This is a genomic window from Caballeronia sordidicola, from assembly GCF_000729995.1.
Lineage (GTDB): Bacteria > Pseudomonadota > Gammaproteobacteria > Burkholderiales > Burkholderiaceae > Caballeronia > Caballeronia sordidicola_A.
The window spans coordinates 57,672-114,149 of sequence record NZ_JNFG01000200.1 but is presented as its reverse complement, the minus strand read 5'-3'; the positions used below and the strand labels follow the sequence as shown (position 1 = coordinate 114,149).

The window sequence follows — 56,478 nt, the reverse complement described above, 5'->3', positions numbered from 1 at the left end:
ACCCGGCACATTCGGTTTCCAGGCTGATGCGCAATTCGAGTACGGACAACACGTCACGCAGCGTGGTGGCCGGCACCATATCGATGCCCAGTTTCTCGCGGCGCGGCTCGAGCACAAAACTGCCAATGCCATGACGTGTTTCGATGACCTCGTTCGCCTGCAGGCGAGAAATGCCTTCGCGCACGACGGTGCGGCTCACACCGAGCGTCAGCATGAGTTTCGCTTCGGTGGGCAGTTTGTCGCCCGGTTTCAGCGCGGCGGATTCGATCTGTTCGATCACGTAGTCGAACACGCTCTCCGCCAGGTTACGGGCGCGTCGGGGTGTCACGACGGATGTGAGGGATTCGACCATCAGAAACGCTCCTTGGGCCAGCCGGGTGGCGATGTCGTATTTCAGGGATGCAGTGGATAGACACATTATACCGTTGTCTGACGACTATCAATTCTAAAAGATTCGATGGCGGTGGGTGATCAGGGTCGGTTTAGGTGGGGTGGCGCGGAGAAGGGGGGAAGCGAGAGGTCGGCGTCTTGCAACCAGGCGGCCGGTTGCGTGCTAGGTCGGTAACCTTGTCGCGATGTTCTGCACCATGGCAGAGTTCGTTAATCCAGCAGAGACCTTTCCCAGGCCTTGATGCTCACGCCGGGCACACGCTGAAACTCGCGCATATTGATGCCATAGGAGTACTGGCAGACTTCGCAACGAAGCTCGCTGCGTCATGGCGATTGATCGGTCCACGACCGTCGCCGATAGCTTGGCTGCGATCAAGCGTCAGGGGCACGGATCCTCGATCGAGCCTTCACCGGGTTCGCGACCCGGCCACCGCCAGGCGAGAAACGTCACTGGCGTCAGGTGATCGGCGTTGGCACCCTTACCGATTCCTACACCGCGACCAGGCGTTCGACACTCGATAGGTCGACGCGCGCCGCTTCCTCAAGGTCATAGTCAGCCTGGAGCCCAAGCCAGAACTGTGGGGTGGTGCCCAGCGCTATCGACAGGCGTAACGCCGTGTCGGCCGATATCGACCGCATTCCGTGGACGATCTCATTAATTCTCCTGGGCGGAACCTTAATAGCGCGTGCCAGCGCGTTCTGGCTCATCCCTAACTCCACCAGGAACTCTTCTTGGAGCACCTCACCCGGGTGTACGTTAGCCAATTTTTTCATAGTTCCCCCTCAGTGGTAGTCGACGATTTCAACATCGAGCGCGGCACCATCGTCCCATTGAAAACATATACGCCATTGATCATTGATGCGAATGCTGTGCTGACCTGCGCGTGAGCCCTTGAGCAGTTCCAACCGATTTGCAGGCGGGATCCGGAGATCCTGCAATAACCTCGCGTTGTTCAGCATTCTGAGCTTGCGTCGCGCCGTCTGCTGGATCTCCGATGGCAACCGCTTGGACCGCTCGCCAGACCAGATCAGTGCTGTTTCCCGACAAATAAAATTTTGGATTGCCATATCGGAACTATAACGCGTTGCGTTATATAACGCAACGCGTTATAGATGGCTCAATCTTTGATTCTTCACATCGGGACTATGCCGCTCGAGTTGATAGCTGCTCGTATAGGAGAGCAGCGAGGTGAGGCAGACAAGGTCGAAGCAGACGCTTGTAGAAGTTGGAAAAGTTTTGAAACCACACGTGCTGATCACCGAAGAGCGGATGATTCGTGCGGTGATGATATTAAAGCGATGATTCGCAGTTCAAGCGATCCAAAGACAATCAGGATGTTTCTGACCGATTGGGTGCTGAATGCACTGCTTGCGGGGGATACAGCGAGGATTAGATAAGACTGGAGGAGAACCGAAGACCACATTCAACAAGTGGTTCACAGCAGTAATTCTTGGCTCCTCGACCTGGGCTCGAACCAGGGACCTACGGATTAACAGTCCGGCGCTCTACCAACTGAGCTATCGAGGAACATCTGCAGCAGAGAAACGAAATTATATGGAGGAGAATCTAGCCTGTCAACACCCTGCGTTCATCTCAATTCAAAAAGTCACAAACGAGAGAAGCGTTACTGAGCATGCGACGACGTGCGGCCCCTCAGGCTTAACGCACCAGCAGTTCGAGCTTCGCTGTCACGTCCTTGAACTCGTCGGCTTCGGGTAGCGGCGCCTTGGTCTTGGTGATGCTCGGCCAGCCGCGCGACAGTTCAGCATTCAGTTCAATGAAGTGCTGTTGATCACCGGGGACATCTTCTTCGGCATAGATTGCATTGACCGGGCATTCGGCGACGCAAACGGCGCAGTCGATGCACTCGTCCGGATCGATCGAGAGGAAGTTGGGACCTTCGCGGAAGCAATCCACCGGGCACACGTCCACGCAATCGGTATAGCGGCACTTAATGCAGCTTTCGGTCACAACGTGAGTCATTCAGGCTCCTGCATACTAAATTCGTGGGGCGGCGGCGAGGGCGACATGAACGTCGGGGTTTAACCAGCGAACCGAGCGTCTCTTACAGAGCGTCTCCAACCGAGCGTCTCTATTCGGGGCTGTATAGCCCGACTGTGCGCAATCTGCGCGCCAAAACCGATATTGTAGCGTACCGGTATATTTGAGCGCGACCCCCGGCCAGAAGGTCTTATATCGTTTAGTGATTTGTTTATGGGCCGCCGATGCGCTTTCACCGCGCCGCTGTCCGGCGTGTTTCGGCAGAGTGGGTAAGGCGCTCCGGGCGGACACTTCGGGTAACATGCATTGAAGGCCGCTGGCGGCAAAGCAGCCAGTGCATTGGGGCGTGCCGGGCCCGTTGTGGTTCTATCCGCGCGCTTGTGGGCGGTTTTACTCGCGCCTTTACCCGTTTTCCTAGCCGTTCGTCTGGAACTATGATTATCCATTCGCTGCTCGATACCGATCTCTACAAGTTCACGATGATGCAGGTCGTGCTGCATCACTTCCCGGCGGCACACGCGGAATACAAGTTTCGCTGCCGCACGCCGGATATCGATCTCGTGCCGTATATAGATGAGATACGCGACGAAGTGCGCCAGCTCTGCCATCTGCGCTTCAAGGAAGAGGAACTCGAATATCTTCGCCGGATGCGCTTCATCAAGAGCGATTTCATCGACTTCCTCGCGCTCTTTCATCTCAATGAGAAGTCCGTCACGATCAAGCCGTCCGCCAAGCAGAACGGCGAGATCGACATTGATATTGTGGGTCCCTGGCTGCATACCATCCTGTTCGAGATCCCGATCCTCGCAATTGTCAACGAGGTCTATTTCCGCAACACGCAACGCGACCCGACCTTCGAAACCGGCCGCGACCGCCTGCACGACAAGATCCAGTTGCTCGGCGGCCGCCCCGAAGTCTCCGACTGCAAGATCGCCGACTACGGCACCCGCCGGCGTTTTTCCAAGCAGTGGCATGAGGAGGTCATCCTCAAGCTGAAGGAAGGCCTGGGCGATCAGTTCACCGGAACGAGCAACGTCTACTACGCGATGAAGCACGGCTTGCGTCCGCTCGGCACCATGGCGCATGAATACCTGCAGGCTTGCCAGGCGCTCGGCCCACGGCTGCGCGATTCGCAGATCTTCGGCTTCGAGATGTGGGCGAAGGAGTACCGAGGCGACCTGGGTATTGCGCTCTCCGACGTCTATGGCATGAAGGCGTTCCTGAACGACTTCGACATGTACTTCTGCAAGCTCTTCGACGGCGCCCGCCACGACTCCGGCGACCCGTTCGACTGGGGCGAGCGCCTGATCCGTCACTACGAGGAGAATCGATGCGACCCGCGCACCAAGGTGCTAGTGTTCTCCGACGCACTCGATATCCCGAAGGTCCTGCGCCTCTACGAACGTTTCCACGGCCGCTGTCAGCTCGCGTTCGGCGTGGGCACCAACCTGACCAACGATCTTGGCTATCAGCCGCTGCAGATCGTGATCAAGATGGTTCGCTGCAACGGCCAGCCAGTGGCCAAACTCTCCGATTCCCCCGGCAAGAACATGTGCGAGGACCAGGCTTACCTTGCCTACCTGCGCCAGGTGTTCGACATCGCCAAACCCGTGAATGAACTGTAACCCGCAAAGGCGTTTTTGAGGGTCGATGCTGCTCGGCGTTAGCCGTTCGGTCGAGGGTATTCGAGCGAGGGTGCTCGTTATAATCAAGTCCTTGATCGACGCACAGGCCAACGAGGACAGCATCATGAAACCATCGGCCGCTCGCCGGAATTCAAGCGACCAGAGCTCACAGCGGTGTGCTCCGGCCGCAGCAGCAACCGATGGCGCTTCCGCATGAGCACGTCCATGAGCAGGCGACGTTTATGCCAAGGCCTGGCACTCCTGTTGTTGCCGTTGACCGCCTCCGCGGCATCGCTTGATGGCGCCACGCTGTCGCCGTTGTGGGCACTTCCGTTCGCCGGCATCCTGTTGTCCATCGCGATCGTTCCTCTGATCGCGCCGCATGCCTGGCATCGTCATTTCGGCAAGATATCGGCGGCCTGGGCGCTTGTGTTCCTTGTGCCTTTTGCACTTGGCTTCGGTACGCAGGTTGCATTCGCGAGCTTCGTGCATGCCATGCTGGAAGAGTATGTGCCGTTCATCATCCTGCTCACGGCGTTGTTCACTGTCGCGGGCGGCATCTGCCTGCATGGCGACCTGCACGGATCCCCGCGCCTGAATACCGGGCTGCTTGCGCTTGGCACGGTGCTCGCCAGCATCATGGGGACGACGGGCGCGGCCATGCTGCTGATTCGCCCCCTGCTGCGCGCCAATGAACATTGCAGGCACGTTGTGCATCGCGTGGTGTTCTTCATCTTTCTCGTAGCCAATGCCGGCGGGTCGCTCTCGCCACTCGGGGATCCACCGCTGTTCCTCGGCTTCCTGAATGGTGTGAGTTTTTTCTGGACCACGGTGCATCTTGCAGCGCCAACGCTCTTTATCTGCGTGGTTCTGCTGGCGCTTTTCTACGCGCTCGACCGCTATTATTTTGCCAAGGAAGAAGTGGTGCATCGGAGTGAGGTGAAAACGGCATTGAGCGTGGACGGCAAGATCAATTTCGTTTTGCTCGCGGCGGTGGTCGCGCTGGTTTTGATGAGCGGCTTGTGGAAACCGGGCATCGAGTTCGATGTGTTCGGTACGCACGTCGCGTTGCAGAACGCTGTGCGCGATGGGCTGCTCGTCGTGGTGACGCTCTTGTCGCTCGTGCTCACACCGCAAAGCGCGCGCGCCGGCAACGCGTTCAACTGGGCGCCCATTGAAGAAGTCGCGAAGTTGTTCGCCGCCATCTTCATCACCATCGCGCCCGTGATCATGATCTTGCGCGCGGGTGGCGACGGTGCATTCGCCGGAATTGTGCACATGGTGACCGACGCGAGCGGCAAACCTATCGACATTGCGTACTTCTGGGCGACAGGCCTGCTGTCGTCGTTTCTCGATAACGCGCCGACTTATCTCGTGTTCTTCAATCTTGCCGGCGGCGACGCCCCCACGTTGATGACGGCCGGCGCTTCCACGCTCGCGGCCATCTCGGCCGGTGCTGTGTTCATGGGCGCGAATAGCTATATCGGCAATGCGCCCAACTTCATGGTCAAGGCGATTGCCGAATCGCGCGGCATCGTGATGCCGGGATTCTTCGCGTATCTTGGCTGGTCGGCGGTTATCTTGCTGCCCTTGTTCCTGCTTACTGGATGGCTGTTCTTTTAGGAGAAGTCGATGAAGAGAGTCCTGGTTGCCCGCCCCATTTTTCCTGACGTGATCGAACGTCTCCGGCAGTATTTTGAAGTCGATGCCAATCCGGGCGCACCGCTTAGCCCCGACGAATTCGCGCGCCGCATGGCTGATCGCGACGGCGCGTTGCTTGCGGGGGACCCCGTCACGGCGAAGGTCCTCGAAGGGGCGCCGAACCTGAGGGTCGTGTCGAATATGGCGGTTGGCTACAACAACTTCGACATGCAGGCGTTGAACGCGTACGGCGTGCTCGGCACCAACACGCCTGACGTATTGAACGAAAGCACGGCGGACTTCGGCTGGGCGCTGATGATGGCCGCGGCACGGCGTATCGCGGAATCGGAGCACTTCCTGCGCGCGGGCAAGTGGGGCACATGGTCCTACGACGCGTTCCTCGGCACCGACGTCTGCGGCGCCACGCTCGGCGTGCTGGGTATGGGACGCATTGGCCAGGCGCTCGCCCGGCGTGCGCGCGGGTTCAACATGCGCGTGATCTATCACAACCGTTCGCGCGTCGCGCCAGAGATCGAGGCGGAACTGAACGCGGAGTATGTATCGAAGGCGGACTTGCTCAAGCGCGCCGACCACGTCGTGCTGGTGCTGCCGTACACCGCCGAGAATCACCACACCATTGGCGCGGCTGAATTGGCAAGCATGAAACCTACGGCGACGTTGACGAACATCGCGCGTGGCGGGATTGTCGACGACGCTGCGCTGATCCAGGCGTTGCGTAACAAGACGATCGCGGCGGCGGGACTCGACGTGTTCGAAGGCGAGCCGAATTTCAATCGCGATTTCCTGACGGTGTCGAACGTCGTGCTGACGCCGCATATTGCGAGCGCGACCGAATCCACGCGCCGCGCCATGGCCAATCTTGCCGCGGACAACCTGATCGCCGCGTTGGGTGAAGGCCCGCGCGCAGGCAGTCCGCCGAACCCGATCAATCCGGACGTCCTGAAGAAATGACCATGTTGTTGCTGTTAAGCGTAGGTGTCGGCATCCTCGCGATCGCTCTGGTGATCACGTTAGTGCTGTTGTTGCGGCCGAAGCGCGGAACAGATGTCGAGGAGCAGTTCGAGGCGCTTGCCGATCGGATCATCGATATGGGCGAAGCGCATGCGCGCGGTCAGGAGCGGCTCGAACGCAACGTGCGGGGCGAAGTCACCGAGACGTCCCGTGCGTCGCGTACGGAGGCGGGCACGGCGTTCGCGCATTTTCAGCAGACGCTCGCGACGCAACTCGCGAGCATGGCGAACGTCCAGAACACTCAGCTTGAAGCGTTCTCCCGGCAACTTGTCACGCTGACGGAAAGCAACGCGCTGCAAAGCCAGCACGCACGCGACGAACAAAGCCAGGCGCTGAAGCGTTTCGGCGATGCGCTCACTCTGCAGCTCGCGCAGATGTCGGAGTCGAATGACCGACGTCTTAATGAAGTGCGCGCAACGCTCGAAGCGCGGCTGAAGGATATCGAAGCGAATAACGCGGCGAAGCTCGAAGAAATGCGCCGTACCGTCGACGAAAAGCTGCACGCCACGCTGGAACAACGGCTTGGCGAATCATTCAAGCTGGTGTCGGACCGGCTGGAGCAAGTGCATCGTGGATTGGGGGAAATGCAGACGCTGGCGGCGGGCGTCGGCGACTTGAAGAAGGTGCTGACGAACGTCAAGACGCGTGGGACGTGGGGCGAAGTGCAGCTCGAATCGTTGCTTGAGCAGTTGTTGACGGCGGACCAGTACGCGAAAAATGTCGCCACCATTCCGAAGAGCAACGATCGCGTGGAGTTCGCGATCAAGCTGCCCGGTCGTCACGACGCGCCCGGCCAAAGCGGCGCGAATGCGGTGGCTACGCCGGTATGGCTTCCTATCGACGCCAAGTTTCCGCGCGAGGACTACGAACGTCTGATCGATGCGCAGGATCGCGCCGATGTTGCAGCGGTCGAGGAAGCGTCACGTGCGCTGGAAGGCCGGATTCGTGCGGAAGCGAAGGTCATCGCACAGAAGTACGTCGCACCACCGCACACCACGGACTTCGCGCTGTTGTTCCTGCCGACTGAGGGCCTGTATGCGGAAGTCTTGCGCCGTCCGGGGCTGACCGATTTTCTGCAGCGCGAATACCGGGTGAGCGTGACAGGTCCGACCACATTGACCGCGCTGCTGAACAGCTTGCAGATGGGTTTCAGGACGCTGGCAATCGAGCAGCGTTCCAGTGAAGTCTGGCAAGTGCTCGGCGCGGTGAAAACGGAGTTCAGGAAGTTTGGCGAAGTGCTGTCGAAGACGCGGTCGCAGCTTGAGGCGGTGACGCGCTCCATTGAGTCGGCGGAAACGCGTACGCGGCAGATGAGCAAGAAACTCCGCGACGTGGAAGCATTGCCGGGCGAGCAGGTGGCCAACCTGCTCGGGGATGAACGTGAAGAGCGCGAAGAACCCGCTGAAGGCGACGAGCCCGCTGCTTAGTCCGCAGCAGGCGAAGCCAGCGTAGCCAGTGCGTCGCCGGTGATGCGCACGATGCGCCAGTCGGGCAGCACGGTTGCGCCCATTTTCTCGTAGAAGCCAATGGCGTTCTGATTCCAGTCGAGCACGGTCCATTCGAAGCGGCCGCACTGGCGTTCCACCGCAAGCGCTGCCAAAGCGCGCAGCATCTTTGTGCCGAGTCCGCTGCCGCGAAGTGTCGGCTTCACGTACAAGTCTTCCAGGTACAACCCGCGCTTGCCGAGAAAGGTTGAATAGTTCTGGAAGAACAGCGCGTAGCTCACTATGCGGCCGTCCTCTTCGGCCACCAGGGCTTCAGCACACGGCCGCGCGCCGAAGAGCGCGTCGTGCACGCCGGCCTCGGTCGCGATGAACATGTGCATGAGCTTTTCGAACTCGGCCAGCTCCAGCATCAGGCTGAAAATCGCGCCGACATCGGCGGGTGCGGCGGGTCGGATCTGAGCGCTCATCACGCCTCTTCCGGTGCGTCGGACAAGACGATCTCAATGCCGCCGAATCGCGACGCCACCCAGTTGTATGCGTGGCACGCAATCCACAGCAGGATGAAGCCAAGGATCGCATTGAGCAGCAGCGCGCTTGTCACAGTGCTCAGCTCGACTGAGCCGTATCGGAAGAACGCGACCAGTACGCCGAGCAACACGATGGGTACGCTGAAGGTCAGGTACACGAGAATCAGCGCTTTGGCCGTTTGTCCCGGCGCGATGAACGAAATCTGTTTTTTCATGAAGGAAAAGCCCTGTCAGTCATAGTGCGATGCATTCGAACCATCGGTTATAGCCGCTTAAGTGATCACGGCGCGGCGGTCCAGGTTCTTGAGGTTCAGGTTCTTGAAGCAGGTTGTCGAAGAGCCTTTGGAACTAGATCAGGCCGTCGAATGGCAGGATATCCACGCTGTCGCCCGCATCGATATTCCCTGCGTCGTGCTTCAGGACAATGAAGCAATTGGCTTCGCTCATTGAACTCAGCACGCCCGAGCCTTGCGGCCCGGTTGTCACCACATGCCAGTGCCCGGCGGTGTCCCGGCGTGCAATACCGCGTTGAAACTCCGTACGCCCGGCGCGTTTGTTGATCGGTTGCGAACTCGTCGCCGATATCAACGCCAGCGAATAGGTCGTCGCGCCCGACATGGCCAGCAGCGCTTCGCGCACGATAAAATAAAACGTCGCCATCACGGCAACCGGATTGCCCGGCAAGCCAAAGAACAACGCCGATTCGCCTTCGCCCGGACGCTTGCCCGACCACAGGCGGCCGAACGCGAGCGGGCGGCCGGGACGCATCGCGATCTTCCAGAACGCCACGTCGCCGAGCGTGTTCATCAGGTCACGCGTGAAGTCGGCGTCCCCTACAGACACGCCGCCTGAACTGATCACCACATCGGCGTCCTGCGTGGCCTGTCGCAATGCCCGTTCAAGCGATGCACGATCGTCACGCACAATCCCCAGATCCACCGGTTCCACGTTCATCCGGCGCAGCATCGCGAAGAGGGTATAGCGGTTGCTGTCGTAGACGCAACCCGGCGCCAGCACTTCACCAACGGAACGCAATTCGTCGCCGGTTGAAAAAAACGCGACACGCACGCGCCGTTGTACCGCTACCTCGCCAATACCCAGCGACGCAAGCAAACCAAGATCCGACGCACGGACAATCCGGCCCTTGCGCAACGCCGGCTGGCCTTGCGCGAGGTCTTCCCCCGCGAGCCGCCGATTCGCGCCGCGCACGATACGCGCCGAGGCGAACGTGATGGCGTCGCCGGTGCGCTGTACGAGCTCTTGCGGCACGACGGTGTCGCAGCCGGGTGGGATGAGCGCACCGGTCATGATGCGCACGCATTGCGCGGCGAGCGGACGCCTTTCGAACGGCTGTCCGGCGAGCGCGGTACCCACAACCGTCAAGCGAAGCGATTCATCGTCCGGCGGGCTTGCTCCATCCGATCCATTCGCTTCATTCGGCAACGTCGAGCCATCGAACGCATAACCGTCCATGGCCGAGTTGTCGTGCAAAGGAACATTGATCGGCGAGATGACATCTTCTGCCAGCACGCGATCGAGTGCGTCGAAGAGACGCACGCGTTCCACCTCGGCGCGACCGCGGGGCAACGCCCACTGGCGCACGATCTCCTGCGCCGCGCTGACGGGCAGCGCGTTCGGATCGTACTCGGCGACGCAGCTCGAAAAGTGCCTGGGTGTGTTCATCGATGGGTGTATCGGAGCGGAAGTCGCGATGCAAAGCTCGCGGGCGGCCCGGTGAAAAAGGCTGGCGTGTCGTGGATGCTGGCGCAGCCGCTACCCCAGTCGCCGCCATAGTCGCTGTGAAGCGGGGCGCTGACCAAGCCAGGGCCTCGCCACAAACCTGAGCAAGGAACGAAACGAACCGATGCTAGTTGCGATTGAGATCGGCTAGCTGCTGCAAATCGTTGACATTGTAAAACGCACGCTCGTTGTCGAAGGTCACTTCGACCGTCTTGTGGCGCGCGTACCACGCGCGGACCTTGCGTTCGCCGGCAAGGACGAACGCGTCGAGATCCTCCACCAGCGACGCGCGCAGCAACGCGAAAACCGGGTGCGCGTGGCGTTCGCCCGCGGCATCGACAACTACCGCCACCGCGATATCCGCTTGTCCGGCGCTCAAGCCTTCGAAAAGCCGTTCGGCTAGGTGAGGATCGACGAAAGGCGCGTCGCAGGGCACGAACAGAACGAATTGCGTTTCCGCTGCATGCAACGCCGCCGATATCCCGGCAAGCGGGCCGGGGAAATCGGGAAACGTATCCACAATCACCTTTGCCTGGAACGGCATGCCAAGCTGCGCGTAAATCTCGAGGTTGCGATTTGCGCTGATCAGCATTGCGCCGCATTGCGGCTTGAGCGCTCGCAGTGCATGGAGCGCAAGCGGTTCGAGGTCGAGCGGTTGCAGGCCTTTATCGATACCGCCCATGCGTGATCCGAGTCCGCCCGCCAGCACCACGCCGGTGATGTCGCGCTTCTGGACAGGACTGCCGGTCGGGCCTGCCATATCGACATCGGCCAAGTCAACCATGTCAGCCGCCGATGTAAGACATTTCGACGCGCGGCGCGTCCGGGTCGGCGGCGGGCAACGCGTTGCTGCCGCGAAGTTCGGAGTAGCGGTCGGTGCGTGCTTCCCAGATCCGGGCGATGGCTGTCGCGACCGTAGCGTCGCTCGCGCCGCTGCGGATCAGTGCGCGCAAGTCGTGGCCGGATGTAGCGAACAGGCACAAGTACAGCTTGCCTTCGGTAGAGAGGCGGGCACGCGTGCAGGAGTTGCAGAACGCGCGCGTCACGCTCGAAATGACGCCGATCTCACCGCTGCCGTCCTGGTAACCCCAGCGTTGCGCGGTCTCGGCGTCGTTGTGGGCTTCGAGCGGCCGCAGCGGAAAATGCTCGGCAATGCGCGCAACCACGTCCGCCGACGGCAACACTTCGCTCATGTTCCAGCCGTTCGACGCACCCACGTCCATATATTCGATAAAGCGCAGCACTGCGCCACTGCCTTTGAAATGGCGTGCCATCGGCACGATTTCGGCGTCGTTCGTGCCACGCTTGACCACCATGTTGACCTTCAGCGGCGCCAGGCCGGCCGTGTGCGCGGCCTCGATGCCTTCGAGCACGTCGGCGACCGCGAAATCGGCGTCGTTCATGCGGCGAAACAACGCATCGTCGAGCGCGTCCAGGCTCACCGTTACCCGCGACAACCCCGCGTCTTTCAGCGAGCGCGCCTTGCGGGCAAGGATCGACCCGTTGGTGGTGAGCGTGATATCGAGCGGACGGCCTTCCGGCGTGCGCAGCAGTGCCAGCCGTTCAATCAGGAATTCGATATTTTTACGCAACAGCGGTTCGCCGCCGGTCAGCCGGATTTTTTCCACGCCGTGCGCGACGAACAACTTCGCCAGCCGTTCGATTTCCTCAAACGACAGCAGCGCGCTATGCGGCAGAAATGCGTGGTTTTTATCGAAAACTTCGCGCGGCATGCAGTACACGCAACGAAAATTGCAACGATCAGTCACCGATATGCGCAGATCGCGCAACTCACGCGACCGCCGGTCGGTGAGCAGCCCGCGCGGCGTCGCTGCGATGCCGGAGAAATCCGGGATCGCGCTGACATCGGTGACGGGAATGATGCGTCGGGACATGATGGTTTTATTTCTCGTGCAGCGGCGGCGGTAGGGCGGCTGCTATGAACATCGAACAATTCATTTTAGCGGAAGGGCGATTTTAAAGCGTCTCGCCATCGCCTTTTCACGGGCATTTGTCGCGGGTCCAATAAAAAAAGCGCCACCGACCGAAGTCATGTGGCGCTTTTCGAAACATCAGACGCGTTTAATGTGCGTCTTTACCCGTTTCCACTTGTTGCATCGGCGCGGCGTCCAGCGCCGGCAGGCGCTTGCGTTCGCGCACGACGCGCTTCGGCGCTTCCGCCTGGGCGGCGGCTTCGCGGGCTGCGGCGAGCTTGTCGGCGTCGGTGTTCACCCAGACGAGGCCGGCCGTATCCAGCATCGGCTTGAGCGCTTCCTCTTTCAGGGCGACAGCCGCGACCGGAGCGGCCGGGGCAACTGGAGCAGCCGGGGCAACTGGAGCAGCCGGGGCAACTGGAGCAGCCGGGGCGGCCGCTACGGGAGCCACGGTTTCCACCGGTTCATACGTCCTCACCGGCTCGGATTCGACCGGCGCCGACACTTCTGCAACAACCGGCGCGGGCGATGCGATCGACGAAACCAGCTCCGATTCCGGCGTCGCGGCGACGGGCGCCGTTTTCACCGGTTCAGCAACCTGAGCTTCTGGCGCTGCGTGAGCCGCGACGGGCGCGGGTTCCGCTACCTTCGGGGTATCGGCGAAAGGACTTTCGACCTTTTCTTCCGCTACCTTCGGCGTCGGTCCGAACGGGTTTTCGATCGGCTGTGATACCGGCTTTTCGAAGATGTGGACCGCAGGTGCTTCGACAACCGTTGCGCTGGTTTCCTGGGCGCCATGCACTTCCTGCGTGGCATGCGACACCACAAAACCCTCTGCTTCGGCGCGTTTCGCTTCCACCGGCACTGCTTCAACCGGCGCAACTTCCGCGACACGGACTGGTTCCGGCAACTCCGTCACGCTGATCGCGGCGGCCGAAACCGGCTCGACCGAGACTGCGTGTGCGTGTTCTTGCACGGGCGCCTGAACTGCAGCAGCCGTTTCAACCGGCTTAGCCACAACGGGTGCGAAATCGCGGCTGTCATCGGCTTCGTTCGACGAATCCGTATCGAACACACCGGCTTGAGCCCGTTCGCTGTCAGCATTGCCTTCGATTTCAGCCGTATCGCCAGCCTGATTGGCCGTCACGCCATCTTCTTCACGATCACGGCGTCCACCACGGCGACCGCGACGGCGACGACGGCGCTCTTCGCCTTCACGCGCTGCGCTGGCCTGATCGGCCTGCAATGCGTCGGCGTTGCCGTTCTGCTGCGATTCCTGGCCCGACAGGGTGTTTTCGGTCAACTCCGACACCACCGTTTCGCCTTGCGTCAACGCTTCGACGGCGGCTTCCGGCTGTGGCTTGCGGCGTTCGCCCCGTTCCGGACGTTCACGGCGTTCACCGCGATCGGCGGCTTCAGCACGTTCCGGCGGGCGTTCACCACGGTTCTCACGTGGTTCACGCGGCTCCCTGGGTTCGCGCACTTCGCGCGGCTCACGGCCTTCACGAGCCTCGCGCGGTTCGCGACCTTCCCGTGCTTCACGCGGCTCGCGGCCCTCACGCCCACCACGCGGTTCGCGGGGTTCACGTGGCTCGCGGGTTTCACGTGCTTCGCGCGGTTCACGCGTTTCCTTCGGTTCCCGTTCCTCGCGGCGCGGGTTTTGACGACCCCCCGCCGTGCCCGGAACGCTTGCCACAGCGCCAGTAGTGGCAGCGGCGCTATCGCGCGAAGCAGCACCACCACGGCGATTGCGATTCCGGTCGCCACCCTGGCCCGAACGTTCTGGCCGTTCGCCACGAGCCGGGCGTGCCGGCGTGGGCGCGACGACCGGCGCGGGCGCCGGTTTTACTTCGGGCTGGACGCCAAACAGGTTTTTCAGCCAGCCGATAAAGCCGCCTGCCGACTCAGCCACTACCGGAGCCGCAGCCGCGACCGGAGCCGCAGCCACCTTCACCGGTGCGCTAGGCGCAGGGGAAGCCGGCGTAATGCCCTTGACCATTGCTTCCTGCTTCGGCTTGATTTCTTCGGTGCGCTTGCTGTAACCCGTTTCGGATTCCAGCTCGTGCGCCGCTTCTTCGGCCATCTTCCACGAAGCACGCGGTTCGTCGAGACGTGTATCGTCGTGACGCAGGCGTTCCAGCTTGTAATGCGGCGTTTCGAGATGCTTGTTCGGGATCAACACGACGTTGACCTTGAAGCGCGACTCGATCTTGTTGATTTCCGAACGCTTTTCGTTCAGCAGGAAGGCGGTCACTTCCACCGGCACCTGGCAATGAATTGCCGCGGTGTTTTCCTTCATTGCTTCTTCCTGAATGATCCGCAGCACTTGCAGCGCGGACGATTCGGTATCGCGAATATGGCCCGTGCCGTTACAACGCGGGCACGTCACATGGCTGCCTTCGGAGAGCGCCGGACGCAGCCGCTGACGCGACAGTTCCATCAAACCGAAGCGCGAAATCTTGCCCATTTGTACGCGCGCACGGTCGTGCTTGAGCGCGTCTTTCAGGCGCTGCTCGACTTCGCGCTGGCTCTTGGCCGACTCCATGTCGATAAAGTCGATCACGATCAAGCCGCCCAGATCGCGCAGGCGCAACTGGCGCGCGACTTCGTCGGCGGCTTCGAGGTTCGTGCGGGTCGCCGTTTCCTCGATGTCCGCGCCCTTCGTCGAGCGCGCCGAATTCACGTCGATGGCCACCAGCGCTTCCGTGTGGTCGATCACGATCGCGCCGCCCGATGGCAACGGCACCGTGCGCGAATACGCGGTTTCAATCTGGTGTTCTATCTGGAAACGCGAGAAGAGGGGAACGTCGTCGTGATAGCGCTTAACTTTGCTCAAGTTATCCGGCATCACGATGTCCATGAAGGCGCTGGCCTGGTCATGGATTTCGGTGGTATCGATGAGAATTTCGCCGATATCCGGCTGGAAGTAATCGCGGATTGCTCGGATCACGAGGCTGGATTCGAGATAAATCAGCATCGGCTTGCCGGCCACGCCGCTTTGTGACGCGGCTTCCACCGCGCGCCACAACTGCATCAGGTAATTCAGGTCCCACTGCAGTTCCTCAGCCGAACGGCCGATCCCTGCTGTCCGCGCGATGATGCTCATGCCTTCCGGCAAATCGAGCTGGGCCATCGTTTCGCGCAATTCCTGGCGCTCGTCGCCTTCAATCCGACGCGATACACCACCGCCACGCGGGTTGTTCGGCATCAAAACGAGGTAGCGTCCGGCGAGCGAGATGAACGTGGTCAGGGCCGCGCCCTTGTTGCCGCGCTCTTCCTTTTCGACCTGGATGATCAGTTCCTGGCCTTCGCGCAGCGCGTCCTGGATGCGCGCGGAGCGCATGTCGACGCCGTCCTTGAAATACTGGCGGGCGACTTCCTTGAACGGCAGGAAACCGTGGCGGTCTTCGCCGTAGTTCACGAAACAGGCTTCGAGCGAGGGCTCGATGCGGGTAATGACTCCCTTGTAAATATTGCCTTTGCGCTGTTCGCGCCCGGCGGTTTCGATGTCGATGTCGATGAGTTTTTGCCCATCGACGATGGCGACGCGCAGTTCTTCTTGCTGCGTCGCGTTAAACAGCATGCGTTTCATTGGACGGCTCCAGAGCGGCTCTACCGGCCCCCATCGAGCGAATTCGCGCGGTTGTCAGTCGCGTGAAGCAGGAGGGCGGGCGCGCCGCGCTTTTTTGTGTGTGTTGTCACAAAGCACGCTGGAGCGGGAGTTCTGGCGGGGAGAATTGCCTGGGACGAGTCTGGCTGCCGGCCAGCGACGAAACGCGTCGCGACGGGCAACAAGCCTTGGGGCACATGCGAACAGACTTCGACACGCCGTGAAGCAACGGCTGGCGGCTTAAGCGGCACAGCATTGCGGCTCGACGTCCTTCAAACAACTCGAAGAGCCGGCAATGCAGCCAGCAGCAGCCGGATGCGGCCTGACGCAGTGTCAAACGGGTGGAGGGTTATCGCGCAAAACCCGCGCAATCAAACAAACCGACCGACGTTTTCCAAACCTGCGGCAGATTGCCGTTGCGGTTTGCCGGTTGCTCAAAGCGCCCGGTAACCGCGTTGGGTGTCTCGTCTTGTTACGTCCTCTGCCACGCTTCGCCCGTTTCAGCGCAGCTTGCAGCAGAAGCCGTTTTTCTTCGCAACGGCCAAGCGACAATGTTCCGTTCACCCTAACCTGATACCCGCCCGATATCTTTTCGATACCTGCCTGATACCCGGGTCACATCCGGAAGAAGCCGGGTTTTAGTCCGGACCTCACTGCCTCTCGCCGATAAAATTCTTGATCGCCAAAAATCCGTTACCGTGTCGACGATCGACTCGACCGAACGCGCCTGTGGGCACCGTCCCTGCCGTGCGATATCGTCGTGCGTGCAACTTGTTACTCCGTTTTCCGGGTGAGCAACTGGCCCTGGGCGCAAGTAAAATAACGGTTTACTGCTTGCACCTGTACAGTCTGACAACATCCGGCCAGCTTAGTGGCTTTTTCCAGACTGTCCGCAAATTATATTCAGAATGAATGAGTTAGGCAAAACATCCCATAAAAAGGTCGCAAGCGAACAGGTCTCAATGATCGAGATCGACGAAAATGCGGCGGGTCAGCGCATCGACAATTTTTTACTTCGCGTCTGTAAAGGCGTACCGAAAAGTCACATTTACCGGATTTTGCGCAGCGGGGAAGTGCGCGTAAATAAGGGGCGTATCGACGCTGCTTACCGGCTGGAAATGGGCGATCTCGTGCGCGTGCCGCCAATTCGCACCGCGCAACTGGACGAAACCCCGCTTTCATCGAATGCGCCCGCTGCCGAATTCCCCATACTATTTGAAGACGATCATCTGATCGTGATCGATAAACCCGCGGGCGTCGCCGTTCATGGTGGCAGCGGCGTGGCGTTCGGTGTTATCGAGCAATTGCGCAATGCGCGTCCGCAGGCGAAGTTCCTCGAATTGGTGCATCGACTGGATCGCGAGACTTCCGGCGTGCTGATGCTTGCGAAAAAGCGTTCGGCGCTGATCAACGTGCATGAGCAAATGCGCGAAAACCGTATCGATAAACGCTACCAGGCCGTCGGTCACGGCGACTGGCTGGCGGGCTGGGGACGTCGGCGGATCGTGAAGGAACCGCTGCATAAATACTTGACGCCCGAGGGCGAGCGTCGCGTTCGGGTCCAGGACGACGGCCTCGCCTCGCATACCGTGTTCAACCTGATCGAACGTTTTAGTGACTACGCGTGGGTCGAGGCGGAACTGAAGACGGGCCGTACGCATCAGATTCGTGTGCATATGGCGCATATCGGCCTGCCGATCGCTGGCGATACCAAGTACGGCGACTTCGCGCTAAACAAGAATTTGGTGCGTCCCAACGCCGATCCGTCGCTTAAACGCATGTTTCTGCACGCTTTCCGGCTGAAACTCGTGCACCCGGCAACCGGCGAGACGCTTCAGGTCGAAGCGCCGCTGCCGGCCGAATGCCGGCGCTTCATCGAACAACTCAAACAAAATTCTAGCGAGACTCTATAAATGGCCCGTCAGCAATTCGATCTGATTGTCTTCGACTGGGACGGCACCTTGATGGATTCCACGGCGCACATTACACGCAGCATTCAGGCGGCGTGCCGCGACCTTGGCCTGCCCGTTCCCGCCGATGAAGCCGCAAGTTACGTGATTGGCCTGGGGCTGCGCGACGCGTTGCAGATCGCGGCGCCCACGCTCGACCCGGTCGATTACCCGAAGCTTGCCGAGCGGTATCGATTTCATTATTTGATCAAGGGCGAGCAAACCGAACTCTTCGATGGCGTGCGCGGCATGCTGCAAAGCCTGCGCGACGAGGGTTATCTGCTCGCGGTCGCCACAGGTAAAAGCCGTGTGGGCCTGAACCGCGCGCTGGACCAGTCGCGCCTGACGAGCCTCTTTGACGGCACGCGTTGCGCCGACGAAACCTTCTCCAAGCCGCATCCGGCCATGCTGCACGAACTTACGCGCGAACTCGGGCAGGACGTGAGCCGCACGGTGATGATCGGCGACACCACGCACGACCTGCAGATGGCGAAAAATGCCGGCGCGGCGGCGGTCGGCGTGACTTACGGCGCGCATCCGGCGAAGTCGCTGCACGCACTCGAGCCGTTGTTCGTGGCCGAAAACGTCACGTCACTCGGAGACTGGCTGCGGGAGAATGCATGACAGGAACGCCGCTTGTCGGGTCGCTTGAGCCGGTGCGAATCTGCGCGTCGGAGGAGTTGGTCGACGGTGGCGACGGCGTTCGTCACAAAGCCGTCGACAAAGGCGGCGAAGCCACGGTGTTTTTCGTCCGATACGACGGCAAACCCTTTGGCTACCTCAACCGCTGCGCCCACGTGCCCATGGAGATGGACTGGTCCGAGGGCAAGTTCTTCGAGAGCTCCGGCTTATACTTGATGTGCGCGACTCACGGCGCGATTTACGAGCCGGATACGGGGAAATGCGTCGGCGGCCCCTGCCGCGGCGCGCGTTTGCGGCGGGTGGCAGCGGAAGAGCGCGACACACCCGAAGGCCGCGCCGTCTTCTGGCTTCCCGACGACGATCTCCGTCCGGCTTGACCGTTCCCGCGGTTGTTCTCGCGATGCGAAACGAACCCGCTCTCCATTTTTAATCAGTCAACCAGGCGACGCATGTCCGATCAAATTCCCACCGATTCCGCGGATAAGGCACGTCCCAAATCCGTCGGCGACACCGGCGACAACTGGGAGCGCGCCGCGCTCGAACGCATCGCGCTGGCGGCAATCAATGAACAGCGGGCCGCGCGCCGCTGGCGGATCTTTTTCCGCTTCGTGTTCCTCGCCATCCTGGCGATCGCGGTCTGGAGCGCGTTCGATTTCACCAGCGACAAAGTCGCGAAAACCCAACGCCATACGGCGCTGGTTGAGCTGGAGGGTGAGATTGCCGCCAATAGCGACGCCAGTTCGGACAACGTGAACGCAGCGCTCGACAGCGCTTTTGAAGACGATGGCACCGCGGCGGTGATTCTTCGCTGCAACAGCCCGGGCGGCAGTCCGGTGCAGGCGGGCATCATCAATCGTGAGATCACGCGTTTGCGGGCGAAATATCCGTCGAAGCCGTTGTATGTGGTCGTGGGCGACATGTGCGCGTCGGGCGGTTATTACGCGGCTGCGGCCGCCGATAAGATCTACGTCGACAAGGCGAGCATCGTCGGATCAATTGGTGTGCTGATGGACGGTTTCGGCTTCACGGGCCTGATGGACAAGCTCGGCGTGGAGCGCCGGCTGCACACGTCGGGCGCGAACAAAGGCGCGTTCGATCCGTTCTCGCCTGAATCGCCGGCCATGGATGCCCACGCCCAGGAGATGCTCGACCAGATTCACCAGCAATTCATCGATGCCGTCAAACAAGGCCGGGGCAATCGGCTGAAAGAGTCGCCCGATGTGTTCTCGGGCATGTTCTGGACGGGTCAGAAGAGCGTGGAACTGGGTCTCGCCGATGGTTTCGGCGACGCTGATTACGTCGCACGCGAGATCGTCAAACAGCCGGATATTGTCGATTACACGCAGAAGGAGAGCATTGGCGAGCGTGTAGCGCGCAAGTTCGGCGCGGCGGTAGGCAATGCGTCGATGCACGCGCTGATGATGGGCGGGAAGATGCAGTTGAAGTAATTTTCCCTGCGTTTTAGATAAAAACCGCTCGCCTTGAGTCATCAGGCGAGCGGTTTTTTCGTGCGCAGTGCAGACAGCGTTGCTAAGGGATGCGCCCCGGCCTATGCACCTAGCAGCAAGAAGATAGCCGGCCGTTTATGCAGTTCAGGCGCGGCTTTCTTTTTCCAGTCCGAAACGGTTCGGGTGACGATCGTCTCGGCCGGCAACGTAAGGTCGACCGCGACGCACACCAGTGTGGACGGCGCGCAGGTTGCGAGCAACGTGTCCAGCAGCGCACGATTCCTGTAAGGCGTCTCGATGAAAATCTGCGTTTGGTTCGCCTTGCGCGACAGCGCTTCCAGCTCGCGCAGACGTTTGCCCCGCTCGGTGGCATCGACGGGAAGATAGCCGTTGAACGCGAAACTCTGGCCGTTCATTCCCGACGCCATCAACGCCAGCAAAATCGAACTGGGTCCGACGAACGGCACGACTTTCACGCCGCGCTCGTGGGCGCGGCGCACGAGCAGGGCGCCCGGATCGGCGACCGCCGGACATCCCGCTTCCGAGACGAGACCGGCGTCTGTGCCCGCCAGAATCGGTTTCAGCAGCTTCTCGACCTCGCCCGGCGGCGTATTGACATTGAGTTCGCGGATCTCGATTTCCTGGATCGGCCGTTCGGTTCCGACCTTCTTCAGGAACGCGCGCGTGGTTTTCGCGTTCTCGCCAATGTAGTACTGCAGCGCCGCGGCGCGTGCACGTACGGGTTCGGGAAGGACATCGGCGAGCGCGGCGCTGTCGCCGTCACCGAGCGTGTTCGGAATCAGGTACAAAACGCCGCTCATGCTGCCCCCATCAACGGAAACCCGGCCGCGCGCAACATGCGGGACAACGCGATCAGCGGCAAACCGACCAGTGCGGTGGGATCGTCGGAATGGATCGCATCGACGAGCGCGATGCCCAAACCTTCCGATTTCGCGCTGCCCGCCACGTCGTAAGGCGTTTCGGCAAGCAAATACGCTTCGATTTCCGCATCCGACAGCTCGCGGAATTGCACACGCGTGACGATATCGGCGGATTGGAGATGGTCCGTGCGGCTGTCGAAGAGGCAAAGCGCGCTGTGGAATTCGACACTTTTCCCCCGCATCGACTGAAGCTGCGCGCGCGCGCTGTCGTGCGTGCCGGGCTTGCCGATCTGACGGCCGTCACAGGTGGCGACCTGATCGGAGCCGATAACCAGCGCACCGGACGCATTGGTCACGCGGGTCGCGGCCGCACGCGCCTTGGCGATCGACAGCCGGACAGCCGTGGCTTCCGGCGTTTCGCGGTCCATTGGCGTTTCGTCGATATCGGGCGTGATTACATCGAAGGGAATGCGCAGGCGTTCGAGCAGTTCCCGCCGGTAACGCGAACTCGATGCAAGGATGAGGCGCGGCTTGGTTGAGACGTCGGGCATGAAAAGGATTGGCTAAGAACAATTGGGAGAAAGGACTGGAACCGCGCTTGGCTGTACTGAACCGCGCGGTACCACAAGCCGAAGCATAAGTGTTTGACTCGAAAAGACAAAGCCGCTATGATTTTGGGCTTTTCATCGGTATGCGAAGGCCTTTTTACGCATACCGGCGTGGCGCCACGGTAGCCGGAAGTGTACCGGGATGTACCGGATGCCTTGCGGCTCGGAGTGGTAGCCTAAAGTGGTGGGGCCGAATGTCGCGATAGTCGCCGGAAAATAAGCAACAAGCCCGCGGGCTGCTGCTGAAACCGCAAAGTCGCCGCAAAATCGGGATAAACCACACCAGCCGGACGGGTCCGGTGCGGTGCATACTGCAGCTTCACCCCCGGTCGTCCTCCGCGGACTTGCTATCCAGCCGTCGCGGCAACGACCACTGCAGGAGCGCACATGACACAGAATCCTGGCAAACCTGCATGTCCCGCCGACTTGCGCGCACTCGACCTGTTCGAATTCGCCCAAAGCCGTCGTCAGGCAGCAGGTGGTGTACGGGTCTCGCAGTTGCCGCGTATGTTGAACGAAGTGCCGGCAGATGCTCCAGACCGCGACACGGTGTTTTCATGGCAGGCCGAAGGCTCCATGCAGCCCGAGTTGCAGGACGACGGCACTGAAGCGCCGCAGCCTTATTTGCGGCTAGCGGTGCACGGATCGGTCTGGATTGAATGCCAGCGTTGTCTTTCGCCGTATTCGCAACACCTGGATGTCGATGCAACGTATCGCATTGTCACCACGGAAGATGAAGCGGACGAGTTTCCGCTAGACAACGATGAAGTGGAAGTGATCGTTGGCTCACGCCAGTTCGATCTCGTCGACTTGATCGAAGAGGAATTGTTGTTGACCTTGCCGCTCGTGCCGAAGCACGAAGTGTGTCCTGAAGTGCACGAGAGCCTGGTAACGGGTCTCGACGGCGCCGAGGGCGAGCTGGACGATGGTGGTCTGAATGGAGAGGCAGGCACGCCGCAAGATGGCGGCACAGGCAGACCCAATCCGTTCGCCGCGCTCGGTAAGCTCAAGCAGGGCGGTTCCGACGACAACAAGCATTGAAGCGCGTGCTTTAAACGCTCGCACTAAGGAGTATTGATATCCGGCATCAGGCCGGGTATCCAATCATCAGGCGGCGCGATGCGTCCGGAAAGGTCCACTGGCCGAAGGTCAGGGTCTCCGGCGTGTCGAGCTGTGTTAGAATTCGCAAAATTTTTCCGGAGTCATCATGGCAGTTCAGCAAAACAAGAAATCGCCGTCCAAGCGCGGCATGCATCGTTCGCACGATTTCCTCACGGCACCGGCGCTGGCCGTTGAGCCGAGCACGGGTGAAGTGCATCTGCGTCACCACGTGAGCCCGAATGGCTACTATCGTGGCAAGAAAGTCATCAAGACGAAGAACGACTAAGCGTACGACGCTTGTTGCGTCTGGCGTTACCGTCTTGACTCATGGTCTGAGTCGCGGTTGTTCGCGCTTGACATCTTCTCGGTATAACAAGAAGGCGGCATTTCACTGCCGCTTTTTTGTGCCTGAAATTCGTCGCACTCCATGACCGTAAAGATCACTATCGACTGCATGGGAGGCGACCACGGCCCGGCCGTGACCGTTCCTGCCGCGGTCAGCTTCGTGCGTTCGCATCCTGATGCGCAGCTGTTGCTTGTCGGCATCGAGTCGGCCATCCGCGCGCAACTGAAGAAGTGCAAAGCCACGGGCGAAACCCGGCTGACGGTCGTCCCGGCGACCGAAGTGGTCGAGATGGACGATTCCGTCGAAGTTGCGCTGCGCCGGAAGAAAGATTCGTCCATGCGGGTAGCGCTCAATCTCGTCAAGGACGGCCAGGCCCAGACGTGCATCTCGGCAGGTAACACCGGCGCACTGATGGCCGTGTCGCGCTACGTGCTCAAGACGCTGCCAGGCATTGAGCGCCCGGCTATCGCATTCGCGATGCCAAGCCAGAAGGGCTTCACCACCGTGCTCGATCTGGGCGCGAATGTGGACTGCGAGCCGCAACACTTGCTGCAATTCGCCGAAATGGGCCACGCGCTTGTCGCCGCTATCGGGGACAAGGAGCGCCCGACCATTGGTCTGCTCAACATCGGCGAAGAAGTCATCAAAGGCAACGACGTCATCAAACGCGCCGGCGAATTGCTGCGCGCAAGCACGCTCAATTTCTACGGCAACGTGGAAGGCAACGACATCTATAAAGGCACGACCGACGTGGTCGTGTGCGATGGTTTTGTCGGTAACGTGGCGCTGAAGACCTCGGAAGGCCTGGCGCAGATGCTGACCGACATGATCCGCGAGGAATTCAGCCGGTCGCTCTTGACCAAGCTGATGGCGCTCGTCGCATTGCCCGTTCTAAAACGCTTCAAACGGCGGGTCGACCCCGCTCAATATAACGGCGCCGCGCTGCTCGGCCTGCGCGGGCTGGTCATCAAGAGCCATGGATCGGCACAAGCCTACGGGTTTGAGTGGGCTATAAAACGCGGGTATGATGCCGTCAAAAATGGCGTGCTTGATCGTCTCGTGCGCGCCATGGAAGAAAACGCTGCTCCCGTGAAACAAGCGGCGCTCGGCGCTTCTGCTGACAATGCTGGCACCGTGGTCCCGAATCAAGCCGACCCCGCGGCCGACCCTATCGCCCCAGGCGATAATACGGTCGCTGCCCGCCCGCTCGTGCAGCCGGGCGAACCGGGTGCCGCGCTATCCTCGAAGGCATAATGGCTCAATCGAATCTCTATTCCCGCGTGATCGGAACGGGCAGTTACCTGCCGGCGGACCGTGTCTCGAACCAGCAACTGGCCGAGCGTCTGGCAAAACAGGGTGTTGAAACGAGCGATGAGTGGATCGTCGCGCGCACCGGTATCCATGCACGTCATTTCGCTGCACCCGATCAGACGACCAGCGACCTGGCCTTGCGGGCCTCGCGTCACGCGATCGAGGCCGCGGATATCGATCCGCAGTCGATCGACCTGATCATTGTGGCCACGTCCACGCCTGACTTCGTCTTTCCCAGCACGGCTTGCCTGTTGCAGAACAAGCTCGGTATCAAGAATAGCGGCGCCGCGTTTGATATCCAGGCGGTCTGTTCGGGCTTCGCTTATGCCGTTGCAGTGGCCGACAGCCTCATCCGCGCAGGCATCAATCGTACGGCGCTGGTCGTCGGTGCTGAAACCTTCTCGCGCATTCTCGATTTCAACGACCGCACTACCTGCGTGCTGTTCGGCGACGGCGCTGGCGCCGTGATCCTGCAAGCCTCCGATGAACCCGGCGTACTGTCCAGCGCACTTCACGCCGACGGCAGCCACGCGAACATCCTGTGCACGCCGGGCAATGTGAACAAAGGCGTGATCGAAGGCAGCGCGTTCCTGCACATGGATGGTCCCGCCGTATTCAAGCTGGCGGTGAAGGTGCTGGAAAAAGTGGCCGTCGAGGCGCTCGAGAAGGCGCGACTGACCGCTGGCGACATCGACTGGCTGGTTCCCCATCAGGCCAATATCCGCATCATGGAAAGCACCGCGCGCAAGCTGCATGTGCCGCTTGAGCGCATGGTCGTGACCGTTGGCGAGCATGGCAATACATCGGCTGCATCAATTCCTCTCGCATTCGACGTCGCCGTGCGCGACGGCCGCATCAAGCGCGGCCAGCATGTGCTGATTGAAGGGGTGGGTGGCGGCTTCACGTGGGGCGCGTCGGTTATCCGCTATTAAGCGGGTATTAAGCCGATACGACTTCTTCATCACGCCACGTCAGTGATTCGACAATCCAATCGAGCAAGGACCTCATGAAATTCGCGTTCGTTTTTCCGGGACAAGGTTCCCAGTCGGTCGGCATGCTCAATGCATTCGCCGACCACGCCGTGGTGCGCGAAACCGTGCAACAGGCATCCGATGCGCTCGGTCAGGATCTCGGCAAGCTGATCGCCGACGGTCCGGTTGAAGAGCTGGGTCTGACCACGAATACGCAGCCCGTCATGCTGACGGCCGCTTACGCAATCTATCGTGTGTGGGAAAAGGAAACCGGACTGAAACCGGCGATCGTCGCGGGTCATAGCCTGGGCGAATACACCGCGCTGGTGGTTGCCGGAGCGCTGCCGTTTTCCGCCGCCGTGCCGCTCGTGCGGTTTCGCGCGCAAGCCATGCAGAGCGCCGTGCCGGTAGGCGAGGGCGGCATGGCAGCAATCTTGGGTCTCGACGACGACGCTGTGCGTGCCGTCTGCGCTGAAGCATCGGCGGCGGGGATTGTTGAAGCGGTGAACTTCAACGCGCCGTCCCAAGTGGTGATCGCTGGTGCGAAAGCAGGCGTTGAAAAAGCCTGCGAAATCGCCAAGGCCAAGGGCGCGAAACGCGCGTTGCCGCTGCCGGTATCGGCGCCATTCCATTCGTCGCTGCTCAAGCCGGCGTCGGACCAGTTGCGCGAGTATCTGGCAAGCGTGGATATTAGCGTGCCGCAGATTCCACTGATCAATAACATCGATGTCGCGAGCGTCGCCGAACCGGCTGCGATCAAGGACGCGCTCGTGCGTCAGGCCGCGGGTCCTGTGCGTTGGGTTGAAACCGTGCAGAAGATGGCGCACGAAGGGGTCACGCACGTGATCGAATGCGGTCCGGGCAAGGTGCTGAACGGGTTGACGAAGCGCATCGACGGTACGCTGATCGGTGCGTCGATTTTCGATCCGGCTTCGCTCGAAGAAACCCGCAAACTGCTCGCCGGCTGAATTCATTAGCTGAACAGGCCAAAGCAGTTAAGCGACAAACAAGGAACAGACGAAACATGATTCTGGACAAGCACATAGTGGTCGTGACGGGTGCGTCGCGAGGGATCGGCCGGTCGATCGCGGTCGAACTCGCGCGCCAGGGCGCGACTGTGATTGGCACGGCGACCAGCGAAAGCGGCGCAGACGGCATTACCGAAGCGTTGAAAGAGTTTGGCGGACAAAGCCGCGGCGCGGTGCTGAACGTGACGGATGCAGCTGCGAGCGAAGCGTTTATCGACGGCGTGGTCAAGGAATTCGGCGGACTCAACGTGCTGGTGAACAACGCGGGGATCACGAAAGATCAACTCGCGATGCGCATGAAGGACGACGAATTCGACGCCGTCATCGACACCAATCTGCGCGCCGTTTTCCGTCTCTCGCGCGCCGTGCTGCGCCCGATGATGAAAGCGCGCGGCGGACGGATCATCAATATCACGTCGGTGGTGGCCTCATCGGGCAATCCGGGGCAGGCTAACTACGCGGCCGCGAAGGCCGGCGTGGCAGGCATGACGCGGGCGCTGGCCCGTGAGATCGGCAGCCGCGGGATCACGGTGAACTGCATTGCACCGGGTTTTATCGATACCGACATGACCAAGGTTTTGCCGGAAGCGCAGCGTGCGGCACTCACAGCACAGATACCACTCGGCCGACTGGGCAGCCCGGAAGATATCGCTCATGCTGTGGCTTTCCTTGCTTCGCCACACGCGGGGTACATCACGGGCACTACGCTCCACGTGAACGGCGGCATGTACATGTGACAGGCATTTCGTTAATATCCGCGCCGTGTGGCGGGTGCGCAAAGTGCTGATTCAAAGCGCGGTGTAAGAGAGGCGAGATTCGCTGTCAGAAGTGGTAAGCAGGTAAGGGCGCTGAAAAGGGCGTGACGGGCATCAAAGCCATGTCACGCGCCAAACAAAGCTGATTCCGTGCGTGGGTATTTACGGGTACAAACCTGATAAAATGCGCGCACTTGTGTTTTTGAACTACATTTCCCTCGGAGGGCTGCATGGACAATATCGAACAGCGCGTGAAGAAGATCGTCGCCGAACAACTGGGCGTCGCCGAAGCCGAAATCAAGAACGAAGCTTCGTTCGTCAACGATCTGGGCGCTGACTCGCTCGACACCGTCGAACTCGTGATGGCTCTCGAAGACGAATTCGGCATGGAAATCCCTGACGAAGAAGCCGAGAAGATCACGACGGTTCAGCAAGCGATCGACTACGCTCGCGCCAACGTCAAGGCCTAAAGCCCGCGCGCCAAGCTGCAGCTAGACTATTCGGGGTTGACGCTCTGTCGCGATTCGAACCGATTTAACAGCCACAGGGCTCACAGGGCAATTTCCTGTGGATCTTGTGGCTTTTGCTTTTTGTCATTTATGGATAAGGGGTTACCGTGAGCCGTCGTCGTGTTGTTGTTACAGGCCTTGGGCTGATTTCGCCTGTCGGCAATACCGTTGCCGACGGCTGGGCCAATCTGGTCGCTGGCAAGTCGGGCATCGCCGAGATCACGAAGTTCGATACCACGAACTTTTCCACGCGCTTTGCCGGTGAAGTCAAAGGCTTCAAGGTCGAAGACTATATGCCGGCCAAGGAAGCGCGCCACATGGATACCTTTATCCATTACGGCATTGCCGCCGGTGTGCAGGCCATGCAGGACAGCGGGCTGGAAATCACCGATGAAAACTCGGAACGCGTGGGCGTTGTCGTGGGCTCGGGAATCGGCGGCTTGCCGATGATCGAAGCCACGCAAACGGAATTGCTCAATCGTGGCCCGCGCCGGGTTTCGCCGTTCTTCGTGCCGGCGTCGATCATCAACATGATTTCCGGCCATCTCTCGATCCGCTTCGGTTTGAAAGGACCGAACCTGGCCATTGTGACCGCGTGTACGACGGGTCTGCATTGCATCGGCGAAGGTTCGCGTCTGATCGAATACGGCGACGCCGACGTGATGATCTGCGGCGGCTCCGAGGCGACCGTGTCGCCATTGGGTATCGGCGGCTTCGCGGCTGCGCGCGCGTTGTCGCAGCGCAACGATGACCCGGCTACCGCCAGCCGTCCGTGGGATAAGGATCGCGACGGTTTTGTGCTGGGCGAAGGCGCCGGCGTGATGGTGCTCGAAGAGTATGAGCATGCGAAAGCACGCGGCGCGAAGATCTACGCCGAAGTCAGCGGCTACGGCATGAGCGGCGACGCTTATCACATGACTGCACCGCCGGAAAACGGCGACGGCGCGCGCCGCAGCATGCGCAACGCGTTGAAAAATGCCCAGGTCAATGCGGACGAAGTGCACTACCTGAACGCCCATGGCACGTCCACGCAACTGGGCGATCTGGCAGAGACCATCGGGATCAAGAACGCGTTCGGTGACCACGCGAAGAAGATCGTGGTGAATTCCACCAAGTCGATGACAGGCCACCTGCTCGGCGGCGCCGGCGGACTGGAATCGGTCTTCACCGTGCTGGCGCTGCATCACCAGATCTCGCCGCCCACCATCAATATCTTCAACCAGGATCCGGCATGTGACCTGGATTACTGCGCGAACGAAGCGCGGGAAATGAAGATCGACGTGGCGCTGAAGAATTCGTTCGGTTTCGGCGGCACGAACGGCACGCTCGTTTTCAAGAAGCATTGAGCGACGTGCGTAGCGGCGCGCGCTTGATCGTCGCGGGAACGGGCGAATGACAAGTGCGCACATTCCGTTGCCAGAGTTGCCGGCGCACTTGCCCACCGCGGACTTGCCCGTTGATTTCCCGCGCCGGCACACTCTCCGTCCCTCACGGTTCCTCTGGGGCGCTACCGCAGCATTCGTGGCAGTAGCGGCGGGATCGGTATTCCACTGCGTGGCGGCTTACGCCGGACTGTTCAACGGGTACGTGGCGGCTTTGACCGTGACTGCCGCGCTGGCCACTGCGGCCTGGGGTGGCGAGCGCCGCCGACCCGTTGCGTTCGAGATTGGACAAGATGGTTTGACCACGTGGGATCGTGCGGGGAACGCGCAATACCGTCGTATTACAGGTTGCGCCCAGTGGAGCGACCGCTTGCTTGCTCTCATCCTGCTCCCGGCGCAAGGCCGCCCGGCATCGTTTCTGGTGGCCGCCGACGCGCTCGCCGACGCCTCTGCATTCCGCGAACTAGCTGTGCGCGCCCGGCGCTGCGCCCAGGAACATCTGTAACGCGTGTAACCGCCGGTCAGCATCCGGCGTGTTCCGGCGTCGTAACGCTACAATGGCCCTCCGCGTAGCACCCCCAAAGTTAACGGATTTCCCAGGTGAGCGAAAAAGAAATCGATCAGGTACTGGTCGAACGCGTGCAAAAAGGCGACAAAGCAGCGTTCGAGCTACTGGTCGCCAAATATCAGCGCAAAATCATCCGGCTTATCTCGCGTCTCGTGCGGGATCCCGCCGAGGTCGAGGACGTCGCGCAGGACGCCTTTATCAAGGCTTATCGCGCGTTGCCGCAATTTCGCGGAGAATCGGCGTTTTATACTTGGCTTTACCGGATTGCGGTGAACACCGCGAAGAACTACCTTGCCACTCAGAGCCGGCGTGCTCCAACTTCTACCGAAGCTGATGCAGAAGAAGCGGAAACTTTCTCCGACGCAGACCAACTAAGGGATATCAACACGCCTGAGTCGATGTTGATGAGCAAGCAGATCGCACAAACGGTCAATGCTGCAATGGCGGTTTTACCGGAAGAGCTGCGCACCGCCATTACTCTTCGTGAGATTGAAGGTCTGAGCTACGAGGAAATAGCCGAAATGATGAATTGCCCTATTGGGACCGTCAGATCAAGAATTTTTCGTGCTCGCGAAGCCATTGCGGCAAAATTGCGTCCGTTGCTGGACACTCCCGAAGGCAAGCGCTGGTAACAGCGAGGTTGCGCGGGGCAGGGACGCGGTATCTGAGTCAGGTAGTGTCACTACGGGGTGCAGTCAAGATGGGGAGCATCATGGGGTCGGTTTCGGTGCAATCGCAGGCTAGCTCGCGAGGCGAGCGTCTGTCCGCTTTTGTCGACGGAGAATCGTTCGACGGTTCGGGCGACATCAGTCAGTTTCTTTCCGGGTTTACGCAGAAGGATCGCGCGGCGTGGTCGGATTTCCACTTGATCGGCGACGCTTTGCGTTCCGACGATCTCGCGGCCAGTCCAGCAGCCAGCAGCGCGTTCATGAACGCGTTCTCGGCGCGCTTCGAGTCGGAAGCGCACGTGTTCGCGCCCGCGGCCATTCCGGCGGTGTCCACCGAGCGCCTGCGCTCGCGGCTGTTCCGCCGCCGCGTGGTACCGGCTTTCGCCGTTGCGGCTGCCGCAGCTACGCTCACGTGGATCGTCGTGCCGCAATTGCAGGGCGTGGACAGCCACAACGGCGTGCAGATGGCGTCCTTGTCGTCGGATCATGTGCAGCGCGTGGCCATGGCTTCCATGCCTGCCGCCAGCACGCGCTCGCCGGTTGTCGAAGCGAATATCATTCGCGACGCAAGCCTGGACCAGTATCTCGAAGCGCATCAGCAATTCTCCCAACAGCCCGTCATGCCGGGCTCGATGCCTTTGATTCGCACTGCGGCTACCAGCCAAGGCCAATAACTGATGCAACGTGTGCGGTTGAAGAAAACGACTCATTGGGGGCGGTTGCCGGCGTTGATGTTCTGCGCAGCCGCATTGATATCCGCGGCATCGAGTGCTTTTGCGCAGGGCGACGATTCCGCCGCCGCGCGTAAGTCCGCTGCGGAACTGCTCAACCGGATTCACGACGCCGCACAGCAGCAGAACTACGAGGGAACCTTCGTCTACCAGCGTGGGACAACGGTGCAGTCGTCGCGGATTACCCATTCGGCCGCGCGTAGCGACGGTGAGTTCGAGTCGCTGGAAAGCCTGGACGGCAAGCCTCGCAGGATGCTTCGCCACGATGACGACATGTACACGTTCGTGCCCGAACGGCACTTGGTGGTCGTCGAAAAACGCCAGAACAAGGACGCGTTCCCGTCGCTGCTGACTACCAGCAGCGACCAGGTCCTCACTGTCTATGAGCCGAAAATGCTCGGCCCGGATCGTGTAGCCGGGATCGACAGTCAGGTGATCGAGCTCGATCCGAAAGACGCCTGGCGTTTCGCCTACAAGCTCTGGGCCGACTCGAAAACCGGTCTTCTCCTGCGCGCGCAGACGCTCGGTCCCGACGGCCAGGTGCTGGAGCAGCTTTCATTTTCGCAAGTTCAGATTGGCGGGTCCGTGGACCGCGCCGGCATTGCGAACGGGATCAAGAATATAGCCGGGTGGACGGTCGTACGGCCACCGGTTGAGCCAGTCGATATGGAAGCGCAGGGCTGGAAAATCACGCCTGCCGTGCCGGGTTTCCGCGAGATTCGCGAGTTGCGCCGGCCGATGGCGTCGCGTGAAGAGGGCCAGCCGCCTATTCCCGTCGATCAGGCTGTTTTCTCCGACGGACTGGCGGCAATCTCGATTTTTGTCGAGCCCGTGGAAAAAAATTCCCGCAAGGAAGGTGCTGGCGATAGCGGCGCGACACACGTGCTGGTCAAGCGCCGCGGGGATTTCTGGATTACCTTGCTGGGCGAAGTGCCCCAGGCCACGTTGCAGCAATTTGCTTCTGCCATAGAATACAAGCCTTCCAAGTAATTCCTCGGCCCACCACGATATGAGCAATCTCTTGCTGCGCACCTATTTCGCGGCCGCGGCGTTTGCCGCATGCCTGCCGCTCGCGACCTACGCGGCTACAGCCACAGCAACAGCGCCCGCATCGGCGCCGGCCGTCGCACCGGTCACGGTGCCGGGAGTGAACCTGCCCGACTTCACCACGCTCGTCGATAAAGTGGGTCCGTCGGTCGTCAATATTCGTACGACAACCCGCGTCAGCAGCAGCAGCGATCTGCGCGGCTTGCCGCCCGGTATGGACGAAGGCGACATGTCGGAGTTTTTCCGCCGTTTCTTCGGTATTCCGATGCCTGGCACGCCCGGTTCGCCGCGCGGCGGCGGTGGAAGCGGTGGTGGTAACGGCGGCAATGGTGGTAATGGCGGCGGTAACGGCGGGAGCGGAGGCGGCGACCAGGGCGGCAGCGACAACGGCAGCAGCCAGGGCAATCGCAGCGCACCGCAGGACAGCCCCGACAATCAGGACAATTCGGAACAGAGCAGCGGCGTAGGCTCGGGTTTCATCATGTCGGCCGATGGTTACGTGATGACCAATGCCCACGTGGTTGACGACGCGGACACCATCTACGTCACGCTCACGGACAAACGCGAATTCAAGGCGAAGCTGATCGGTGTCGATGAGCGCACGGACGTAGCGGTCGTCAAGATCCAGGCGACGAGCCTGCCGGCCATTACCGTCGGCGATTCAAACAAGGTGCGTGTCGGCGAATGGGTGCTGGCGATCGGCTCGCCGTTCGGGCTCGACAACACGGTGACGGCGGGTATCGTCAGTGCGAAGGGACGTGACACCGGTGACTATCTGCCTTTCATCCAGACCGATGTTGCGGTGAATCCGGGCAATTCGGGTGGTCCGCTGATCAACATGGCGGGCGAGGTGATCGGTATCAACTCGCAGATCTACAGCCGTACGGGCGGTTTCATGGGGATTTCGTTCGCGATACCTATTGATGAAGCCATGCGTGTTGCCGATCAATTGAAGACGACGGGCAAGGTCACGCGCGGCCGCATTGCGGTGGCGATCGGCGAGGTCACGAAGGAAGTGGCGGATTCGCTTGGGCTTCCGAAGGCGCAGGGCGCGCTGGTGAGCAGCGTGGAAGCGGGTGGGCCGGCCGACAAGGCGGGTATCCAGCCGGGCGACATCATCCTGAAGTACAACGGCCACGATGTCTCCACCGCGACGGACCTGCCGCGCATGGTCGGCGATACGAAGCCGGGCACGAAGTCGACGATCACGGTATGGCGCAAGGGTCAGTCGCGCGATCTGCCGATCACCATCGCGGAAATGCAGCCGGACAAGGTCGCGAAGACCGAGGCCAAGAAGGCGCAGCCGCCGAAGGCGAGCGCGAGCAATACGCTCGGCATTGCGGTGAGCGAGATTCCGGCTGACCAGAAGAAAGCGCTGAAACTCACCAACGGCGTGATGGTGGACGCGGTGGAAGGTCCGGCGGCGCGTGCTGGCTTCCAGAAGGGCGACATCATCCTGCGCATCGGCGATACGGACATCACGAGCGCGAAGCAATTCGACGCGGTCGCGCAGAACGTCGATCCAAGCAAGATGGTCGCGGTGCTGGTGCGTCGTGGCGACAACACGCAGTTTGTGCCGTTGCGTCCGCGTACTGCGCCGGCGCAAAAATAAGCACGATGAGCGCGCTCAAGCTCTACGGGCGCGCGTGGTGCCACCTGTGCGAAGACTTGCGCGCCGAGCTTGAGCCGATTGCGGCTGAGTTCGGCGTCGCTATCGAGTGGATCGATATCGACACGGATCCCGAGCTCGAGGCGTTATACGACGAACTCGTGCCCGTTCTGGTGCTGGATGGCGTGGAGTTATGCCATTACCGGCTGGACGAAGCGCGTGTGCGAAGTGCGCTTCTGAGCACGCTTCCAGGCACGCCTGCCACGCGCATAAGTCCCTGAGCAATCGGACGTTTCCCGTAAAATCCGCCGTCAGCCCGCCTTTTCGGCTAAAATAGATAAGTTTTTCACCCCCATTTTCAAGGCGTGCTCCGCGTTTGTCTGGGCGCGCCTTTTTGCTTGATCGGCACTGAATGAATCATATTCGTAACTTCTCGATCATTGCGCACATCGACCACGGCAAGTCGACGCTCGCCGATCGCATCATCCAGTTGTGCGGCGGCTTGTCCGACCGCGAGATGGACGCGCAGGTGCTCGACTCCATGGATCTCGAGCGCGAACGCGGCATCACCATCAAGGCGCAAACCGCGGCGCTGAGCTACAAGGCGCTTGACGGTCAGGTCTACAACCTGAATCTCATCGATACCCCGGGCCACGTCGACTTCTCGTACGAAGTCAGCCGCTCGCTGTCCGCCTGCGAAGGCGCGCTGCTCGTGGTCGACGCCAGCCAGGGCGTGGAAGCGCAGACGGTCGCCAATTGCTACATGGCGATCGAACTGGGCGTGGAAGTCGTGCCGGTGCTGAACAAGATCGATTTGCCCGCGGCCGACCCCGAGAACGCGATTTCAGAAATCGAAGACGTGATCGGTATTGATGCAACCGATGCGGCGCGTTGCAGCGCGAAGACGGGCCTCGGCGTGACTGATGTGCTCGAGGCGCTGATCGCCAAAGTGCCGCCCCCGAAGGGCGATCCGGACGCACCGCTGCAGGCGTTGATCATCGACTCGTGGTTCGATAACTACGTCGGCGTGGTCATGCTCGTGCGCATCAAGAACGGCACGCTGCGCCCGAAGGACAAGATCAAGATGATGGCGTCCGGCGCGGTTTATCCGGTCGAAAGTCTCGGCGTGTTCGCGCCGAAAGCCACGAATCTCGCGTCGCTGTCGGCGGGGCAGGTGGGCTTCATCATCGCGGGCATCAAGGAATTGCAGGCGGCGAAAGTCGGCGATACGGTCACCACCGTCGCGCGCCCGGCCGAAGCGCCGCTGCCGGGTTTCAAGGAAGTGAAGCCGCAAGTGTTCGCGGGTTTGTATCCGATCGAAGCGAATCAGTACGACGCACTGCGTGAATCGCTGGAAAAGCTGAAGCTGAACGACTCCTCGCTGCAGTACGAGCCGGAAGTGTCGCAAGCGCTTGGTTTCGGTTTCCGATGCGGCTTTCTCGGTCTCCTGCACATGGAGATCGTGCAGGAACGGCTCGAGCGCGAGTTCGACATGGACCTCATCACCACGGCGCCGACCGTGGTGTACGAAGTCGTGAAGCGCGATGGCACGCTGATCCAGGTCGAGAACCCGGCCAAGATGCCGGAGCCCACGTACATTGAAGAAGTGCGCGAACCGATCGTGACCGTGAACCTGTACATGCCGCAGGAGTATGTGGGCGCGGTGATCACGCTCTGTACGAACAAGCGCGGTCAGCAGATCAACATGCTGTATCACGGCCGTCAGGTCCAGCTCACCTACGAAATTCCGATGGCGGAAATCGTGCTGGATTTCTTCGACCGGCTAAAGTCCACGTCGCGCGGTTATGCGTCCATGGATTACGAGTTCAAGGAATATCGCGCGTCGGATGTGGTGAAGGTCGACATGCTGATCAACGGCGACAAAGTCGACGCGTTGTCGGTGATCGTGCACCGGTCGCAGAGCCAGCATCGCGGACGCGAAGTGGCGTCGAAGATGCGCGAACTGATTCCGCGGCAAATGTACGACGTCGCAATCCAGGCGACTATTGGCGCGAACATTATCGCGCGCGAGAACATTAAAGCATTGCGTAAGAACGTTCTGGCAAAGTGCTACGGCGGCGATATCTCGCGAAAGAAAAAGCTTCTGGAAAAGCAGAAGGCCGGCAAGAAGCGCATGAAACAAGTCGGTTCGGTCGAGATTCCGCAAGAAGCTTTCCTCGCGATTCTTCGCGTCGAAGATTAATAAAACAACCGGAAACGATTGATGAATTTTGCGTTGATTCTTTTGGTGCTCGTCATTGTGACGGGGATTGCGTGGGTGTTCGACAAACTGGTGTTCGAGCCGAAACGGCGCCGGGCAGCCGATGCGGCGGTAGCGGAATTTGATCAGCAGCAGGCTCGCGTCGAGGCTCGTTTCGCCGACGAAAATGCGCCGCAAACGCGCGCTCGCCTGCGCGATGAAAAGCTCCGCCAGCCGTGGTACCTGGAATATTCCGCGAGCTTCTTTCCGGTGATCCTGGTGGTGTTCGTGGTGCGCTCGTTCGTAGTCGAACCGTTCAAGATTCCGTCGGGATCCATGGTGCCAACGCTCCTGGTGGGCGATTTCATCCTCGTCAATAAATTCGAATACGGCCTGCGTCTGCCGATCAGCAATACCAAGCTGACCAGTGGCACGCCGCTCAAGCGCGGTGACGTAGTCGTGTTCCGTTATCCGAAAGACGAGTCGGTGGATTACATCAAGCGCGTGATCGGCCTTCCCGGCGACACCGTCGCGTATCAGGACAAGAAGCTGACCATCAATGGCAAGCCGGTTCCGGAAACAGCGTTGCCGGATTTCTTCGACGATGAACGCATTGGTTATGCGAAGCAGTTCGAAGAAGATCTCGATGGCCGCAAGAACGCGATCCTGAATAACGCGCAAGTGCCGCCGTTCGTTATCGGCGCCGACGATTACCCGTTCCGCGATAACTGCAACTACAACGCTCAAGGCGTCATTTGCAAAGTGCCGCCGGGCAACTATTTCATGATGGGTGACAATCGCGATAACAGCGCAGACAGCCGTTATTGGGGTTTTGTGCCTGATGCGAATATCGTCGGCCGCGCATTCTTTATCTGGATGAACTTCAGCAGTTTGAAGCGCATCGGTGTGTTCCATTGAAGCGCGGTTTTGATCGCGGCTTTGTTCGGCCGCACCAGCAGTAATTTCGTTTGATCACTACGCCGCGTCATCGCGGCGTAGTTGTTATTGCAAGTCACATTGCAAGTCACGTTTGAGCCGCCTAGAAACAGCACGAAGAATCGCGGCTAACGTGTGCTTGCGGTGTCATTTTCCTTGCGGTTTTCCGGCCTTTCAGCCGGATTCGCCCCTCCCGGCGCCCGCGTTATACTCTGCCCATGCCCTCAACCCCGTTGGAAAGCCGGCTCCAGTACGAATTTCGCAATGCGGAATTACTGCGCCAGGCGATGACCCACCGCAGTCACAGTGCCACGCACAATGAACGACTCGAATTTCTCGGAGATTCCGTTCTAAATTGCGTGGTGGCTGCGCTTTTGTTCCAACGATTCGCAAAACTCGACGAAGGCGACCTATCTCGCGTCCGGGCAAATCTCGTCAAGCAGCAGTCGCTTTATGAGATTGCACAAGCGTTGAATGTGTCGGAGGCGTTGCGGCTGGGCGAAGGCGAATTGCGCAGCGGCGGTTTCCGGCGCCCGTCCATATTGGCCGACACGCTCGAAGCCATCTTAGGCGCGGTCTTTCTGGACGGTGGTTTTGACGCCGCGCATCAGGTCATCAAGAGGCTCTACACGCCAATCCTCGACCACATCGATCCACGCACGATCGGTAAAGACGCGAAGACGCTGCTGCAGGAATATCTGCAGGGCCACAAGATTGCATTGCCGACCTATACGGTCGTGGCCACGCACGGCGCGGCGCATAACCAGCAGTTCGAAGTCGAATGCACGGTGCCGAAGCTCGATGTGAAGGTGACGGGCTCCGGTGCGAGTCGGCGAGCGGCGGAACAGGCTGCGGCAAAGAAGGCGCTCGATGAGCTGGCTTCCGCCGCGCCGACGATGACGGCGAAGCCGAAGCGCAAGGGTTCGCGCGCAGCTAAGCAGGCCGAACTGGAAGTCGTCCCGGGCGTGACGGGCGTGCAGGCGGCGCTCGACCTTCGCGCACCGGATCGTCGCGAACGCGCACGTGCCAGCAGCGCCAGCAGTAATAGCGGTAGCGCCGGCCATGGCAGCAATACGCATAACGATCCCGAGCGTCCGGCGACTGCGCCGTTCGCCGTGATTCGCGCGTCGCATGTGGAACCGTCGGCGGGTTCATTCGCCGCAGCGGAGAAAACCGAGCGAGCGACGATTCATCGGACGGAGAAGGCTGAAAAGGCCGAGAAAGCAGCGGCCGAGGTGCCGGCGGCCGGAAGCGAGGGCGTGGACAAGCCATCGGTTGGGCACGTCGAAGCCGCGGTGGATAACGCTGTGCATAACCCGGTGGAAAAAAGCGCCGCGAAGGCAGATAGTGCAGGTGAAAAGGCGGTCGCGAAACAGGCTGACAAGCAAGTCGACAAACAGGCTGACAAGCCGGCCGATAAACCCGCAGCGAAAAATGCCGAAGCGTCCGCGGTCGAGAAGCCCGCGTCCCCCGCGCGCCAGCGTGAAGACGTGAGCGCCGCCGCGCATTCTGCAACGGCCTCGAAGGGTGCAGAGAGCGTTGAAGCAAAGGTCGAAGCGCACCTGGAAGAAAGCGTCGATGAAACCGCCGTACGCGCCGCTGACACCGGCCATTGACGTGAGCCCTGAAGCACGCCGCTAAAGCTCGCACGCTACCGAACACCCTCCTAATCCCGACGCCACGCGTCCCCACGAATTCACCGAATCCGCAGCCGAACACACTATGAACGCTCCCACCCCCTCTGGTTTCCGCTGCGGCATGGTCGCGATCGTCGGTCGGCCGAACGTCGGCAAATCGACCTTGATGAACGCGCTCGTCGGGCAGAAAGTCAGCATCACGTCGCGCAAGGCGCAGACCACGCGCCACCGCATCACTGGCATTCACACGCTGGATGACGCGCAGTACATTTTCGTCGATACCCCGGGTTTTCAGACCAAGCACAGCGGCGCGCTGAACCGTTCGCTGAACCGCGCGGTCACGTCGACGCTAACCTCCGTCGATGCCATCCTGTTCGTGATCGAAGCCGGTCGTTTCGGCCCCGATGACCAGAAGGTGCTCGACCTGATTCCGAACGACACGCCGTGCCTGTTGATCGCGAACAAGCTGGACCACGTCAACGACAAAGAGACCTTGTTTCCGTTCATGCAGAAGATGAGCGCGCTGCACGACTTCAAGGAAATCGTGCCGATGACCGCGAAGCATCCCGACGACATCACGCGTCTGATGACAGTCGTGAAGCCCTATTTGCCGGAAGGCTCGCCTATCTACGGTGAAGACGACCTCACCGATCGCAGCGAGCGTTTTCTCGCGGCCGAGATCCTGCGCGAGAAAGTGTTCCGCTGGACCGGCGACGAACTGCCGTACACGAGCACGGTGCTTATCGATAAATGGGAAACGGAAGGCCGCCTGCGCCGCATTTTCGCGACCATTCTGGTGGAGCGCGACACCCACAAGGCGATGATCATCGGCCAGAAGGGTGCGAAGCTGAAGCAGATCAGCACCGAAGCGCGCCTCGACATGGAAAAACTCTTCGATGGCCCCGTGTATCTCGAGACCTTCATCAAGGTGAAGAGCGGCTGGGCGGACAACGAAGCGGGACTGCGCGCCTATGGGTACGAATGACGCGTGGATGACCCAGTCCTCCAACGCAGAATCCGATCCGCTCGCCGACGATAACTTCAGCACCGACGAGCCTTCAGCACCTGCGCCGAAAAAGCGCAGGACGGTGTCGGCGTCTGCGAACTCGGCCGCACCAAAAGAATCGAAAGAACCCAAAGCCCCAAGGCCACCGCGCGCCGCGCCGCGCTCGGACTTTCGTATCGCGGAGCAGCCGTCGTTCGTGCTGCACAGCTATCCGTACCGCGAGACGAGTCTCGTGCTCGACGTGTTTTCACGCGATCATGGCCGCGTCGCGCTGGTCGCCAAGGGCGCCAAGCGCCCGCATTCCGCGTTGCGCGGCGTGCTGCAAACTTTCCAGCCGCTGGGGTTATCGTGGACGGGGAAGGGTGAAGTCCGCACCTTGACTCAGGCGGAGTGGGTCGGCGGCATGTTGCCCCTCGCCGGCGATGCGTTGCTGTGCGGCTTCTACGTCAACGAATTGCTCGTCAAGTTCTGCGCTCGTGAAGACGCGCATCCCGTGTTGTTCAATCATTACGTGCTGACGTTGTCGCGTCTCGCGCACGGCGAGCCCGCCTTGCATGCGCTGCGCTCCTTCGAGCGCGTGCTGCTGCGTGAAACCGGTTACGCGATGGCGTTGAATAAAACCATCACGCGCCAACCGGTTCTTGCCGATCAGAAATACGTCTTCGATCCCGAACGCGGGGTGCGCGACGCATCGGATGATGTACCGTCGCAATGGCCGGTGATCGCCGGCCAAACCCTTCTCGACATGGAGAAGGACGAATACAGCCGCCCGCAGACGGCCGCGCAAAGCAAGACGCTGATGCGCTTTCTGCTGAACGTGTATCTTGGCGGCACGCCGCTCGCCACCCGTCAAATCCTGATCGACCTGCAAAATCTATGAGCTTCTTTCTCTCGTCGCCCGCGAACGTGATCGATCTGGGCGTCAACATTGATCACGTCGCCACGCTGCGCAACGCGCGCGGCACGCAGTACCCCGACCCGATCCGCGCCGCGCTGCAAGCCGAGGAAGCGGGCGCTGACGCCATCACGCTGCATCTGCGGGAAGATCGCCGGCATATTGTCGATGCCGACGTTCACACGTTGCGTCCGCTGCTCAAGACGCGGATGAACCTCGAGTGCGCGGTGACGCAGGAAATGCTGGATATCGCCTGCGGCGTTCGTCCGCACGACGTGTGTCTCGTACCCGAAAAGCGCCAGGAACTGACGACCGAAGGCGGGCTTGATGTCGCCGGACAGTTCCAGGCCGTGAAAGCCGCGTGCGAGCAATTGGCGCGGGCGGGCGCGCGGGTGTCGTTGTTTATCGACGCAGATGAAACGCAGATCCGCGCCGCCCATGAAGCCGGTGCACCGGTGATCGAATTGCATACCGGTTGTTATGCCGAAGCCCACGACGACGCCACCCGTCAGAAGGAGTTCGAGCGCGTGGCACGCAGCGTCGATTTCGGCAATTCCCTGGGGCTGAAAGTGAACGCCGGGCACGGTCTCCATTACACCAATGTCCAGCCGATCGCGGCGTTGGAAGGCATCGTTGAATTGAATATTGGCCATGCGATCGTTGCGCACGCCATCTTCGCCGGTTGGGACAATGCGGTGCGCGAGATGAAGGCGATCATGGTGGCGTCGCGCCTTTCTGCCACGGCATCGCGATAAACGCTAACAACCCAATTCAGGCCCAACGATGGCGATCTACGGAATAGGTACGGATCTCGTTCAGGTAAGCCGTGTGGCGGGCGTCATGGAGCGCACGAAAGGGCGCTTCGCCGAGAAGGTGCTCGGGGCGGACGAGCTTCGTGTTTACCACGCACGTAAGGCACGCTCCGAAGTGCGCGGTCTCGCCTTCCTCGCGACGCGTTTCTCCGCGAAAGAAGCGTTTTCCAAGGCGATCGGACTTGGCATGCACTGGCCGATGACATGGCGCGCGCTGCAAACGCTCAACGAGCCGAGCGGCAAGCCGAAGATTGTCGCGTCGGGAGAACTGGCCGACTGGATGGCGGTGCGCGGTATCACCGCCCAGGTCACGATCACCGATGAACGCGATTACGCGGTGTCGTTTGTCATCGCGGAAACGGGCGTGAGTCCGCAAGCAAACCCGGGCGTGAGTCCGCAAGTAAGCGCAGAACCAAACACAGCAACAAAAACCCCCTGACTTTTTCGCTCTCAATTTGAACTCGTTAAAACGCATTCCCGGTCCGGTCATGCTCGATGTGGCCGGCGCGACCCTCTCCGACGCCGACATTCGTCGCATTGACCATCCGATGACCGGCGGCATCATCCTCTTCGCACGGCATTTCCAGGATCGCGCGCAACTCGTCGCGCTGACCGACGCGATTCGCGCGGTTCGTGACGACATCCTGATTGCCGTCGATCATGAAGGCGGCCGCGTGCAGCGTTTCCGTACCGATGGCTTCACCGTCCTGCCCGCGCCGGGCAAGCTCGGCGAGCTGTGGGACCGCGACGTGTTGCTGGCGACGAAAACCGCGACCGCGTTCGGTTATGTGCTCGCGGCAGAGCTGCGGGCGTGCGGCGTCGACATGAGTTTTACGCCCGTGCTCGACCTTGATTACGGACAATCGAAAGTCATCGGTGATCGTGCGTTGCACGGTGACCCGCGCGTGGTGACGATGCTCGCCAAAAGTCTGAACCACGGTCTCGCGCTCGCCGGCATGGCGAACTGCGGCAAGCATTTTCCGGGGCATGGGTTTGCATCGGCGGATTCGCATGTGGCCATGCCTGTGGACGACCGTTCGCTCGAAGACATCCTCTCCGCCGATATCAAACCGTACGACTGGCTGGGCATGTCCCTGGCGTCGGTGATTCCGGCGCACGTGATTTACCCGCAGGTCGACGAGAAACCGGCAGGCTTTTCGCGAGTCTGGCTGCAGGACATCTTACGCGGCAAGCTCGGCTTCAACGGCGCGATTTTCAGCGACGACCTGTCGATGGAAGCCGCCCGCGCAGGTGGAACGCTGACCGAAGCGGCCACGGCGGCGCTCACCGCAGGCTGCGACATGGTGCTGATCTGTAATCAGCCGGATGAAGCGGAGAAGGTGCTGGATCGGCTCACGTTCGTGCAGACGAAGGCATCGCAAACCCGTTTGCGGCGGATGCGGCCACGCGGCGGCGCGCGGCACTGGGGCAAGCTGATGTCGCAGGTGGAATATCAGCAGGCGCGGGCGCTGGTGAAAAGCGCGCTGGGCTGAAGCGCTGCCCAGTGCTGCCTAACGCAGTCGAGTGCAGATAAGAGCAAGCGCAAAAAAAGCCGCCGGTTCAAAAGAACGAGCGGCTTGTTTCAAGCACAGTCCAGTCACTCCAGCTTCATGCGCTGGAGTTTGTTGTACAGCGTCTTCGGGCTGATCCCGAGCAGCGACGCCGCGCGGTGCCGCGTGCCGCCCACCGCCTCCAGCGTTGCACGAATCAGCATGTCTTCAACATCCGCGAGCGCCGTGCCCACCGTCACCTGCACGCTGCTGCCGTTGAGTCCACGGCCGCCCGCACCGCCTTGCTCATCGGCGCGCAAGGTTTCGATAATATCGCCGGACGCGTGATACGCCCGGCGCACCCGCTCACGAAGTTCGCGCACATTGCCGGGCCATTCGGTCGCCAGGCATTCGCGAATGAAATCCGGGCTCACGCGTTTTGGCGCGCCGCTCGTGATGCCGCTCACGTGGTTCTCGCGATTCAGTTCATCGACGAAATGCTCGGCCAGCAAGGCAATGTCGTCGCCCCGGTCACGCAAGGGCGGCAACGCGATTGACGACGCATTCAGGCGCAGGAACAGATCCTCGCGCAATTTGCCGTCGGCGACGGCGTCCTTCACCGGCGTCCGCGTTGCAGCGAGCAGGCGGAAGTCGGTCACGATCTTGTTGCTGCCGCCCACGCGCATGAAGGTCTGCGAATCGAGCGCGCGCAGCAGCGCTTCCTGTTGCGGGATCGGCAACGCATCGATCTGGTCGAGGAACAACGTCCCGCCACCCGCTTGCTCAAGCAAGCCGGGTTCGCGGTTCTCCGCGCCGGCAAACGCGCCGCGTTCGTGGCCGAACATCAGGCTTTCCATCGAGCGGTTGCTGGTTTCGTTGGCCGCGGCGCAATCGAACGAAACGAACGGGCCTTTGCGGCGCCGGCTCATCTCATGCAGCGTGCGAGCGGCGACCTTCTTGCCGGTGCCGCTTTCGCCGCAGATCAACACAGCCGCTTCCGTGGGCGCGGTGTGTTCAATCAGATCGTAGACATGCTGGATCGCACCGCTGCGCCCAAGCAATCCACCGAAATGACCGAGTTGGCGCAGCGTGGAGCGTAACGCCCGCACTTCTTCCGTCAACTCATAAGGGCGCGGAATACGGGCGAGCAAGCTGCGCAGGCGCGGAATGTTGACCGGCTTCAGCAGGTAGTCCCAGATCCCTTGCCGCAAGCCCTCGATAGCGCTCTCCACCGTCGCGTTACCCGTCATCACAATCACAGGCAACGCACCACCGGGAGGTTGCGCCGGCAGGTGGTGGAGCAGGTCGAGACCGCTGCCGTCGGGCAGGTTCAGGTCGACCAGCACGACGTCCGGGATGAAGCGCGTCAAGGCAGAGCGCGCTTCGGCGAGCGTGGTCGCGGTATCGACGGAAAAACCGTCGGCCGCGAGGATGGCGGACAGGCCGGAAAGGCTGTTGGGATCGTCTTCGACAATCAAAGCGTGTGGCATGGCGGACACGACGTATTAAATGGTCTGAAATTCGTTCCGTGCCGGTCGCCTCCAATGGCGAGATCCAGCGGCGGACGCCTCGATGCCGGGCTACGTCGGCGTGGGCTGTTGGCAGGATGACGTCAAGGTGTCACTTTCCCGCTTAAGATTCCAGCCCTCTCCCGACGTTGCGGGGTCTTTGTCCTGCGCTTCCTGATGTGTTCCTGAAGCGGTCTTTCTGAAACGCGTTCTTGAAATGCCGTATTTGTCTGAGCACTGTCCAAGCACGACTCGCTCCCGACGCGATCGCTCGGCGCGTTGGCGTGATCTGGGCGTGCTACTGCGGCTTCACGTTCAGCTCGTTCTTGACCGCCTGCACACCTTCAACGCCGCGCGCGACCCCCACCGCCTTTTGAATCTGGTCCGGCGAATTCACGAAGCCCGACAACAGCACCTCGCCCCGATACGTCGTGACACTCACCGCCAGCGACTTCAGGCCCGGATCAGCGAGTAATGCTGCTTTCACCTTGGCGGTCAGTGAGGAGTCGGCGGTATATTCGCCCGCCGATTCGTGCGTCGGTGTCGATGAACATCCGGCAGTGATCGCGACTACCGGTACGGCACATGCAACAGCAACAACTAGACGGGCGAGAGCGGTTTTTGTAATTGGCATGGTCGTGTGTTGTTGTTGGAAAATTCGACGCCATCACAGCGCAGTCACAACTAGCACAGCAGGTTTCATGCCATCTTCAAGGTTGTGAAAAATCAAGGTTTTAGGGGTCAACATCGCATCTCATGCAGGAATCACCTGAAAATTTTGAGAAACGGTCCGGTAAAGTTTGCCTGAATTGGCAATAATGTTCAGCAAAAAGAAAAAGCGCCCCGAAGGGCGCTTTTTTAATTCTTTTTTACCTGGAGCGTACGAGCGCGTACGAGCCGGCTTTGGCAGCCGGCCCGCTGAAGCCATTAAGCGCGGCTGCGATACTCGTTGGTACGGGTATCGATTTCGATCTTGTCGCCAATGCCGCAGAACAGCGGCACTTGCAGTTCGAAACCCGTCCCGAGCTTGGCGGTCTTCAGGACCTTGCCCGACGACGTGTCACCCTTGACAGCCGGTTCCGTATAAATGATCTCGCGAACCAGCGTGGTCGGCAGTTCCACCGAGATGGCTTTCTCGTTGTAGAACACCACTTCGCATGGCATGCCGTCTGCGAGGTAGTGCAGGGCGTCGCCCATCATGTCGGCTTCGACTTCAAACTGGTTGTAGTCGGCGTCCATGAACACGTACATGGGGTCGGCGAAGTACGAGTACGTCACTTCCTTGCGGTCGAGCTGGACGACGTCGAACTTGTCGTCCGCCTTGTACACCGTTTCCATGTTGCCGGTGGAAAGAAGGTTACGGAACTTCATCTTCACGACCGCGGAATTGCGGCCGGATTTGTTGTACTCGGCCTTCAGCACGACCATGGCATCGCTGCCGATCATCACGACGTTGCCGACGCGGAGTTCTTGTGCGGTCTTCATATTAAAAAACTGTCCTGTACGAAAATGTGAGCCTGATCGCTGTAGTGTGGACGGCCGGCTCGTGGCAGGGTCGCAAGCTTCAATCGAAATTAAATCGCAAACCCGGGCGCTGTAGCCGCCTCACTGACTATTCATTGACTATGCTAACGATTCCCACCGTGCTGAATCCACGATGGGCCACTGTGGGAATCGTCCGAATTCTTCCGAATTCGTCCGGAACTGATGGCGTTCCGAACTGCAAGCCGTTGGATAACCGCTTATTTTAACTGAGTTTTCGCGAATTCCGCCAGATTTCCAGCCAGATTGCCAACGCTCGCCAGTTCCGCGGCCCAATCGGCGGCGCGGCGTTCCAGCAGCGCGCGGTTTTGCCAGAAATCGTCCCAGTCCGGGGCGCCCACACCGTTCCACGCGTGCCAGAAGCGTTCCAGCGCGGCCCGCGCCCCGTCCGGCAGGCCGTTCGCGTAGTGTGCGAGCGCGGCGTCGAGTTTCGGCAGGTGCGCGTCGTCGCCTTGCGGGTAGATGTGCCAGACAAATGGTTTTTGCGCCCATTGCGCCCGCACGAACGAATCCTCGCCGCGCACGAAATTCAGGTCGGCGGCCCAGAGCAGGGCGTCGAAAAGCGGCTGTTCGACGAAACCCAGCGCGTAAGCCGAGAGCGATCCGCTTGTCGCCTTGGCCCCCGCGCGAAAGTCCGGCAGGCCGAAAAAGCGGGCAACTGCACCGGAAATGCGTCCTTCCGGCACGAGCAACGCGATCGGCGTGGCGGAATTGCGCCATTGATCAAGCAGCGTATCGATGGCTGGATTTTCGTACGCGAACATTGAAATGACGGTCGTGCCGGACGGCGGCGGCGCGATGCCAACACGCGCGTGCCACCAGGCATCGCGACCGAACGTCTCGCGCTCGGTATCAAGAAAACGCTCTTTCAATACACCACCGGTGCCCGGGCCCAGGCCGGGGAAAAAGAATGTCTTGTCGAGCGCGTGCCGCGGATGCGGCGACGGCCTCAGATGGAAATCCGCGACCCAATCCTCCGCGCTCAGATACTCGAGATTCAGCCACACGGGCTTCTTCTCGCGGCGTGCCATCGCGCTTACGTATACCGCCGGCAGTTCGCAGCCGAACGCCTCGATCACGACATCGGCGATCTGCAGCGTGTCGCCGGCGTGCGACGGCGCATGCCAGTGTTCAATCATCACGCCCGCCGCACTTTGGCGGTCGAGCGCGGGATCGATGTCGGGGCAGAGCGCATGAAAGGCCTTGAGGTCATCGACGAACAGCCGCACTTGCCAGTCGTGTTCGCTGGCTAGTTGGCGTGCGAGCCGCCAGCAGACGCCGATGTCGCCGAAATTGTCGATGACCGCGCAGAAAATATCGCACGCGATGTCGGTGGCTGGAGCGCCGGGATCGATGCTGGCGTGGCCGGAAGCAGCCGGCAATTGTTCCGATGAAGACGGCATGGGCAATAGAGCGGCAATGAACCGCTAATGAATGGTGAAGAATGGTGGACAGCGGTTTGAACTAAACTGGCGTTTTCAAGGATAACGATTCGTGCGGTGCGGTGCGGTGCGCTGCGTTACTGTTGCGTTACGGTCCCGCTACGGTCGAGTCCGAGGCATGCTTGGGCCGGCGTAGTTCTCGCGGACTCGGGCGTGCGTCGCGCTTCGTCCACGCTCCGCCCGAAACCTATAAGACTATTTTGCTGAACTCAAGCTACGCGCTCCCCGCCATCATCCCTGCATGACAGACTCCGACGTTTTCGACCCTAAAAAAAGCCTGGCTCAGTTGCCGCATTTGCCGGGCGTGTACCGCTATTACGACGAGCAGGGCAACGTGCTGTACGTCGGCAAGGCACGCGACCTGAGAAAACGCGTGTCGAGCTATTTTACGAAGACACTGCTTTCTCCGCGCATCGCGATGATGGTCACGCGCATCCGCAAAATTGAAACCACGGTCACACGGTCCGAAGCTGAAGCGCTGCTGCTTGAGAATAATCTGATCAAGGCGCTCGCGCCGCGCTACAACATCCTGTTTCGCGATGACAAGTCGTATCCGTACCTGAAGCTTACCGGTCACAAGTTTCCGCGCATGGCGTATTACCGTGGCGGCGTCGACAAGAAGAACCAGTACTTCGGCCCGTTCCCCAGCGCGTGGGCCGTGCGCGAAAGCATCCAGATCCTGCAGCGCGTTTTCCAGTTGCGCACCTGCGAGGATTCCGTTTTTACGAATCGCACGCGGCCTTGTTTGTTGCATCAGATCGGACGCTGTACCGGTCCGTGCGTCGGCCTGATCAACGAGGAGGATTACGCACGCGATGTGTCGAACGCATCGCGTTTCCTGCTCGGACGCCAGGGCGAAGTGATGAAGGAGCTTGAGCAGAAGATGCACGCGTTCGCCGCTGATCTCAAGTTCGAACAGGCCGCGGCCGTACGTAACCAGATGAGCTCGCTGTCGACCGTGCTGCATCAGCAGGCCATCGAGGTAGGGGGGGACAACGACGTCGATATCCTCGCGGTCGTCGCGCTGGGCGGCAAGGTGTGCGTGAATCTCGCGATGGTGCGCGGCGGCCGGCATCTCGGCGACAAAGCCTATTTCCCGACGCACGTAGAAGCGGCCCTGTCGATAGAAGACGCGATGCCGGAAGAGCTTGCCGGCGATGACTTCGTGGACGGCGTGGCGAATATCGTCATTGAACAAGTCGATGCGGATGCGGACGAGATCGCGTTGCCATCAGGCACGCTCGCGGCGCGCGAGCAGGCGTTCGAGGCCCACGCCACGACGGATGAAATGCAGGAGGAGATTGCCGAAACCGGCGCCGCGCCGCTGGATGACGCGACGGAATCGGAACGTCAGGGCGCGCTTGAAGCTGAAGTGCTGGAGGCGTTCATCGCCCAGCATTACATCGGCAATCGCGTGCCGCCGGTGCTGGTGGTGAGCCACGCGCCGACGAACCGTGAGCTGGTCGATCTACTGATTGAGCAGGCGGGGCACAAGGTCGTGGTGCTGCGTCAGCCGCAGGGACAAAAGCGCGCGTGGCTGTCGATGGCTGAATCGAATGCGAAGCTCGCGCTTGCGCGGCTGTTGTCCGAACAGGGTTCGCAGCAGGCACGCACGCGTTCTCTTGCCGACACCCTGAGCTTTGAAATGGACGATCTGGCACAGTTGCGGATCGAATGTTTCGACATCAGCCACACGATGGGCGAGGCGACTCAGGCATCGTGCGTGGTGTATCACCATCACAAGATGCAGTCGGCCGAATATCGGCGCTACAACATTACCGGCATCACGCCGGGTGACGATTACGCCGCCATGCGCCAGGTCCTCACGCGCCGCTACGAGAAGATGCTGGCGCAGGCCGCCGCGCGAGCCGCTGATGAACCGCCGCAGGAAGAGGTGGAAGCAGTTGAGTTAGAGGGCGAAGCGCAACTGGAGCCAACCGGTACCGCCGAAGCCGAAGCCGATGTCGCTGAACCCGTACCGTCGGGCGGCCGCTTGCCGAATATCGTGTTGATCGATGGCGGCAAGGGCCAGGTCGAGATCGCTCGGCAAGTGTTCGCCGAACTGGGCCTCGATCGCAGCATGCTGGTCGGTGTGGCGAAGGGGGAAGGGCGCAAGGTGGGCCTCGAAACCCTGATTTTCGCCGATGGCCGCGCAGCGCTCGAACTCGGCAAGGAGAGCGCCGCGCTGATGCTCGTCGCGCAAATCCGCGACGAAGCGCACCGCTTTGCAATCACCGGCATGCGTGCGAAACGGGCGAAGACGCGACAGACATCGCGGCTCGAGGAACTCGAGGGCATTGGTGCGAAACGGCGCCAGCGGTTGCTGTCACGCTTCGGTGGCTTGCGCGGCGTGCAGGCGGCGAGCGTGGAGGATCTGGCGAGCGTCGAAGGCATTTCGCAGGCGCTTGCCGAGCAGATCTACCGGCAGTTGCATTGAGCGCAACGTCCGGCCGTCCGGCCCGTCGTCTTGTGACATATAGGGCGACGCGGCACAATGGCACCTCTCTATAAGAGTCACGCCCATGCCGTTTAATTTTCCGATTTTCCTGACGTGGCTGCGAATTGTGCTGATTCCGCTCGTCGTGGGCGTCTTCTATTTGCCGGACGTGATGATGAGCCCGGACCATCGCAACCTGCTTGCAATGGTCATCTTCGTGCTGGCCGCGCTGACCGACTGGTTCGACGGCTACCTCGCGCGCAAGCTCAATCAGACATCGGCATTCGGCGCGTTTCTCGATCCCGTTGCAGACAAGCTGATGGTCACCGCCGCGCTGCTCGTCCTCGTGCAACTGATGCGGCTGAACGCGGTGATTGCGCTGGTTATCGTGGGACGTGAGATCACGATTTCGGCGTTGCGGGAATGGATGGCGCAGATCGGGGCATCGAAGAGCGTGGCGGTGAATTCGCTCGGCAAATTCAAGACTGTCTGCCAGATGGTCGCCATCCCCATGTTGCTGTTCTACGGGCCGCTGAAAATTGCCGGCACGCCGCTTGTTATCGATACGCGTGTGTGGGGGCTGTGGCTCATCTATGTTGCTGCGTTCCTCACGGTCTGGTCCATGCTCTATTACATGAAGCTCGCATGGCCGCAGATCCGTGAACGGGGTGGCATGCTTTGATTCAGATTGGAGACCGTTTAAAAGTGATGGGGCACATACAAAGCTCTTGACACTAAAGTTCGGGTTCTCCATAATCTCGTTTCTGTCGGGTGAACGCAGAACAACGCGAAGCCTGATGAAGTACAAAAGCAGTCAATTGGCAGAAGAAGTCAGCAAGATGCGGGAGTAGCTCAGTTGGTAGAGCGCAACCTTGCCAAGGTTGAGGTCGCGAGTTCGAGCCTCGTCTCCCGCTCCAGATTAAAGAGGTCATTGGCAATGGTAAGCCGGTGGCTGGCAGTAAAATGCAGGACCATGCGGGAGTAGCTCAGCTGGTAGAGCGCAACCTTGCCAAGGTTGAGGTCGCGAGTTCGAGCCTCGTCTCCCGCTCCAAAAAAAGGGGAAGCCAAGCTTCCCTTTTTGTTTGGTGGACCAGTTCAAGATGTTGACGTTGGGTTGGCGTTGGTTGGTTTTACCAGACACGGATTGCAACATGTAAGTCCCGCTTCTGGCGCGATAGCAAAGCGGTTATGCAGCGGCCTGCAAAGCCGTTTAGGCCGGTTCGACTCCGGCTCGCGCCTCCAGGATTCAAAGAAAAAGCCCTGACTCGTCAGGGCTTTTTCTTTGTCTGCGGCGTCTCAAGAAACGACTCGGACTCAGTCCGCACCTCACCGTCCGCGTACCGTCTCAACGAGTGTTCTCCACGGGCTGTTGGCTCGCTTGCGCGCGGCCCAGCGATGATTGGGCAATGCCACAGCAAGCCAGGGTTCGCTATGCCCGACGAAGCGTCGAGCATGGAAGCGATACGGCGCCTCAAAGAGATCAACATACGCGCGTCGATAATGCTCGACCATCGCCGCTTCCTGATAGTAGGTCTCCATCCACTGCCGCGAGGCCGCACCCAACTCCGTGCGCAGCGCCCGATCCCACAGCAGTTCGCGAAGCGGACCCTCGGCCTCTTCCAGCCGCACATCGATCCACGGCAATTCAAGAGCGCCCGTCAGGGCCCTCAGCTGCGATTGAACGCGATTATCCAGATGACCCAAAGTGGGTTTCCCTTGCGACAACGCTTCCAGGCCACTCAAGTGATAATTGCCCGTCACGCATTCATCGATGGCAATCGCCGCTTGTTGCTTGGCCCGCAAACACGCGTCATGCGGCGTATCGACAATCAATTGAAGCTTGCATAAGCCCTTGCGCTCCAGTTTGCGCAGCAGCTTGAGTGTCTGCGGAACGCCCTTGGTTTCCCAGCGAGTTTTCCACGCAGATGACCGGCCGCTCGGAGAAAACGTAACGATTGGTATGTCGTCCTCATTGCTACGGCTCTCCGGACCGGGCAGGTAGCGGGGATCGTTCAGCGGGATCACATTGGGAACCACCCGGGCGAAGGGGTAATAGCGCTCGGGACCCTGCGCAATAACGAGTTGCGGCACGTCCTCGTAGACAATCCGCTGGATCACTCCGGCATCGCCCTTGGCCCAGAGATCCGGGGCTGAATGGTATTGCTTGATGATTTTTTTCGTGCCGAATCGCTGATGTAAATTCGGACCGAATGTCTCATCGAACGAGAAGAACTGATGGACGTGAATGACGTCGGCGTCCGCTATGACGTCGAGCGCCTGCTGCTGCTGAGTCTTCCAGTCGATATCCACAGCAAAAGTTCGGCTGCGGTACGCGCTGCTATTGAAGACGATATGCCGCGCTTGGACATCAGTGAGCCGATTGAGTGCGGAAACAATATTGCCGGGACTTCCGGCAACCGGCGTATTGGAAATGTGAACGACTTTCATCACGCGATTCCGCGCCAGGTCCGGACATACGACTTCAGCCGCGAACTATTCCTGTTCAAGAGATTGCTCAAGAGAGGCAGGAGCCAGCGAGTGCCAGTCGTCCTTTTCGATAATGTCGCTTCCAAGCGCGCTCTGCGCCGAGAGGTTCACCACCCGTACGCCGCGACGGCTTAACAGCGGGGCAGCATGGCGGAACGACGGTTCTATGAAGGAATTAAAATCACTGTCCAGCGCGCTAGGCTGCATGTTCTCTTTGGTTTCGTAGAAGCGTGGTGTTTTCGCCGCGTTCAGCAAGTCGAGTCCGTGCATGAAGATGGTATTGAACCCGAGGGAGGTGAGGACTTGCAAACCCGTATAAGCCACGGTACGGCCATCGAATATGCCCCGCCTGATGTTAAAGCTGAAACCCAGCGTCGGCTCCTCCTCGAACAGCACGAGATCCGGGCTTGCATGCGTAGAAAGAAGTTCGTTTTTATGTAATGCGCGCTTGCAAGCGGGATATTGAATATCTTCAATTAAAAATACCCGGCAACGAAACTCGGATAACGGAAAATATTGCGCGATGTACCATAATACTAATGGGGTCGCGAATAACGTCAGCTTTTGCTGAAGCACCCGCGCTACGAGGTCAGGGCGCTTTCGGATAAACCCGGCATCCACGATGCAATAATATTCAAACCGGACTGGATGCGCGTCTTGCAAAGCGATTGCGCCGTTTACTCCCATGACGTTATGCAGATCAAGCGCACTATAATCGATGTCATTGACCGAGGGGCCCGTGGCAATCAGATGGCAATCACCTGTCCGGGACGCGATCAGATCATCCGGATTCTCCACCGGCAATTCATGGCCGTTAACCGACATGCGCTCTAAAAACCCGTGCGAATTCCGCTCAATGGACACGCCGTGCCACAAGCGCTCGTTATGTCGATACGCATTGGAGTGGGACCAACGATAAACAAGTTTGAAAAACGTACTGGACAAGCGTTGCGCCGGCTTGGGCCATGCATATTCGTGCACTATCGACATCTCGCTTGCAACGGATTGAGATGGCCTTATCTGGTCTACCGAAATCATAGAGCGCACCACTCCAGAAATGCGACGTGAAAATGAAGCGCCCGACTGGGTGACGGCTAGTCTAATTAATCGTTATCTTCCCTGCGTTACAGAGGGTCCCACAACAGTTACACCTTGTTACCAGTTCGTTAAGGTTCGTTTAACTTAACCAGGGAACGATTATTTTCGACGCACTTATGGCGGCGAGTCATTAACGGAGAGTTAATTGGGACGTAAGCACAATGTCGGTAAGGATTAGCAGTTAGCGGGGCGCTGCCAAACTGTTTTCCTTGCCTTTCCGACTCCCGCAAGTGTGCGCCGCTGACAGGCAAGGAGACACTGTCGCGGGTGCATGCGCGGCATAATTACGGGTTCATGCCTGCCCGCATGTTCATTTCGCCCATGCGCGGCGCAAAAGAATCCCACCGAAAAAGATCCTATGACTGAGCCATTTTCCGAATTCGACTGGCGCTGGAAACCATTCGCCGATCTCAGTGCGCTCGATGTCTACTCCATGCTGGCTGCGCGCAGCGAAGTGTTCGTGGTGGAGCAGCATTGTGTGTATGGGGATGTCGATGGGCAGGATACCGATGCCTGGCATTTGCTCGTGTATCCGCGTTCGGCGGATGCACGGCCGGCGCTCGCCGGTTATCTGCGAGTCCTGCTTCCGAACGCTAAGGGCGACATCGAAAACGCCGATATCCGCATCGGCCGGGTGCTGACCACAGCCGGCTTCCGTGGCATCGGGTTAGGTCAGGCGATGCTCGAACGCACGTTGGGTTTTATCCGCGAACAATGGCCCGGCCAGCCCATACGCCTGCACGCACAAGCGCGATTGCAGCGCTTTTATGTGGGCTTCGGCTTCGAGCCAATCTCCGATGTTCACGTGGAAGACGACATTCCGCACATCTGGATGCGCCTCGTATAGCTGCTGTTCTCGCGCCGCTGGCGAACAACACGGCCACGATAAGCACGGCGGTTACGACGGCGCAAGACGGTTCCCACGCATCGAGCCAGCAGAGATTCGAAGGCATGTTGACGGCGACGCTAAACTCGCTGTTGAAATCAGGAGCCAGTCGAGTCGATCACGCGGCGCAAATCGTGCGTGATCGTATCGATGGAATCGCTTTCGGTAGCGAGCAGGCGCGCGTGGCCGTGGCTATCGAATATATATACGGCCGAACTATGCGTGACGTCATACGCGCCGGAAGGATCGCGTTTTTCCATCTGGTAAGCCACGCGATACCGCTTCGCAATGCTTTCGATCGCCCCGTCCGTGCCGGTCAGGCCGACCGCGTGCTGGGCATCGAACGCGCGCACGTAGTCATGCAGTGCAGCCGGGGTATCGCGGGCGGGATCGACGGTGATAAACACAATGCGCGTGTTTTTCGCGTCAGGCCCAAGTTGCTGCATGACTTGCATCAGCCGCGCCATGGTCTCCGGACACACGTCCGGGCAGTGGGTGTAGCCAAAGTACACCAGCGTTGTCTGGCCGAGGAACGACTGACCGGTGACGGGTTTGCCGGTATCGTCGGTGAGCTTGAAGTCCAGGTCGGGCAGATGGCCGCTGACATCGGTCAGCTTCCAGGGTGTTGTATCAGGGCGGGAGCACGCAGCGAGGCTGGCGCTCAGGATCAGGGTGGTGAGAAGAGCGGCGAACCAGCCCTTGGATGGAAAACTGAACCTGGAAGACATTTTGCAACTCGGACAAGGGTAGGGTGCATCAAGGCGGCAACGCGGATGGGTGATCATGGAGTTGTCGGTGAAGCCATCCGGGTGCCGACTCTATCTCAGAATAGAAGCTTACGCCGGGCGTACAGCCGCGCCGGCACGTGGCCGAGGCGTTATGCCGCAGGCCGACAAGATGAGGTTGAATAGGTGTCGAAGCGGGTTTGATGCGTGTTCGATACGTGGCGGAGGGTGTTGGCTTACCGCACGTGCGTGCAACGAAGGGTCCAACGCCGCTTTCCCAGACGGGGTTACAAAGCGCGGTAACATGCGCACACTTTTCCGGTCCTTCTCCGGCTGAAAGGCAGACATAGATGCAAAACCTCCCAGACAAATTTCCGCTCGCCGCGACCGCTTTTTTCTTCGATTTCGACGGCACGCTCGTCGAACTTGCGCCCACGCCGGACGGCGTGACCGTGCAGCCGGTCGTACCGGCCATCCTCGGCGCATTGCGCCGCGCGACCAACGGCGCGGTCGCGATCGTGTCGGGACGAGGGATTGACAGCATCGACTCGTTTCTTTCCATGCCCGATCTGCCCGTGGCAGGTTTGCACGGCGCCGAGCGGCGCGATTCGAACGCGGATGTCCATCGTGTCGGTTTCAACGACGAGCGCCTGCTGCGCATGGAACACGTGCTCGAAGGCGTAGTGAAGGCCAACCCGGGCACGTTGCTGGAAATCAAGGGCGCGGCGCTCGCGCTGCATTACCGCAATGCGCCCGAGCGTGGCATGGCAGCGCGCGAGGCGACCGAGAAACTCGTCGCCCAATACGCGGATGCGTACGTGCTGCAGCCCGGCAAGATGGTCTATGAAATCAAGCCAAAAGACGTCGATAAAGGCCGCGCGGTGGTGGCTTTCCTGAATGAGCCACCGTTCGCGGGGCGCCGGCCGGTGTTTATCGGCGATGACCTGACGGACGAGAAAGGCTTCGCGGTGGTGAACGAGCGCAATGGGGTGTCGATCAAGGTCGGTGCAGGCGACACGCTTGCGCATTCGCGGGTGGAGTCGGTTGGCGCGCTGCTCGACTGGCTGCAGCGTATTGCCGGAATTGACGGCGCCGAAGGGTCTGACGGTACTGAAGGTTCTAAAGGGACGCATTCGTGAGCAGGCTGATTATTGTTTCGAACCGGGTCGCGCCGATCTCGGAAGGCGGCCCGGCGGCGGGCGGTCTGGCGGTGGGTGTCTACGACGCGCTCAAGGAAACCGGCGGCATGTGGTTCGGCTGGAGCGGCGACGTGGTCGCAGAGCCGCCCGACGGCATCACGCTGGAGGAGCGCGGCCGGGTGACGTTCGCGACCATTGGGCTGGCGCAACGCGACTATGACCAGTACTACCGAGGTTTTTCGAACGCCACGTTGTGGCCGGCGTTTCACTATCGGCCGGATCTGATCCAGTTCGACCGCGATGAATTCGATGGTTACTGCCGCGTCAACCGCTGGCTCGCGAAGCAACTGGCGCCGCTGCTGAAAGCCGACGACGTCATCTGGGTCCACGACTATCACCTGATTCCGTTCGCCCAGGCGCTGCGTGATGAGGGCGTGACGAACCGCATCGGCTTTTTCCTGCACATTCCGTTTCCAGCGGCGCAGGTTCTGCTCAGCGTGCCGCGCCATCGCGTGCTGGTCGAGGCACTGTGTTCCTTCGACCTGCTCGGTTTCCAGACAGCGCCCGATCTGCGCGCGTTCTGCGATTACATCGAGACGGAGGCGAATGGCTCGGTGGTTCGCATCGCTGGCGAGCCGAATGCCGTAAGCGCGTTTGGCAGGACGCTGCGGGCGGCGGCTTATCCGATTGGCGTTTATCCCGACGAGATCGCCTCGCTCGCCAAGGACGGCGAAAGCG

The 56,478-nt window shown here is 60.4% G+C and carries 54 protein-coding genes and 4 tRNA genes (2 of these 58 running past the window's edge); 38 read left to right on the top strand and 20 right to left on the bottom strand.

Translation table 11 applies throughout. The features are described 5' to 3' along the window. The 5 genes from FH08_RS0138630 to fdxA all read right to left on the bottom strand — a co-directional run. Positions 1–352: the start of a FadR/GntR family transcriptional regulator gene (locus FH08_RS0138630; protein ID WP_031363471.1), read on the bottom strand. The gene continues 392 nt to the left of window position 1, outside the view; only the first 352 of its 744 coding nucleotides appear in the window; it begins with the start codon at positions 350–352; its stop codon lies off the left edge, out of view. A gap of 527 nt (positions 353–879) precedes the next feature. Next, the gene (locus FH08_RS0138625) at positions 880–1,164 is read right to left on the bottom strand and encodes a HigA family addiction module antitoxin (RefSeq protein ID WP_031363470.1); all 285 of its coding nucleotides are present in this window, start codon (positions 1,162–1,164) and stop codon (positions 880–882) included. 9 nt (positions 1,165–1,173) lie between these two features. Next, complete coding sequence (locus tag FH08_RS0138620) at positions 1,174–1,458, bottom strand: type II toxin-antitoxin system RelE/ParE family toxin (RefSeq protein ID WP_031363469.1); 285 nt, start codon at positions 1,456–1,458, stop codon at positions 1,174–1,176. A 384-nt stretch (positions 1,459–1,842) separates the two neighbouring features. After that, positions 1,843–1,918: transfer RNA gene (locus tag FH08_RS0138615), tRNA-Asn, on the bottom strand. Positions 1,919–2,050: 132 nt separating this feature from the next. Then, the gene (gene fdxA / locus FH08_RS0138610) at positions 2,051–2,374 is read right to left on the bottom strand and encodes a ferredoxin FdxA (protein ID WP_031363468.1); all 324 of its coding nucleotides are present in this window, start codon (positions 2,372–2,374) and stop codon (positions 2,051–2,053) included. 452 nt (positions 2,375–2,826) lie between these two features. On the opposite strand from fdxA, the gene pncB reads away from it, so the two are divergent. The 4 genes from pncB to FH08_RS0138585 all read left to right on the top strand — a co-directional run bounded on the left by pncB (position 2,827) and on the right by FH08_RS0138585 (position 8,117). Beyond that, complete coding sequence (gene pncB / locus FH08_RS0138605) at positions 2,827–4,017, top strand: nicotinate phosphoribosyltransferase (RefSeq protein WP_031363467.1); 1,191 nt, start codon at positions 2,827–2,829, stop codon at positions 4,015–4,017. A 225-nt stretch (positions 4,018–4,242) separates the two neighbouring features. Continuing rightward, positions 4,243–5,640 (top strand): sodium:proton antiporter, encoded by a 1,398-nt coding sequence (locus tag FH08_RS0138595; RefSeq protein ID WP_031363466.1) that lies wholly within the window; start codon positions 4,243–4,245, stop codon positions 5,638–5,640. A 9-nt stretch (positions 5,641–5,649) separates the two neighbouring features. After that, positions 5,650–6,630, top strand: coding sequence for a 2-hydroxyacid dehydrogenase (locus tag FH08_RS0138590; RefSeq protein ID WP_031363465.1), 981 nt, complete (start codon positions 5,650–5,652; stop codon positions 6,628–6,630). A 2-nt stretch (positions 6,631–6,632) separates the two neighbouring features. Next, positions 6,633–8,117: a DNA recombination protein RmuC gene (locus FH08_RS0138585; protein WP_419178044.1), complete on the top strand. Its 1,485-nt coding sequence runs from the start codon at positions 6,633–6,635 to the stop codon at positions 8,115–8,117. Here the strand turns inward: FH08_RS0138585 and FH08_RS0138580 are convergent. The 6 genes from FH08_RS0138580 to FH08_RS0138555 form a co-directional block, all read right to left on the bottom strand. Continuing rightward, positions 8,114–8,602, bottom strand: coding sequence for a GNAT family N-acetyltransferase (locus FH08_RS0138580; RefSeq protein WP_031363463.1), 489 nt, complete (start codon positions 8,600–8,602; stop codon positions 8,114–8,116). The two genes, FH08_RS0138585 and FH08_RS0138580, sit on opposite strands and share 4 nt — an antisense overlap. After that, positions 8,602–8,877: a hypothetical protein gene (locus FH08_RS0138575; protein WP_031363462.1), complete on the bottom strand. Its 276-nt coding sequence runs from the start codon at positions 8,875–8,877 to the stop codon at positions 8,602–8,604. Before FH08_RS0138575 ends, FH08_RS0138580 begins: the two co-directional genes overlap by 1 nt. Before the next feature lie 133 nt (positions 8,878–9,010). Beyond that, on the bottom strand, positions 9,011–10,345 hold the full coding sequence (gene glp, locus FH08_RS0138570) for a gephyrin-like molybdotransferase Glp (protein ID WP_031363461.1): 1,335 nt from the start codon (positions 10,343–10,345) through the stop codon (positions 9,011–9,013). A 184-nt stretch (positions 10,346–10,529) separates the two neighbouring features. After that, positions 10,530–11,186: a molybdenum cofactor guanylyltransferase MobA gene (mobA, locus tag FH08_RS0138565; RefSeq protein ID WP_419178043.1), complete on the bottom strand. Its 657-nt coding sequence runs from the start codon at positions 11,184–11,186 to the stop codon at positions 10,530–10,532. Position 11,187: 1 nt separating this feature from the next. After that, positions 11,188–12,297: a GTP 3',8-cyclase MoaA gene (moaA, locus tag FH08_RS0138560; RefSeq protein WP_031363459.1), complete on the bottom strand. Its 1,110-nt coding sequence runs from the start codon at positions 12,295–12,297 to the stop codon at positions 11,188–11,190. Between the two features lie 187 nt (positions 12,298–12,484). Continuing rightward, positions 12,485–15,928 (bottom strand): Rne/Rng family ribonuclease, encoded by a 3,444-nt coding sequence (locus FH08_RS0138555; RefSeq protein WP_031363458.1) that lies wholly within the window; start codon positions 15,926–15,928, stop codon positions 12,485–12,487. Positions 15,929–16,854: 926 nt separating this feature from the next. On the opposite strand from FH08_RS0138555, the gene FH08_RS0138550 reads away from it, so the two are divergent. The 4 genes from FH08_RS0138550 to FH08_RS0138535 all read left to right on the top strand — a co-directional run bounded on the left by FH08_RS0138550 (position 16,855) and on the right by FH08_RS0138535 (position 19,985). Continuing rightward, complete coding sequence (locus FH08_RS0138550; RefSeq protein ID WP_031363457.1) at positions 16,855–17,859, top strand: RluA family pseudouridine synthase; 1,005 nt, start codon at positions 16,855–16,857, stop codon at positions 17,857–17,859. After that, positions 17,860–18,519: an HAD-IIIA family hydrolase gene (locus tag FH08_RS0138545; RefSeq protein WP_031363456.1), complete on the top strand. Its 660-nt coding sequence runs from the start codon at positions 17,860–17,862 to the stop codon at positions 18,517–18,519. Continuing rightward, positions 18,516–18,914 carry a Rieske (2Fe-2S) protein gene (locus FH08_RS0138540; protein ID WP_031363455.1) on the top strand — a complete coding sequence of 133 codons (399 nt, stop codon included), beginning with the start codon at positions 18,516–18,518 and terminating at the stop codon, positions 18,912–18,914. The genes FH08_RS0138545 and FH08_RS0138540 overlap by 4 nt, the downstream gene beginning before the upstream one ends. Positions 18,915–18,986: 72 nt before the next feature. After that, a complete protein-coding gene (locus tag FH08_RS0138535) occupies positions 18,987–19,985 on the top strand; it encodes a S49 family peptidase (RefSeq protein WP_031363454.1) in 999 nt (332 codons plus the stop codon). A 101-nt stretch (positions 19,986–20,086) separates the two neighbouring features. On the opposite strand, the gene FH08_RS0138530 is transcribed toward FH08_RS0138535, so the two are convergent. Both FH08_RS0138530 and FH08_RS0138525 read right to left on the bottom strand, forming a co-directional pair. Then, positions 20,087–20,806, bottom strand: coding sequence for an SAM-dependent methyltransferase (locus FH08_RS0138530; protein ID WP_031363453.1), 720 nt, complete (start codon positions 20,804–20,806; stop codon positions 20,087–20,089). After that, positions 20,803–21,417: a Maf-like protein gene (locus tag FH08_RS0138525; RefSeq protein WP_031363452.1), complete on the bottom strand. Its 615-nt coding sequence runs from the start codon at positions 21,415–21,417 to the stop codon at positions 20,803–20,805. Before FH08_RS0138525 ends, FH08_RS0138530 begins: the two co-directional genes overlap by 4 nt. Positions 21,418–21,861: 444 nt before the next feature. Here FH08_RS0138525 and FH08_RS0138520 point away from each other — a divergent pair, with 444 nt between their 5' ends. The 22 genes from FH08_RS0138520 to nagZ all read left to right on the top strand — a co-directional run bounded on the left by FH08_RS0138520 (position 21,862) and on the right by nagZ (position 42,479). Beyond that, a complete protein-coding gene (locus FH08_RS0138520; protein ID WP_031363451.1) occupies positions 21,862–22,515 on the top strand; it encodes a YceD family protein in 654 nt (217 codons plus the stop codon). 166 nt (positions 22,516–22,681) lie between these two features. Beyond that, entirely contained in the window at positions 22,682–22,861 is a 180-nt protein-coding gene (gene rpmF / locus FH08_RS0138515; RefSeq protein WP_031363450.1) for a 50S ribosomal protein L32, read from the top strand. Between the two features lie 141 nt (positions 22,862–23,002). After that, the gene (gene plsX / locus FH08_RS0138510) at positions 23,003–24,175 is read left to right on the top strand and encodes a phosphate acyltransferase PlsX (protein ID WP_031363449.1); all 1,173 of its coding nucleotides are present in this window, start codon (positions 23,003–23,005) and stop codon (positions 24,173–24,175) included. After that, positions 24,175–25,164 (top strand): beta-ketoacyl-ACP synthase III, encoded by a 990-nt coding sequence (locus FH08_RS0138505; RefSeq protein ID WP_031363448.1) that lies wholly within the window; start codon positions 24,175–24,177, stop codon positions 25,162–25,164. Before plsX ends, FH08_RS0138505 begins: the two co-directional genes overlap by 1 nt. 74 nt (positions 25,165–25,238) lie before the next feature. Continuing rightward, the gene (gene fabD / locus FH08_RS0138500) at positions 25,239–26,171 is read left to right on the top strand and encodes an ACP S-malonyltransferase (RefSeq protein ID WP_031363447.1); all 933 of its coding nucleotides are present in this window, start codon (positions 25,239–25,241) and stop codon (positions 26,169–26,171) included. 56 nt (positions 26,172–26,227) lie between these two features. Continuing rightward, positions 26,228–26,968 carry a 3-oxoacyl-ACP reductase FabG gene (fabG, locus tag FH08_RS0138495; RefSeq protein WP_031363446.1) on the top strand — a complete coding sequence of 247 codons (741 nt, stop codon included), beginning with the start codon at positions 26,228–26,230 and terminating at the stop codon, positions 26,966–26,968. Between the two features lie 248 nt (positions 26,969–27,216). Then, positions 27,217–27,456, top strand: coding sequence for an acyl carrier protein (acpP, locus tag FH08_RS0138490; RefSeq protein WP_004197638.1), 240 nt, complete (start codon positions 27,217–27,219; stop codon positions 27,454–27,456). 146 nt (positions 27,457–27,602) lie between these two features. Continuing rightward, entirely contained in the window at positions 27,603–28,841 is a 1,239-nt protein-coding gene (gene fabF / locus FH08_RS0138485) for a beta-ketoacyl-ACP synthase II (RefSeq protein WP_031363445.1), read from the top strand. Positions 28,842–28,887: 46 nt separating this feature from the next. Continuing rightward, positions 28,888–29,382 carry a hypothetical protein gene (locus tag FH08_RS0138480; RefSeq protein WP_051888867.1) on the top strand — a complete coding sequence of 165 codons (495 nt, stop codon included), beginning with the start codon at positions 28,888–28,890 and terminating at the stop codon, positions 29,380–29,382. A 95-nt stretch (positions 29,383–29,477) separates the two neighbouring features. Further along, a complete protein-coding gene (gene rpoE / locus FH08_RS0138475; RefSeq protein ID WP_031363443.1) occupies positions 29,478–30,077 on the top strand; it encodes an RNA polymerase sigma factor RpoE in 600 nt (199 codons plus the stop codon). An 80-nt stretch (positions 30,078–30,157) separates the two neighbouring features. Next, the gene (locus tag FH08_RS0138470) at positions 30,158–30,787 is read left to right on the top strand and encodes a sigma-E factor negative regulatory protein (protein ID WP_031363442.1); all 630 of its coding nucleotides are present in this window, start codon (positions 30,158–30,160) and stop codon (positions 30,785–30,787) included. A gap of 3 nt (positions 30,788–30,790) precedes the next feature. Beyond that, a complete protein-coding gene (locus FH08_RS0138465; protein ID WP_031363441.1) occupies positions 30,791–31,834 on the top strand; it encodes a MucB/RseB C-terminal domain-containing protein in 1,044 nt (347 codons plus the stop codon). A gap of 19 nt (positions 31,835–31,853) precedes the next feature. Continuing rightward, a complete protein-coding gene (locus FH08_RS0138460; protein WP_031363440.1) occupies positions 31,854–33,503 on the top strand; it encodes a DegQ family serine endoprotease in 1,650 nt (549 codons plus the stop codon). Between the two features lie 5 nt (positions 33,504–33,508). Continuing rightward, on the top strand, positions 33,509–33,781 hold the full coding sequence (locus FH08_RS0138455) for a glutaredoxin family protein (protein WP_419178042.1): 273 nt from the start codon (positions 33,509–33,511) through the stop codon (positions 33,779–33,781). Positions 33,782–33,912: 131 nt separating this feature from the next. Beyond that, the gene (gene lepA, locus FH08_RS0138450; protein WP_031363438.1) at positions 33,913–35,703 is read left to right on the top strand and encodes a translation elongation factor 4; all 1,791 of its coding nucleotides are present in this window, start codon (positions 33,913–33,915) and stop codon (positions 35,701–35,703) included. Positions 35,704–35,724: 21 nt separating this feature from the next. Then, on the top strand, positions 35,725–36,618 hold the full coding sequence (gene lepB / locus FH08_RS0138445; RefSeq protein WP_031363437.1) for a signal peptidase I: 894 nt from the start codon (positions 35,725–35,727) through the stop codon (positions 36,616–36,618). A 236-nt stretch (positions 36,619–36,854) separates the two neighbouring features. Then, a complete protein-coding gene (gene rnc, locus FH08_RS0138440) occupies positions 36,855–38,252 on the top strand; it encodes a ribonuclease III (RefSeq protein WP_081889716.1) in 1,398 nt (465 codons plus the stop codon). 106 nt (positions 38,253–38,358) lie between these two features. Further along, positions 38,359–39,258, top strand: coding sequence for a GTPase Era (gene era / locus FH08_RS0138435; protein ID WP_031363435.1), 900 nt, complete (start codon positions 38,359–38,361; stop codon positions 39,256–39,258). Positions 39,259–39,265: 7 nt separating this feature from the next. Beyond that, entirely contained in the window at positions 39,266–40,159 is an 894-nt protein-coding gene (recO, locus tag FH08_RS0138430; RefSeq protein ID WP_419178041.1) for a DNA repair protein RecO, read from the top strand. Beyond that, complete coding sequence (pdxJ, locus tag FH08_RS0138425; RefSeq protein ID WP_031363433.1) at positions 40,156–40,929, top strand: pyridoxine 5'-phosphate synthase; 774 nt, start codon at positions 40,156–40,158, stop codon at positions 40,927–40,929. Before recO ends, pdxJ begins: the two co-directional genes overlap by 4 nt. 28 nt (positions 40,930–40,957) lie before the next feature. Further along, a complete protein-coding gene (acpS, locus tag FH08_RS0138420) occupies positions 40,958–41,425 on the top strand; it encodes a holo-ACP synthase (RefSeq protein ID WP_031363432.1) in 468 nt (155 codons plus the stop codon). 49 nt (positions 41,426–41,474) lie between these two features. Next, entirely contained in the window at positions 41,475–42,479 is a 1,005-nt protein-coding gene (gene nagZ, locus FH08_RS0138415) for a beta-N-acetylhexosaminidase (protein ID WP_031363431.1), read from the top strand. A 104-nt stretch (positions 42,480–42,583) separates the two neighbouring features. On the opposite strand, the gene FH08_RS0138410 is transcribed toward nagZ, so the two are convergent. The 4 genes from FH08_RS0138410 to earP all read right to left on the bottom strand — a co-directional run bounded on the left by FH08_RS0138410 (position 42,584) and on the right by earP (position 46,929). Continuing rightward, a complete protein-coding gene (locus FH08_RS0138410; RefSeq protein ID WP_031363430.1) occupies positions 42,584–43,966 on the bottom strand; it encodes a sigma-54-dependent transcriptional regulator in 1,383 nt (460 codons plus the stop codon). 316 nt (positions 43,967–44,282) lie between these two features. Then, entirely contained in the window at positions 44,283–44,618 is a 336-nt protein-coding gene (locus FH08_RS0138405) for a BON domain-containing protein (protein ID WP_031363429.1), read from the bottom strand. A gap of 293 nt (positions 44,619–44,911) precedes the next feature. After that, complete coding sequence (efp, locus tag FH08_RS0138400; protein WP_031363428.1) at positions 44,912–45,469, bottom strand: elongation factor P; 558 nt, start codon at positions 45,467–45,469, stop codon at positions 44,912–44,914. A 257-nt stretch (positions 45,470–45,726) separates the two neighbouring features. Then, positions 45,727–46,929 (bottom strand): elongation factor P maturation arginine rhamnosyltransferase EarP, encoded by a 1,203-nt coding sequence (earP, locus tag FH08_RS0138395; protein WP_051888866.1) that lies wholly within the window; start codon positions 46,927–46,929, stop codon positions 45,727–45,729. Between the two features lie 280 nt (positions 46,930–47,209). On the opposite strand from earP, the gene uvrC reads away from it, so the two are divergent. The 5 genes from uvrC (at position 47,210) to FH08_RS0138370 (ending at position 50,647) form a co-directional block, all read left to right on the top strand. Then, positions 47,210–49,405 (top strand): excinuclease ABC subunit UvrC, encoded by a 2,196-nt coding sequence (gene uvrC, locus FH08_RS0138390; RefSeq protein WP_031363426.1) that lies wholly within the window; start codon positions 47,210–47,212, stop codon positions 49,403–49,405. An 85-nt stretch (positions 49,406–49,490) separates the two neighbouring features. Then, complete coding sequence (pgsA, locus tag FH08_RS0138385; RefSeq protein WP_031363425.1) at positions 49,491–50,087, top strand: CDP-diacylglycerol--glycerol-3-phosphate 3-phosphatidyltransferase; 597 nt, start codon at positions 49,491–49,493, stop codon at positions 50,085–50,087. A gap of 159 nt (positions 50,088–50,246) precedes the next feature. Continuing rightward, positions 50,247–50,322 (top strand) — tRNA-Gly (locus FH08_RS0138380). 58 nt (positions 50,323–50,380) lie between these two features. Then, positions 50,381–50,456, top strand: a tRNA-Gly gene (locus FH08_RS0138375). 117 nt (positions 50,457–50,573) lie between these two features. Continuing rightward, positions 50,574–50,647 (top strand) — tRNA-Cys (locus FH08_RS0138370). Positions 50,648–50,731: 84 nt separating this feature from the next. On the opposite strand, the gene FH08_RS0138365 is transcribed toward FH08_RS0138370, so the two are convergent. Both FH08_RS0138365 and FH08_RS0138360 read right to left on the bottom strand, forming a co-directional pair. Beyond that, entirely contained in the window at positions 50,732–51,853 is a 1,122-nt protein-coding gene (locus tag FH08_RS0138365; RefSeq protein WP_031363424.1) for a hypothetical protein, read from the bottom strand. Positions 51,854–51,898: 45 nt separating this feature from the next. Further along, positions 51,899–52,930 (bottom strand): hypothetical protein, encoded by a 1,032-nt coding sequence (locus FH08_RS0138360; RefSeq protein WP_152603028.1) that lies wholly within the window; start codon positions 52,928–52,930, stop codon positions 51,899–51,901. 418 nt (positions 52,931–53,348) lie between these two features. Here FH08_RS0138360 and FH08_RS0138355 point away from each other — a divergent pair, with 418 nt between their 5' ends. Further along, a complete protein-coding gene (locus tag FH08_RS0138355) occupies positions 53,349–53,837 on the top strand; it encodes a GNAT family N-acetyltransferase (protein WP_031363422.1) in 489 nt (162 codons plus the stop codon). A gap of 137 nt (positions 53,838–53,974) precedes the next feature. On the opposite strand, the gene FH08_RS0138350 is transcribed toward FH08_RS0138355, so the two are convergent. Further along, positions 53,975–54,604, bottom strand: coding sequence for an SCO family protein (locus FH08_RS0138350; protein WP_031363421.1), 630 nt, complete (start codon positions 54,602–54,604; stop codon positions 53,975–53,977). Positions 54,605–54,951: 347 nt separating this feature from the next. Between FH08_RS0138350 and otsB the strand changes: the two genes are divergently transcribed. Together otsB and otsA are read left to right on the top strand one after the other, a co-directional pair. Then, complete coding sequence (gene otsB, locus FH08_RS0138345) at positions 54,952–55,740, top strand: trehalose-phosphatase (protein ID WP_051888864.1); 789 nt, start codon at positions 54,952–54,954, stop codon at positions 55,738–55,740. Further along, positions 55,737–56,478: the 5' portion of an alpha,alpha-trehalose-phosphate synthase (UDP-forming) gene (gene otsA, locus FH08_RS0138340; RefSeq protein ID WP_031363419.1), read on the top strand. It continues 638 nt past the right edge of the window; the window shows 742 of its 1,380 coding nt (coding positions 1–742); it begins with the start codon at positions 55,737–55,739; the stop codon falls past the right edge of the window. The genes otsB and otsA overlap by 4 nt, the downstream gene beginning before the upstream one ends.

What these genes read in the sequence shown, in the direction of transcription:
- FH08_RS0138625 (WP_031363470.1), bottom strand. Translation starts at nt 1,164, where the DNA reads ATGAAAAAATTGGCTAACGTACACCCGGGTGAGGTGCTCCAAGAAGAG.
- FH08_RS0138620 (WP_031363469.1), bottom strand. Translation starts at nt 1,458, where the DNA reads ATGGCAATCCAAAATTTTATTTGTCGGGAAACAGCACTGATCTGGTCT.
- fdxA (WP_031363468.1), bottom strand. Translation starts at nt 2,374, where the DNA reads ATGACTCACGTTGTGACCGAAAGCTGCATTAAGTGCCGCTATACCGAT.
- pncB (WP_031363467.1), top strand. Translation starts at nt 2,827, where the DNA reads ATGATTATCCATTCGCTGCTCGATACCGATCTCTACAAGTTCACGATG.
- FH08_RS0138595 (WP_031363466.1), top strand. Translation starts at nt 4,243, where the DNA reads ATGAGCAGGCGACGTTTATGCCAAGGCCTGGCACTCCTGTTGTTGCCG.
- FH08_RS0138590 (WP_031363465.1), top strand. Translation starts at nt 5,650, where the DNA reads ATGAAGAGAGTCCTGGTTGCCCGCCCCATTTTTCCTGACGTGATCGAA.
- FH08_RS0138585 (WP_419178044.1), top strand. Translation starts at nt 6,633, where the DNA reads ATGTTGTTGCTGTTAAGCGTAGGTGTCGGCATCCTCGCGATCGCTCTG.
- FH08_RS0138580 (WP_031363463.1), bottom strand. Translation starts at nt 8,602, where the DNA reads ATGAGCGCTCAGATCCGACCCGCCGCACCCGCCGATGTCGGCGCGATT.
- FH08_RS0138575 (WP_031363462.1), bottom strand. Translation starts at nt 8,877, where the DNA reads ATGAAAAAACAGATTTCGTTCATCGCGCCGGGACAAACGGCCAAAGCG.
- glp (WP_031363461.1), bottom strand. Translation starts at nt 10,345, where the DNA reads ATGAACACACCCAGGCACTTTTCGAGCTGCGTCGCCGAGTACGATCCG.
- mobA (WP_419178043.1), bottom strand. Translation starts at nt 11,186, where the DNA reads ATGGTTGACTTGGCCGATGTCGATATGGCAGGCCCGACCGGCAGTCCT.
- moaA (WP_031363459.1), bottom strand. Translation starts at nt 12,297, where the DNA reads ATGTCCCGACGCATCATTCCCGTCACCGATGTCAGCGCGATCCCGGAT.
- FH08_RS0138555 (WP_031363458.1), bottom strand. Translation starts at nt 15,928, where the DNA reads ATGAAACGCATGCTGTTTAACGCGACGCAGCAAGAAGAACTGCGCGTC.
- FH08_RS0138550 (WP_031363457.1), top strand. Translation starts at nt 16,855, where the DNA reads ATGAATGAGTTAGGCAAAACATCCCATAAAAAGGTCGCAAGCGAACAG.
- FH08_RS0138545 (WP_031363456.1), top strand. Translation starts at nt 17,860, where the DNA reads ATGGCCCGTCAGCAATTCGATCTGATTGTCTTCGACTGGGACGGCACC.
- FH08_RS0138540 (WP_031363455.1), top strand. Translation starts at nt 18,516, where the DNA reads ATGACAGGAACGCCGCTTGTCGGGTCGCTTGAGCCGGTGCGAATCTGC.
- FH08_RS0138535 (WP_031363454.1), top strand. Translation starts at nt 18,987, where the DNA reads ATGTCCGATCAAATTCCCACCGATTCCGCGGATAAGGCACGTCCCAAA.
- FH08_RS0138530 (WP_031363453.1), bottom strand. Translation starts at nt 20,806, where the DNA reads ATGAGCGGCGTTTTGTACCTGATTCCGAACACGCTCGGTGACGGCGAC.
- FH08_RS0138525 (WP_031363452.1), bottom strand. Translation starts at nt 21,417, where the DNA reads ATGCCCGACGTCTCAACCAAGCCGCGCCTCATCCTTGCATCGAGTTCG.
- FH08_RS0138520 (WP_031363451.1), top strand. Translation starts at nt 21,862, where the DNA reads ATGACACAGAATCCTGGCAAACCTGCATGTCCCGCCGACTTGCGCGCA.
- rpmF (WP_031363450.1), top strand. Translation starts at nt 22,682, where the DNA reads ATGGCAGTTCAGCAAAACAAGAAATCGCCGTCCAAGCGCGGCATGCAT.
- plsX (WP_031363449.1), top strand. Translation starts at nt 23,003, where the DNA reads ATGACCGTAAAGATCACTATCGACTGCATGGGAGGCGACCACGGCCCG.
- FH08_RS0138505 (WP_031363448.1), top strand. Translation starts at nt 24,175, where the DNA reads ATGGCTCAATCGAATCTCTATTCCCGCGTGATCGGAACGGGCAGTTAC.
- fabD (WP_031363447.1), top strand. Translation starts at nt 25,239, where the DNA reads ATGAAATTCGCGTTCGTTTTTCCGGGACAAGGTTCCCAGTCGGTCGGC.
- fabG (WP_031363446.1), top strand. Translation starts at nt 26,228, where the DNA reads ATGATTCTGGACAAGCACATAGTGGTCGTGACGGGTGCGTCGCGAGGG.
- acpP (WP_004197638.1), top strand. Translation starts at nt 27,217, where the DNA reads ATGGACAATATCGAACAGCGCGTGAAGAAGATCGTCGCCGAACAACTG.
- FH08_RS0138480 (WP_051888867.1), top strand. Translation starts at nt 28,888, where the DNA reads ATGACAAGTGCGCACATTCCGTTGCCAGAGTTGCCGGCGCACTTGCCC.
- FH08_RS0138470 (WP_031363442.1), top strand. Translation starts at nt 30,158, where the DNA reads ATGGGGTCGGTTTCGGTGCAATCGCAGGCTAGCTCGCGAGGCGAGCGT.
- FH08_RS0138465 (WP_031363441.1), top strand. Translation starts at nt 30,791, where the DNA reads ATGCAACGTGTGCGGTTGAAGAAAACGACTCATTGGGGGCGGTTGCCG.
- FH08_RS0138460 (WP_031363440.1), top strand. Translation starts at nt 31,854, where the DNA reads ATGAGCAATCTCTTGCTGCGCACCTATTTCGCGGCCGCGGCGTTTGCC.
- FH08_RS0138455 (WP_419178042.1), top strand. Translation starts at nt 33,509, where the DNA reads ATGAGCGCGCTCAAGCTCTACGGGCGCGCGTGGTGCCACCTGTGCGAA.
- lepA (WP_031363438.1), top strand. Translation starts at nt 33,913, where the DNA reads ATGAATCATATTCGTAACTTCTCGATCATTGCGCACATCGACCACGGC.
- lepB (WP_031363437.1), top strand. Translation starts at nt 35,725, where the DNA reads ATGAATTTTGCGTTGATTCTTTTGGTGCTCGTCATTGTGACGGGGATT.
- rnc (WP_081889716.1), top strand. Translation starts at nt 36,855, where the DNA reads ATGCCCTCAACCCCGTTGGAAAGCCGGCTCCAGTACGAATTTCGCAAT.
- era (WP_031363435.1), top strand. Translation starts at nt 38,359, where the DNA reads ATGAACGCTCCCACCCCCTCTGGTTTCCGCTGCGGCATGGTCGCGATC.
- recO (WP_419178041.1), top strand. Translation starts at nt 39,266, where the DNA reads ATGACCCAGTCCTCCAACGCAGAATCCGATCCGCTCGCCGACGATAAC.
- pdxJ (WP_031363433.1), top strand. Translation starts at nt 40,156, where the DNA reads ATGAGCTTCTTTCTCTCGTCGCCCGCGAACGTGATCGATCTGGGCGTC.
- acpS (WP_031363432.1), top strand. Translation starts at nt 40,958, where the DNA reads ATGGCGATCTACGGAATAGGTACGGATCTCGTTCAGGTAAGCCGTGTG.
- nagZ (WP_031363431.1), top strand. Translation starts at nt 41,475, where the DNA reads ATGCTCGATGTGGCCGGCGCGACCCTCTCCGACGCCGACATTCGTCGC.
- FH08_RS0138410 (WP_031363430.1), bottom strand. Translation starts at nt 43,966, where the DNA reads ATGCCACACGCTTTGATTGTCGAAGACGATCCCAACAGCCTTTCCGGC.
- FH08_RS0138405 (WP_031363429.1), bottom strand. Translation starts at nt 44,618, where the DNA reads ATGCCAATTACAAAAACCGCTCTCGCCCGTCTAGTTGTTGCTGTTGCA.
- efp (WP_031363428.1), bottom strand. Translation starts at nt 45,469, where the DNA reads ATGAAGACCGCACAAGAACTCCGCGTCGGCAACGTCGTGATGATCGGC.
- earP (WP_051888866.1), bottom strand. Translation starts at nt 46,929, where the DNA reads ATGCCGTCTTCATCGGAACAATTGCCGGCTGCTTCCGGCCACGCCAGC.
- uvrC (WP_031363426.1), top strand. Translation starts at nt 47,210, where the DNA reads ATGACAGACTCCGACGTTTTCGACCCTAAAAAAAGCCTGGCTCAGTTG.
- pgsA (WP_031363425.1), top strand. Translation starts at nt 49,491, where the DNA reads ATGCCGTTTAATTTTCCGATTTTCCTGACGTGGCTGCGAATTGTGCTG.
- FH08_RS0138365 (WP_031363424.1), bottom strand. Translation starts at nt 51,853, where the DNA reads ATGAAAGTCGTTCACATTTCCAATACGCCGGTTGCCGGAAGTCCCGGC.
- FH08_RS0138360 (WP_152603028.1), bottom strand. Translation starts at nt 52,930, where the DNA reads ATGATTTCGGTAGACCAGATAAGGCCATCTCAATCCGTTGCAAGCGAG.
- FH08_RS0138355 (WP_031363422.1), top strand. Translation starts at nt 53,349, where the DNA reads ATGACTGAGCCATTTTCCGAATTCGACTGGCGCTGGAAACCATTCGCC.
- FH08_RS0138350 (WP_031363421.1), bottom strand. Translation starts at nt 54,604, where the DNA reads ATGTCTTCCAGGTTCAGTTTTCCATCCAAGGGCTGGTTCGCCGCTCTT.
- otsB (WP_051888864.1), top strand. Translation starts at nt 54,952, where the DNA reads ATGCAAAACCTCCCAGACAAATTTCCGCTCGCCGCGACCGCTTTTTTC.